The sequence below is a fragment of the Providencia sp. PROV269 genome (assembly GCF_028477785.1).
Taxonomy (GTDB): domain Bacteria; phylum Pseudomonadota; class Gammaproteobacteria; order Enterobacterales; family Enterobacteriaceae; genus Providencia; species Providencia rettgeri.
Window position 1 is genome coordinate 1 of record NZ_JAMPLV010000006.1, and the last position, 57,671, is coordinate 57,671.

The window sequence follows — 57,671 nt, forward strand, 5'->3', positions numbered from 1 at the left end:
GTGTTTTTTTGAAAATAATTTTTAAGTGATGGTATTTTATACTTTACGTACATTTCTCAAACAAAAAAAGCGGTTTTATACGTAATTTGATATAAAAAAGGTGGCTATTATTAGCCACCTTTTGATTTCACAATAACATCAATTACTGTTTAGCAACGATTTCGTCATTTTCTACATCTAAAATGACAGGTTTACCTGGCAATAACTTACCTGACAAGATTTCTTGTGCCAGAGGGTTTTCAATTTCCTGCTGAATTGCACGTTTCAACGGCCTTGCTCCGAAGATTGGGTCAAAACCAGCCTCCCCAATTTTCTCAAGTGCCGCTGGTGTTGCACTGACTTCATAACCGTGCTCTTCAAGACGTTTATATAAACGAGCCAATTGAATATTGGCAATATTCGTAATTTGCTCTTTACCTAATGGATGGAATACAACGACTTCATCTATACGGTTAATAAATTCAGGTCTGAAACTATGGGACACCACTTCCATCACCATATCTTTCATTTCTGAGTAACCAATCATGCCAAACCTTTCTTGGATTAAGTCAGAACCCAAGTTGGATGTCATGATGATTACTGTATTACGGAAGTCTACCGTTCTACCTTGCCCATCCGTTAAACGTCCATCATCAAGCACTTGTAATAAAATGTTGAAAACATCAGGGTGTGCTTTCTCAACTTCATCCAATAAAATGACTGAGTAAGGACGACGTCGAACTGCTTCAGTTAAATACCCACCTTCTTCGTAACCAACATATCCAGGAGGTGCGCCCACTAAACGTGATACCGCATGTTTTTCCATAAATTCAGACATGTCGATACGAACCATTGCATCATCGCTATCAAACATAAAGTTTGCTAACGCTTTACATAACTCAGTTTTACCTACCCCTGTTGGCCCTAAGAACATAAACGAGCCAATTGGGCGGTTCGGATCTGATAACCCTGCACGACTACGACGAATTGCATTCGATACTGCAACTACAGCTTCATCTTGTCCAATAACACGCTGATGGAGTTGCTGTTCCATACGTAACAGTTTCTCTCTTTCGCTTTCTAGCATTCGAGATACAGGAATGCCAGTCCAACGCGCTAAGATTTCTGCAATTTCAACATCTGTTACTTTATTACGTAACAGTTTCATGCTTTTACCTTCAGCTTTCGTTGCCGCTTCAAGCTGTTTTTCCAACTCTGGAATTTTACCGTATTGCAATTCGGACATTTTTGCCAAATCACCCATACGGCGTGCTTTTTCCATCTCGATACGTGTATTTTCAAGTTCAGCTTTAATATGCTGAGTACCCGTTAATGATGCTTTTTCAGCTTTCCATTCTTCTTCTAACGCAGAATATTCACGCTCTTTCTCTGCGAGCTCTTCTTCTAACATCTCAAGGCGTTTTTTACTTGCGTCATCTGATTCTTTTTTCAGCGCTTGCTGTTCGAGTTTGAGCTGAATAATACGACGTTCCAGCCTATCTAAGGATTCAGGTTTTGAATCCATTTGCATACGTAAACTTGCACCCGCTTCATCAATTAAATCAATTGCTTTATCGGGTAACATACGATCAGTAATATACCGATGCGATAACGTTGCCGCTGCCACAATCGCTGGGTCGGTTATTTGCACATGGTGGTGCAATTCATAACGTTCTTTTAAGCCACGTAAAATAGCAATTGTGTCTTCAACGGATGGCTCTGCGACATACACTTTTTGGAAACGACGTTCTAAAGCAGGGTCTTTCTCAATGTATTGTCGATACTCATCCAATGTGGTTGCACCAACGCAGTGTAATTCACCACGAGCCAACGCAGGTTTTAACATGTTGCCCGCATCCATCGCACCATCGGCTTTACCTGCACCAACCATAGTATGTAGCTCGTCAATAAATAGAATGACGTTACCTTCCTGTTTGGCGAGGTCATTTAGAACGGCTTTCAGACGCTCCTCAAACTCACCACGATATTTCGCACCCGCAATCAGTGCCCCCATATCTAGGGATAATACCCGTTTGTTTTTTAACCCTTCTGGAATTTCACCATTTACGATACGTTGTGCTAACCCTTCAACAATCGCTGTTTTACCAACACCTGGCTCACCAATCAGCACGGGATTATTTTTAGTACGGCGTTGCAATACTTGAATGGTACGACGAATTTCTTCATCTCGGCCAATCACAGGGTCTAATTTGCCTTGCTCTGCACGTTCAGTTAAATCAACCGTATATTTTTTCAAGGCTTGGCGCTGGTCTTCAGCGCTTTGGTCATTCACTTTTTCTCCACCACGCATCTGTTCTATTGCCTTTTTTAAATTATCTTTATTAACACCTGCTGCTTTGAGCATGTCTGCTAATGTCGTATTGGCTTCTAAAGCGGCGACAAGAAATAATTCTGAGGAGATAAATTCATCTCCGTGCTTTTGTGCCAGCTGATCACATAAATTCAAATGACGCATTAAGTCACTTGATGGTTGAACATCTCCCGCTACACCTTGCACTTGAGGTAAACGACCTAGCGCATCTTCGACTTTTTGCTGAAATTGTACGGCATTCACGCCTAACGTCGTCAGCAATGGACGAACGGTACCCCCTTCTTGATTAAACAGGGCACTTAATAGATGAATAGGTTCTATAAACTGGTTTTCGCGCCCAAGGGCTAGTGATTGGGCGTCAGCGAGAGCTTGCTGGAATTTATTAGTTAAACGGTCCAGACGCATAACACCTCCAATAAATGAGATTAAATTTGCTACTGGATACTAGATGAGGTCAGTTTTTAAATATTCAAGTTTTGCAAGGAATTATTTTCATAATATCCATTAATTTAGAATAAAACACCAAGACTAGGTGTTTATCCATATTAATGAAGCCATTCTGCCAGTCTTTCCTTCCCTTCGATAGGAAAAAAATCTGTTTTCATCTGTTACGGTACAAAAATCACCGCCATACACTTTCGTTACGCCAGCAGCTTGTAGTCTTTTACGCGCTAACAAATAAATATCAGCTAGATATTTATTGTTATAAGGAATAAAAGCAGAGGCTAAATCAGACGATTGATTAACAAAAGCCTCTTTGACTTCCTTGCCGACTTCAAATTTCTTAGCACCAATAGCTGGGCCAAGCCAAGCGATAATTTCATTTGCAGGACAAATAAATTGAGCAACTGTATTTTCAAGGACTCCATGACATAACCCACGCCACCCTGCATGGGCGGCGGCTACTTCCGTTCCGGCTTGATTAGTAAATAACACAGGCAAGCAATCCGCCGTCATAATGGCACAAACTTGGCCAACCTGGTTGCTATACACTGCATCCGCTTGCCTATTGTGAATTTTATTCCCAACAAGATGTAGCACATCAGTACCATGCACTTGCTCAAGCCATACAGGCTGTTGTGGTAGCTGAGCAAGTTTTTCAAGGCGTTGACGATTTTCACTGACAGCATTGGGAACATCCCCAACATGATCACCTAAATTCAAGCTATCAAAAGGTGGTTGGCTCACACCACCTGTACGAGTTGTACTACAGCTAGCTATATTTTTAGGTTGTGGCCAATCAGGGAAAATCAATGTATTCATTACCAGTCCATATCGTCTTTATGCAGTTCAGTATCTGCTTTTAGAGCTTCAATAAGCTTAACCATATCATCAGGTAACGGTGCATGCCACTCCATTTGAATACCTGAGATTGGGTGATATAAACGCAACATGGTGGCGTGCAGTGCTTGCCTATCAAAATTACGCATGACCTCTAAAAACTCCTCTGTCGCCCCTTTTAATGGACGCGGCCGCCCACCGTATAAAGGATCACCAATTAAGGGATGATTGATATGCGCCATATGAACTCGAATTTGGTGTGTTCTACCCGTTTCCAGACGTAAACGTAAACGAGTATGAGCTCTAAAGTGTTCCATTACACGATAATGCGTTATGGCTGGTTTGCCCATTGGGTGTACAGCCATATGAGTTCGTTTAGTTGGATGGCGAGAGATAGGTTCTTCTACCATACCGCCCGCGGTCATACGACCGACCGCAACTGCTTCATATTCACGCGTAATTTCTCTACGTTGCAATGCTTCGACAAGGTGTGTTTGAGCTGGAACGGTTTTTGCGACAACCATTAAGCCTGTTGTGTCTTTATCTAAACGATGAACAATACCCGCCCTTGGCACATCTGCAATTTCAGGATAACGATATAATAACGCATTCAGAATTGTGCCATCTGGGTTTCCTGCCCCGGGGTGGACAACTAAATCACGCGGTTTATTAATAATTAGGATATCTTCATCTTCATAAATCACATTAAGTGGGATATCTTGTGGTTCCCAGCGATTATCTTCTTCAATGAGGGCATCGATTAAAATTTGTTCACTGCCGAAAACTTTTTCTTTTGGCTTATTGATAACTTTGCCATTAACCTGCACTCTATCAGCTAAAATCCATTCTTTTATGCGAGAACGTGAATAATCAGGGAACAATTCGGCCAAAGCCTGATCTAAACGTTGACCAAGCTGTGATTCAGCGATAGTTGCACTAAGTTGTACTTGTTGAGCCATAAATTAATCTACTTTTTGGTGTTTGTGTTTTGACGGCAGTGCCGTTTCATTTAAAATATATGCTATTGTAACTCGAATTTTGCCGGGAGCCTTATGGATAGACTCCCTCGAAACACTCAGAGGATAACCTACACGTGATGATACGTATGAAAAATCTGGTGGCTGCAGCCACGTTGAGCCTGATTTTAGTCGGCTGTTCCAGCACTCCTGAAGTCAGCCCTGATAGCTCCCCTGCTGAAATATATGCAACGGGTCAGCAAAAACTACAGGACGGCAATTTTAAAGCAGCGATTAAACAATTTGAAGCTCTTGATAACCGTTATCCATTTGGTCCATATGCTCAGCAGGTTCAATTAGACCTGATTTATGCATATTATAAATCAGCAGAGCTGCCAATGGCGATAGCCGCGATTGACCGTTTCATGCGTTTGAACCCAACTCATCCAAATATTGATTATGTCCTCTATATGCGAGGCTTAACCGCGATGGCCCTGGATGATAGCTTATTGCAAGGCCTCTTTGGTATTGACCGCTCAGACAGAGATCCACAGCATGCACGAGTTGCATTCAAAGATTTCAGTCAGCTAGTTCGCTACTATCCTAACAGCTTATATTCCAATGATGCGAGTAAGCGATTAGTTTACTTAAAAGACCGTTTAGCAAAATTCGATCTTTCTGTTGTCGAATACTACAACAAACGCGGTGCTTATGTCGCGGTTGTTAATCGTGTTCAACAAATGCTAAAAGACTACCCAGACACAGAAGCAACACGTAATGCCTTAGCATACATGGAAATTGCTTATAATGAGATGGGGCTAAACCAAGAAGCGAATAAAGTTGCGAGTATTATTGCTGCAAACCCACAATAATATCATCGTGAGATCGAAAACAGCGGCCAAGGCTGCTGTTTAGGTTGTTGACAAAGCGGGATAAAAGCGTGGTTTTTCCCGCTTTGTGTTATCAGCCGAAAATCAATTCATTGATTTTCCTAATTTATTTTCAATAACCGATTAAACTTGCTGCCAAACATAATATGTTTGTCCGCAGTCTGAACAGCAGCCAAGGCTGCTGTTTTCTTTGCTAACGGCGATTTAGTTGCTTGCCCATTTAGTGTGCTAATTTTAACCCAAAAAAAACTCCGGCTAATTACCGTTCCGTTAACCAACCCAGCCAGTTTCCCTTAATCAATTCATTTTGGCAATGCTTTTTCGCCCCTTTTTTACGTGAAATCACACTTCGGATGAGCGCTACTCTTCCTCTGAATGAGATGTGATCTATATCAATTTTTTCTTAGCAAGAACGGGTATTCTGAACTCAACAAAGACGGAAACAATGAGAGGTAACTATATGATAGTGAACATTACTAGCAAACAAATGGACATTACCCCAGCGATTCGTGAGCACATTGAGAGCCGTCTAACAAAACTCGATAAGTGGCAAGCATCCTTGATAAATACGCATGTTGTTTTATCAAAAGAGCCACAAGGTTTTATGGTTGATGCCAACATAAAAACAGCGACAGGAAAATTGGTCGCAAGTGCCAAGCATGAAGATATGTACGTTGCAATTAATGAACTAATTAACAAACTCGAAAGACAACTTAATAAAGTGCAACATAAAGGAGAATCAAGAAGAGCATATAATAGTGTAAAAGAAGCGAATAATACTGTTACGTTATAATTTTATATTATCTATCAACTAATCTTGAACCTTGTAAACGCGCTCGCTATGGGCGCGTTTTTTATGTTTCTGATCCTTACCTATTGACTTCTTAGTGAGTATCGGGTTTATTTAAATTGAATCGACTAAAGGTATTCATATGAATCTTAATTTTGTTTTCTTTTTCTTCTTTTTTAGCAACTCCTAATTAGGGGCTTTTGTCGTTCGAGAAAGAAAAGAAGACAAAATTAGAAAGCCCCCTCTAGGGGGCTTTTTTTATATCATAATATTAACAGGGTAGGCAGCATGGAAAACAGCACTAATTTATTGAAAGTAAGAGAAAAAATAAGTCAACTGGATAGTGAATTACTAAATCTTTTAGCAAAGCGCCGTGGTTATGCTGTTGAAGTCGCTGAAACAAAAATTGATGATAGCCGCCCTATTCGTGATAAAGACCGTGAGCGTCAGCTTCTTGATGTTTTAATCAACAAAGGCAAACCGCTAGGGCTTGATGGTTTTTATATCACCCGCCTATTCCAAATGATTATTGAGGACTCCGTTCTTACACAACAGGCGATTTTACAAAAACATTTAAATTTAACCCCGAGTGATACTGCCCGTTTCGCATTCTTAGGGCCGAAAGGTTCTTACTCACACATTGCTGCACGCCAATATTCTGCTCGCCACTTTGACCAACTGGTTGAATGCAGTTGCCATAAATTCCAAGATATTTTTTCATTAGTTGAGAGTGGGCAAGCGGAGTATGGCATTTTGCCAATAGAAAACACCAGCTCGGGTGCAATTAATGATGTTTACGATTTACTGCAAAATACATCATTATCAATCGTTGGAGAAATTCGACTCCCAATAAACCATTGTCTCTTAACAACAGGAAATACTGATCTCAGCCAGATCAAAACCGTGTATAGCCACCCTCAGCCTTTCCAGCAATGTAGCCAATACTTAGCGCAATTCCCTCACTGGGAAATAAAATATTGTGATAGTACATCAACTGCAATGCAAATGGTCGCAGACCAAAACTCACCGAGTGTAGCGGCGCTTGGAAGTGAAGCCGGCGGCGCGTTATACAATTTAAGCGTAATAGAACACAACCTCGCTAATCAGCAAATTAATATGACTCGGTTTATTGTTGTTGCACCGCAACCAATTGAAGTCACTGAACAAGTCCCCGCTAAAACAACACTACTTCTTACCACTGGCCAACAAGCTGGAGCCTTAGTTGATGCATTAGTTATTTTGAAAAATAATAAGATAATTATGAGTAAATTAGAATCTAGGCCAATTAATGGTAAGCCCTGGGAAGAGATGTTTTATGTAGATGTTCATTCAAACTTACGTTCAGATAATATGCAGCAAGCTTTGAGAGAACTTTCAACAATTACTAGATCAATTAAAATATTAGGCTGCTACCCATCCGAAAATGTGGTTCCTGTTGAACCTGAAAAGATCACGCCTTAATAAAATATAATCTGGCTGCACTTTTATCAGTGCAGCCTATTTAGCGGAAACTATATTGCTGCTTTAGGCTGATGACTCGACGATTTAACTCTGAAATAATTCACTAACTCCTTCAAATGATATGCTTGTTCATTTAAGGAGTCCGCAGCAACAACAGATTCTTCAACTAAACTCGCATTTTGTTGTGTGGTTAAATCAAGTTGCCCTACTGCACTATTAATTTGAGAGATCCCATCGCTTTGCTCACGGCTAGCTTGCCCAATTTCACGTAGTAGCGCATTCATCTCTTTTACACTATCCACCATGCCATGTATTTGCTGAGTTGCTTTTTCAACAAGTTCCATGCCTTCTTGCGTTTGTGACGATGAGTTTTCAATCAACCCGCGAATATCACTCGCTGAAGCTGCACTTTTTTGTGCTAATAATCTCACTTCCCCAGCAACAACGGCAAAGCCTCGCCCATGTTCACCGGCTCTTGCCGCTTCAACGGATGCATTCAATGCTAAGATATTAGTTTGGAATGCAATCGAGTCTATTAGGTTAATAATTTCTGTCATCTGTGATGACGAACCGTTGATTGCTCGCATTTTGTTCGTAACTTGGCTCATCATATCGCCATTATTTTGCACAATAATCGCTGCTTGATCTGCAAGCATACTTGCTTCATGGGTGTGCTCAGTCGTATTTTGAACAGTTGAAGTTATTTGCTCCATTGAACTAGCCGTTTCTTCAACTGATGCGGCTTGTTCTTCTGTACGTGCGGCAAGGTTTTGGTTCCCTGCAACAATTTGCCCTGCTGCCGCCGAAATACTTTCAGAACCTTGCTGAACCTCTTGGACGATTTCCAGCAAGTGTTCTTTCATATCATTAAGTGCATTTAGCAACACACCCGTTTCATCTTTTGAGGTGACCTGAATATCTTTAGTCAAATCCCCATTTGCAATTGACTGAGCGAAATTAACCGCATTTTCCAATGGTCTAGTAATAATAGTCGTAATATACCAACCCATTACGCAGCCCGCAGCGATACTCAAGATTGAGAGAACAGCCAGTAATAATTTATTACTTTCATAGTCTGCATTGACTTTCCGGCCGATCTCTTGCATCTGCAAGTCTTGAATTGCCATCAATGTTTGAATGTGATCTCGATAATCCCGCTGAATACTCGAAGTTTTCGTCATCATCTCATCAATCGCCGCTTGCCGATTATTTTGTTGTAAGAATACATTCATACGTGCCAGCGATGCATGGAACTGTTGGCGGATCACGCGTAAATCTGCCAAAATTTCTTTAGAACGATCATCAGTGACACTGCTTTCTAGTTTTTCTAACAACTCTGTTATTTTCAGTGTAATTTTAGCAAGCTCTTCACGGCGCTTATCACTACCTCTGTCATCAAGTAAAATCAGCTCTTGGATCCCAATAAAAGAATAAAAGTTATCCATCATCTGCCCGGCTGTCGAAGCAATAGGATAGCTTTCATAAAGTACCTGCTTCATTCCTTCATTAGCCCGGTTCATATTCGCTAAAGAAAATATTGAACTTAAGATAATAAGCGCAACAAAACCACCAAATGCTATCGTTAACTTCATACTGATTTTGAGATTTTTAAAAAACATATATTTACCACGCTAGTCATCATTTAATGAGTAGTGTTATCGGTAAAACAGATAAGATCTTTATCATATAAATCGATCGATTTATAAATATTAATTTTAAAAATTGATTAATTTGGAATTAAATAGTGAATAAATTCAATTTTAGGCTAATTAGCACATTATTCGATAGAAATTATACATATAAGTACAATTACTTATTTTAAATAAAGATTTCAAGTGAGATTAACTAAAATGGAAGAATATGGAAGACAGCGATACATTAACACCACAGATAAAGCCCCCTACCGCAATAAAACACGATAGAGGGCGGGGATGATTATTTTCGATTATCGTTTGCTCGTTGCAGTAATGATTGGCTTTCTTTCATAAAATGATGGGCATCTTCGCCGAACCACTGGCTAACTTGATTAAATTGGTGGATAAATTCCTCTTTATCTTTTTTCTCAAGTAGCATTATTGAGTCCCCTAACAATTGGTGATACCTCCGTATCAATTCAACGTTTTCATCAGAAGACATAATAATATCTGCATACAGTTGAGGGTCTTGTGCAAACAGCCGCCCAACCATCGCGAGCTCTAAACGATAAATAGGCGATGATAAATCAAGCAGTTGCTGTAAATCGATATTTTCCTCAGCAAGATTTCGTCCATAAGTAAATGTTGTAAAGTGCCGTAATGCCTGAATAAAGCTCATATTTTTATCATGCTCTTCAGCTGATATTTCTTTCAAGCGAGCTCCCCAAACTAATAGCTGTTCAAGGAACCACTGATAAGACTCCGAGCTACGGCCATTACAATAAGCAAATACTTGCTTTGCAACGCTACCAATATCAGGGCCAAACATCGGGTGAAGTCCAAGTACGGGCCCATCATGCGCAGCTAACATCGCTTCTATGGGCTGTTGCTTAATTGACGCGATATCCATCAAGATCGTGCTTTTATCCAATTTAGGCAGTTGGTTGATCACTTGTACTGTTAAGTGAATAGGTACACTGATGATCACAACGCTCGCACCAGCAACTATAGACTCTGCTTGCGGCCAATCACCTTCATTCAATATTTTGACTTGGTAACCTGATAAAGTCAGAAGGCGGTGGAACAACCGCCCCATTTTCCCATCACCGCCCACAATCACAATGGGTCCAGCTGATGGGTTCAATGTTTTGAACCCTTTATCATTTTCACGTGCGTAAGATTCACGCATGATCCGCCTTAGAATATCCTCAATCAGATCAGGTGGGATCCCCATACGCTCAGCTTCAGCGCGACGTGCGGCCAACATACTGGTTTCGCGCTCAGGCACATAAATCGGTAAGCCATGTAAGCTTTTCACTTCACCGACTTCAGCAACCAATTGCAGCCTTTTTGCTAATAAATCGAGTAACGATTTATCAACTTCATCAATTTGTTCCCGTAAATGGGATAACTCAACAGACATACCAATACCTTGATCAGCTCACTTTACTCAATTTTTGCGCACGTTGTTCAAGCACAGGTAGTAATGCCTGATGCAATTTACGCAATACCGTTTCCGTCGTTTGCCAGTTAATGCAGGCATCAGTTACTGAAACACCGTATTTCATTGAGTCACGGGCTTGTTCTGATGTTTGATTCCCTTCATTAATATGGCTTTCTAGCATAATACCTGTAATTGATTCATTACCATTAATAATTTGTTCAATAATAGAATCAACAACTAATGGCTGACGACGGTAATCTTTATTTGAGTTTCCATGGCTACAATCCACCATAAGTGATGGCTCTAAACCAGCTTTTTTCATTTCAGCTTCACAAGCCGCAATGTCTTCAGCGTTGTAGTTAGGTGTTTTTCCACCACGTAAAATGACATGGCCATTACTATTGCCTTTAGTATGTAATAAACAAACTTGGCCAGATTGGTTAATCCCCATAAAACGGTGTGGCATGGCAGCTGCTTTTAATGCATTAATTGCGGTAGATAAACTTCCATCCGTTCCATTTTTAAAACCAACAGGCATAGATAAACCCGATGCCATTTCGCGGTGTGTTTGTGACTCAGTGGTTCTTGCACCAATGGCAGACCAACTAAATAGATCCCCTAAGTATTGAGGATTGTTAGGATCCAGTGCTTCTGTCGCTAATGGTAACCCCATATTAACTAAATTAGTCAGCAAGTCACGAGCAATATGCAGGCCTTTTTCCATTTCAAAAGAGCCATCCATAAATGGATCACTAATCAAACCTTTCCAACCCACGGTTGTACGAGGTTTTTCAAAATACACACGCATCACAATATATAAGCTATCACTTAATTCTTCGGCTAATACTTTCAGACGCTCACCATATTCAATAGCAGCATCCACATCATGGATTGAGCAAGGGCCACATACCACGAGTAAGCGAGGGTCGCGTTGATGAATAATGTCAGCAATCACTTGGCGCGATGTCGCAATGGCATGCAGGTTGCTGCGACTCAGCGGATATTTCTCTTTCAGACTCTCAGGAGTGATTAATACCTGCTCGTCTTGAATATTCACATTGTTGAGTACATCTTTTTGCATGATCATTTTTTACCTACTTATTAGCTTATATTTGCTTAGTTTATTATTTACGTATTGTGTTTGGGTGTATGACTAATAACATACCATGCATCGTAAACAATTCAATCCATTTATGTAAAATATTTCCACACATGTAAAATATTATTTACACAACGGTAGTGAATTGATAAATATATAAATTTACATAAAATTAACATTTATAATATTTAAATTAGAGTTCAACACCAATTTTTAGTAAATATTTATTTACAGATTAAGATGTTAATCTCTCAGCTATATTCTAAATAGTTCGAGTTGTAGCAAGGCGGCAAAGGAATGAGACGCTAGGAGCATACACAAGTATGTGACTAGTGCGAATGAGTGCTGCCAACACAGCTACAACTTGAAATATGACGAATATAGGTATGTGACCTGTGTGGCTGAGCGCAGCCAACACAGCTAGGACTTGAAATAAACTCTCTCAGCTATATTCTAAATAGTTCGGGGTGTAGCAAGGCGGCAAAGGAATGAGACGCTAGGAGCATGTGACTAGTGCGAATGAGTGCTGCCAACATAGCTACAACTTGAAATAAACTCTCTCAGCTATATTCAAAATAATTCGAGTTGTGGCTAGGCGTCAAACGAGGTTATCTCGGGGAGCATACATAAGTATGACCCGAGTAACCGAGAGAAGACAACAACGCCACAGCTTGAAGTATGACGAATATAGTGACGAATATAAAAAGGCCCGCAAATGCGGGCCTCTCTCATAACATAACTTTCGGATGTAGCGAAAGCGTATTACTTGGCGTTCAGACGCTCTTTGATACGAGCTGCCTTACCAGAACGCTCACGCAGGTAGTACAGTTTAGATCTGCGAACAGCACCACGACGTTTAACTGCAATGCTATCTACGACTGGTGAGTGAGTTTGGAATACACGCTCAACACCTTCGCCGTTAGAAATTTTACGAACAGTGAATGCAGAGTGCAGACCGCGGTTACGAATAGCGATAACCACGCCCTCGAATGCCTGCAGACGTTTTTTAGAGCCTTCTACGACCCATACCTTAACTTCCACGGTGTCACCCTGACGGAATGAAGGTACGTCCTGCTTCATTTGCTCTTGTTCAAGTTGTTTAATAATGTTGCTCATAATAACTCTCTTACCCTAGGTAAACTGATATGTTTAGACAATTAATTGTCTGGATTCATTTGTTGCTCAGACTGATATTCCCGTTGGAATTCAGCCAGCAACATCCTCTGCTCGTCAGTCAGAGCTAGGCTTTCCAGAAGCTCAGGTCTTCTAAGCCAGGTACGGCCAAGTGATTGTTTCATGCGCCAGCTATCTATTTTAGCGTGGTTTCCTGAAAGTAAAACATCAGGAACCTGCATGCCGTCTAACACTTCAGGGCGGGTATAGTGTGGACAATCTAACAAACCATCTGCAAAAGAGTCTTCTTGAGCAGAGGCTTGATGACCAAGTACCCCCGGTATAAACCGTGAAACTGAGTCAATCAACACCATCGCGGGGAGCTCCCCACCACTGAGAACGTAATCACCGATTGACCATTCTTCGTCAACTTCGGTTTGAATGATACGCTCATCAATGCCTTCATAGCGGCCACAAACAAGAATCAATTTCTCATTGGTTGCCAGCTCGCAAACACCGTCTTGACTGAGTTTGCGCCCTTGCGGTGAAAGATAAATAACCTTTGCACCAACACCAGCCTCAGTTCTTGCTGCGTTGATTGCATCCTTAAGCGGTTGCACCATCATCAGCATGCCTGGACCACCACCATAGGGGCGATCATCAACAGTTTTGTGCCTATCGTGAGTAAAGTCACGCGGATTCCAGCACTCAAATGTTAGCAGGCCATTTTTCACTGCCCGACCAGTTACCCCGTACTCGGTTATTGCGCGGAACATTTCGGGAAACAGGCTAATTACACCAATCCACATCATTTCGTCCCACTTATCAAAACCGTTCAACCGGAGATTTAAAAACCAGGATCCCAATCCACTTCAATAAGTTTGGTATCGAGATCGACTTTCTTGATAACCTGCCCATCAAGAAACGGAACTAACCGCTCCTTGATGCCAAATGCATCTTTTAAATTCGCCTTAATGACCAGTACATCATTTGAACCGGTCTCCATCATGTCAGTGATGGTACCAAGGTCATAGCCTTGTAACGTCACTACATGGCAACCCATCAGGTCTTTCCAGTAGTATTCGTTTTCTAACTCAGGAAGTTGGGTTGAATCAACCGCAATCTCAAAGTTAGTCAAAAGCGCAGCTGCATCGCGGTCATCGACCCCGTTCAGCTTGACGATGATATCCTTGTTATGATGTTTCCAATCTTCAATTTCAATGTGTTGCCATTGACCTGAGCGCTGGATAAACCAAGGCTGATACTCAAAAATACTTTCAGCATGTTCGGTGGACGAAAAAACTTTGAGCCAACCACGAATACCGTACGCTGCACCTAATTTCCCCAATACGATTGGGTTTTCAGGTGGCTGTAGTTTAGTTTGCTTGCTCATTGTTACCACCGCGACAGATTAAGCTGCTTTCTTAGCTTGTTTGACCAGTTGTGCAACACGGTCAGAAATAGTTGCGCCTAAGCCAACCCAATGCTCAATACGGTCCAGGTCTAAACGCAGTTCTTCTGCTTGACCAGCAGCGATCGGGTTGAAGAAACCGATACGCTCAATGAAACGACCGTCACGCGCATTGCGGCTATCGGTTACAACGATTTGGTAGAACGGACGTTTTTTAGCGCCGCCACGAGATAAACGAATTGTTACCATAACATCCTCATTAGTTAACAAAACAACCAGACTCCATCGAGGGATAGAGTCCGGCTGTCATATAAAAAGCCCGAAAAGTTTACTCACTTTGACGCAAAAATCAATCAAAAGTGCGTTTTCTTTGAGGCTTTATTGCTTAACGCCCCGGAAAACCCGGAGGCATCATACCCTTCATGCCGCGCATCATCTTGGCTAGACCACCTTTTTTCATTTTCTTCATCATGCGTTGCATGTCATCAAATTGTTTTAAGAGGCGGTTAACTTCTTGCACGGTAGTTCCCGAACCTGCCGCAATACGACGTTTTCGCGAACCTTTAATAATTTCAGGTTTTTCACGTTCTTTACGTGTCATGGAATTAATCATCGCTTCCATACGAACGGTGATTTTATCATCCATTTGGGACTTAACGGCATCCGGTAACTGAGACATCCCGGGCATTTTGCTCATCATGCTCGCCATACCGCCCATATTACGCATTTGCTTTAATTGACTTAAAAAGTCATTTAAATCAAAACCATCCCCTGTTTTAAGTTTTTTAGCCAGCTTTTCAGCTTCATCGCGGTCAACTTTATGCTCAATCTCTTCAATCAGAGAAATTACATCACCCATACCGAGAATACGCGACGCGACGCGCTCTGGATGGAATGGTTCTAAGGCGTCAGTTTTTTCACCAACCCCTAGAAATTTAATGGGTTTGCCTGTAATTGCGCGAATAGAAAGCGCCGCACCGCCTCGCGCATCACCATCAACCTTGGTCAACACAACCCCAGTCAGTGGCAAGGCTTCATTAAACGCTTTCGCTGTGTTTGCCGCATCCTGTCCTGTCATCGCATCGACGACGAATAAGGTTTCAACAGGCTTAATAATGCGGTGAACTTCTTGGATTTCTTCCATCATCGCTTCGTCGACGTGCAAGCGACCCGCGGTATCTACTAACAGCACATCGTAGAATTGCAATTGTGCGTGTTTTAATGCTTTTTGAACAATAGCAGCGGGTTTTTCTTGTACTTCCGAAGGGAAAAAATCAATTCCAACACTTTCAGCTAACGTCTCTAATTGTTTAATCGCCGCGGGGCGATAAACGTCAGCAGAGACAACTAATACTTTTTTCTTTTGTTTTTCTTTTAAAAGCTTACCTAATTTTGCAACGCTGGTTGTTTTACCCGCACCTTGCAAACCCGCCATTAAAACGACCGCAGGAGGTTGTGCGGATAAATTAAGTTGGTGGTTTTCGTCCCCCATCGCCCGAGTCAGTTCATTTTGAACTATTTTGATGAACTCTTGGCCTGGTGTTAGACTTTTATTGACATCTTGCCCAACCGCATTTTCTTTAACTTTTTGAATGAATTCACGGACTACTGGCAAAGCAACGTCAGCTTCCAGCAAGGCCATGCGAACTTCGCGTAGTGTTTCTTTAATATTTTCATCAGTTAGACGCCCACGCCCACTGATATTGCGCAACGTGCGCGATAGTCTGTCAGTTAAATTATCAAACATATGTCTTAGCTCAATTCTGTTGATGGGCCGATGTCAGCCTGATCTGGTTGCTAATACAGATAATTTCAAGTGCGTGTTATCTAACAACTTGAATTATAAGCATCAATGCCTTCACAATGAGGAAGGAAAACCAACACTAAAAATAATCGCGGCAAAATAATGCCCCATTGTAACATGCCCGCAGTTTTTTCGCTGCCCCCTGTTTGAAACGGATGATACAGGTTATTATGGCTTGAATTTAATAATACGAACCAACCCCGTAGGCACATGAAGTGCTATCCGCAATGAATATATTGCGATTGGCCCGTCCAATAGTTGGAGCCTGCACTCGTACAAGTTATACTATGAAATAACTTTCCACTAAAAATGATTAACGACACTATACTATGCCCGTATTTGCAGTCATAGCAGTTTGTACATACATGGTCAGTCTGTTACTGATCGTCCCCGGCCAAGTGCGTAAACAGCCGTTTTACCGCCATCTCGCGCTTTTTCTTGCCGTTGTTGCGTTAGTAACTCACGCTATTACATTGAAATTCTTGATTTTCAGTGAAGCCGAAGGACAAAACCTCACTCTGTTGAATTTAGGCTCAACAGTGAGCTTACTCATGTGTGTGATTATGACTGTTGTCGCTTACTGGGGAAAGGCTTGGTACTTAACGCCCATAGTCTATAGTTTTGCCATCATTAACTTGATGCTGTCAACGCTAATGCCTGGTGAGTTTATTACGCATCTCGAAGCTCGCGTCCCCCTGTTTGTTCACATTGGCCTCGCTTTGTTGAGCTATGCAACACTTCTTATTGCGGCTTTATATGCATTACAAGTGGCTTTAATCGACCATCAACTAAAAAACAAAACCTTAAAATTTAGTCCCGATATGCCACCGATGATGGTGATTGAACGTAAAATGTTCCATATCACTCAAGTTGGTGTCATTTTGCTAACTCTGACCTTATGCACTGGCTTTATTTATATGGATAATATTTTTGATAAAGAAAATATTCATAAATCAGTGTTATCCGTTATCGCCTGGTTTGTTTATATCACTCTACTTTGGGGGCATTTCCATGGAGGATGGCGAGGTAAGCGCGTTCTATTTTTCCATGTTGGCGGTTCAATCATCTTAACTATGGCTTTTTTTGGTAATCGTCTAATACAGGAGTTCATGGTATTTTGACGCAAATAAAGTCACTACTTTCACCACATAAGGAAACTTGTTTTGGATGATGTGTCCACGAGTACGCTAATCATCATATTGATTGTTTTAATTTTTATGTCAGCCTATTTTTCTGCATCAGAAACTGGGATGATGACGCTAAACCGTTATCGGTTAAAACATTTAGCAAAACAAGGTAATCGCTCAGCGATACGTGTTGAGAAACTGCTTAAACATCCTGACAAGCTGTTAAGCCTAGTCCTTATCGGTAACAACTTAATCAACATAGTTGCTTCCGCATTAGCCACTATTATCGGTATGCGACTATATGGTAACGCGGGTGTAGCGATGGCAACCGGGATCCTAACTTTTGTGATACTCATTTTTGCCGAAGTTATGCCAAAAACACTGGCAGCGCTGTACCCTGAAAAAATTGCATTTCCAAGTAGCTATCTCTTAAAACCATTACAAGTAGTTATGATGCCTATTGTTTGGGCATTTAATACTATTTCAGCACTACTGTTACGTTGCATTGGGGTGAAATCACTAACCGCACGAACTGATGCGGTTAATAAGGAAGAGCTACGCACCATTGTTAACGAATCAAAGCATAAAATTAGCCGCCGAAATCAAGACATGCTGATTTCCATTTTAGACTTAGACAAAGTCACAGTTGGCGATATTATGCTACCCAGGAATGAGATTGTTGGTATTGATGTCAATGATGACTGGAAATCAATTATTCGGCAGCTTACGCACTCCCCTCATGGCCGTATTGTGCTTTATCGCGATTCACTTGATGACTCTATTGGCATTTTACGCGTCCGCGAAGCGTACCGTCTCATGATGGAAAAACGTGAATTTAATAAGCAAAATCTCATTAAAGCTGCAGATAACATTTATTTTATTCCTAACAGTACACCGTTAAATGTTCAGTTAGTTAACTTCCAGCACAATAAAGAAAAACTCGGGATTATCGTTGATGAATATGGCGAGATTCAAGGTCTTATCACTGTAGAAGATATCTTAGAAGAGATAGTTGGTGATTTCACCACCTCTATGTCACCATCCTTAGCTGAAGAAGTTTTGCCACAGAGCGATGGGAGCGTTCTTGTGGACGGTTCTGCTAATATTCGTGAGCTGAATAAGGCTTTTGATTGGAATCTCCCTGTAGATGGTCCTAGGACGGTTAATGGCATGGTTTTGGAAGTCATCGGTGATATTCCACAACTTGAAGAGCAAATCGTGGTAGGACATTACCTTATCGAAGTATTAGCGATGAATGAAAATATCGTTAAGCAGGTCAGGATCACACCTCTTACTTTTAGTTCTCAAGTCCCCGACCTTTGATTTCTTCATAAACTTGCCATTAAATTCTGCTATAAAAATAAAAAGAGCCTTAATTGGCTCTTTGCATAAAGAATATTTGATAAAAACTAAACGTGTAGCTGTTCAAGTTTCTCAGCAGGTAATGCTAACTCATCGTTCTTATTGATACCAATTTCAGATGCAAGAACATTACGTGCAATTTGCTGAGCTTCTTCCAGTGAGTGCATTTTATATGTGCCGCACTGATAGACATTCAATTCAGGAATTTTGTTTTGGTCTTTCACCTGCAAAACATCTTCCATTGCTGCCTTCCATGCATTAGCAACACGCAGTTCATCGGGCTGACCAATAAGGCTCATATAAAAACCAGTACGGCACCCCATTGGTGAAATATCAATAATTTCAACACCATTACCATTGAGGTGATCACGCATAAAGCCTGCAAAGAGGTGCTCTAAAGTATGCGTCCCTTTTTCTGTCATGGCTTCTTCATTTGGTACAGTAAAACGCAAATCAAAAACCGTGATGGTATCACCACTTGGTGTTTTCATGGTCTTTGCCACACGTACAGCAGGCGCTGACATGCGAGTATGATCGACAGTAAAGCTATCTAATAATGGCATTTTGTGACCTCCTCAAAAATAAAAAATATTTTCTAAAATAAATGAAACTATTTTGAAAATGCAGAGTCTGAATTATTGAAAGACGCGCAATTTGTTATCATCCCTAATTCTCTAAGAGATTTTTTATTTGGCCACCTAGAGTGGCCATTTCTTTTAGCGTCCTGCATGAATGCGTAGATAGTCCTCAAAGCTTTCGCTCTCACTTTGTTCCATCTTCGCTTGCTTCTCTATTGAAGCCAATCGTGCTTGCTCAAATTGCTCTTCAGTTATCACTTCATACGGTTCATTCACTAACTGTTCAAAATATTTTTCAGCTAATTCTAACCCGTAGCCACCAATGCCTTTCTCTAACATTTCATCCATAACGAGCGCTGAATATGTGAGAGTTGGGTCTTTAAACATAGCGACAAATTGGTGACAAACTTCTTGATATTTTGCATCGCAACAAGTGTCTAACACTTCAGCCACGCGGATCAAGTCATTAAATAATTGCTGTCCAACTTCAACTAACGGCTTAACTTCACTACCACAACCGAAACCAATAACTTGACCTGGCTTACGACCTTCAAGGATGACACGATTCCAGTTTTGACGGCAACAGTCTAATTCTTGTGCATTCATTTCAGGCGCATCAGCGAGTACACACCATATTAAGAATAGATCAACAAAACGAGCTTGAGTTTCATTAACGCCTATTGCACTAAATGGATTGATATCAAGTGAACGGACTTCAATGTACTCAATACCACCGCGCAATAATGCATCGGAAGGTGATTCATTGCCTTTAGGAACGCGTTTCGGGCGTATTGGGGCGTAGAGCTCATTTTCAATTTGTAGCACATTGGTATTTAGTTGAATATATTTGCCGTCTTTTTTGACACCCAGTTTTTCAAATTCAGCTGAAGGCTTATGGATAGCTTTTTTCAGGTTTTCTACGTATTCATCCAATTTATTGAATGTGATATTTAAATCACTTTGTGATTTATTTGTATAACCTAAGTCACTCATACGTAGAGATGTCGCATAAGGCAAGTAATACGTACCACAGTCCGTTTTATCAAATGACAGCGACGTCTCCCTATCTTTCAAAAAAGAGCCGCAAATCGCCGGAGAGGCGCCAAATAGATAAGGAATAACCCAACCAAAGCGGTAGTAATTTCTAATCAGACGTAAATAGCCTTCAGAAATTTTTTCTTTACCGCTTTCTTCATCTTCAATACCTGCCCATGCTCGCCAAAATTCAATCGGCAAAGAGAAGTTATAATGCACGCCTGCTATCGTTTGCATCAAAGCACCATAACGATTTTTAAGGCCTTCACGGTACAGCGTTTTAAACTGCCCCACATTAGAAGAGCCATATTGCGCAAGAGTGATTTTATCTTCACTTTCAATAAAGCACGGCATACTCAACGGCCACATTCTTTCATCTTGAAGGTGACGAGCTGTATAGCGGTGTAAATCTCGCAAGAAAGCCAAATTATGGCTAATGCTTTTATCTACAGGAGTAATAAATTCGAGTAGGGACTCCGCAAAATCTGTCGTGATCCATTTATGTGTTAAAGCTTTTCCCAGCCCTTCTGGATGCAAGGTCTCTGCAATTGCGCCTGTTGGGGTTACACGCAATGTTTCACGCTCTATACCACGTTGAATACCATTTAGTGTTTCTGGGTGCGCCTCTAACCATGAGAGCGCTTTCGATACGTCCGGGATCAAGTCGACCTCCCGCCTGTGATGTTAATTTATTTTATTAAGGCAATTACTTTAGCTTAAATCACATAAATTGTCGCTGTCTAGATGTGTGGTTTATGAGGGAATAAATCAAAGATGCATGGAAAATGCGATTTAGTTAATTTTATGAATGGTAATTTTAGGCAAAAAAAACTCCTCAAATGAGGAGTTTCTTAATGATGGTGCATCCGGGAGGATTCGAACCTCCGACCGCTCGGTTCGTAGCCGAGTACTCTATCCAGCTGAGCTACGGATGCAAATTAATTCGATTTTGAATCGATATATTCTCAATAACTTATCTGAGTTAAATTAAAAGGTATTATTGATATGCTAAGTTATTAGCTAAGAGATGGTGCATCCGGGAGGATTCGAACCTCCGACCGCTCGGTTCGTAGCCGAGTACTCTATCCAGCTGAGCTACGGATGCATACTTAATGCAAAGGAGTGCTGCTCTCTCAAACTTCTTTATCAACTTCTACTTCTATAAATCAACTTCTTAGTTAATGCTTTGTTTGGCTGCTAAAACCAAAACAAAACCCCATCAGATCTTCTCATAGGGTTAAAGATGGTGCATCCGGGAGGATTCGAACCTCCGACCGCTCGGTTCGTAGCCGAGTACTCTATCCAGCTGAGCTACGGATGCATAATCTAAAATGGCGGTGAGGGAGGGATTCGAACCCTCGATGCAGCTTTTGACCGCATACTCCCTTAGCAGGGGAGCGCCTTCAGCCTCTCGGCCACCTCACCATATTTTAGTTACACACGATTTGTTTTTTCAAACATCTCGTTGCTGTGTGGCGCACATATTACTTTCCTAGACTTAGAAGTCAAACAATTTTTCCAAACTTTTTGCATTCCGGTGTCTGTTTGCACATTTCACAAGCAAGATGATTAGTTTAACACCGGAAAAGATATATTTCAGCCCCTATGACACTAACTTTATAAACAAAAATACTGGAAAAAAATTATTCTACAAATGAATAAAAATATGTTCACAGGATTGATTAGCCTATATTTCAAACAAAAGGAAACAAAATTTCAGTACATGAGAACCGAAAACTAAACAATAATGTGAGTTTGATGCTAGAGAAGTATAAAAATGAAAGGATATTTTTAGAATATAATACGAGTAAGACAAGCGCCCATTCTTGCTGTGTGGTCAATCATTGGACGCTTATTCATTATTATTGATTATCTGGTTGAGTCTTTTCAGCCTGGATCCGTTGATAAATTTCTTCACGGTGAACAGAAACTTCTTTTGGCGCATTAACACCAATACGAACTTGGTTGCCTTTGACACCCAATACAGTAACTGTTACCTCATCGCCTATCATGAGTGTTTCACCAACTCGACGAGTCAGAATAAGCATTCTTTGCTCCTTGAAATATTAAAAGAGTCGGGTCTCTAGGTATCCCCCGCTATTGTCCATCACACACCGTGAAAACGTAAAGCAATGACATTCACCTAAAGCATTGATGCCATCAATACAAGCATTCTAATTATTTACAAGCAAAATATAGCACTACAAACGATACATTAACAATGCCGCAACAGATTAAAGTTGCCTCATCTTTTAATGAGGCAACTTTGTAAGTGCTTACAGGCGTGCTTCAACCCATTCTTCGACACTCGCCATAGCAGTAGGTAATGCGTTAACGTCAGTACCTCCTGCTTGAGCCATGTCTGGGCGGCCACCACCTTTACCACCAACTTGACCTGCAATGTGGGAAATCAAGTCACCTGCTTTAATTTTAGCAGTTAAATCATTAGTCACCCCAACAATCATACTGACTTTATCACCACTTGTTGTTGAAAGCACGATAATCGCTGATTTCAACTGATTTTTAAGGTCATCAACCATAGTTCTCAACAACTTAGGATCAGTATCTCCTAATTGAGTCACTAATAATTTGACGCCTTTCACGTCTTTCGCTTTGCTGCTTAGTGAAGCACTTTCTTGAGATGCTTGTTGATCTTTTAGTTGCACAATTTCTTTTTCGAGCTGGCGAGATTTATCTAATGCCGCTTTCACTTTCTCGACAAGGCTATTCATATCACCTTTAACCAAGTGTGCAATTGCCGAAAGTTGCTCTGATTGATTGTGAATACTTTCAATTGCTGTAGTGCCTGTCGTCGCTTCAATACGACGAACACCTGCAGCCGTACCCGATTCACTCAGAATACGGAATAAACCAATATCTCCGGTACGACGCGCATGGGTACCACCACATAATTCGATAGAAAAATCACCCATACTCAGAACACGTACACGCTCTTCATATTTTTCACCAAATAATGCCATAGCGCCTTTTGCTTTTGCACCTTCTAAATCCATTAGTTCGGTTTCAATTTCTGAGTTTTTACGGATTTGCGCATTCACAATATCTTCTACTTGGCGTAGTTGGTCTTGTGTCATCGCCTCAAAATGAGAGAAGTCAAAACGCAAGTATTTATCATTAACCAATGACCCCTTTTGAGAAACATGGTCACCTAATACTTGGCGTAGTGCCGCATGCAGTAAGTGCGTTGCTGAGTGATTTAAACGGATCGCATCACGTCTAGCACTATCCACGAAAGCGGTAATTCTATGATTAACAACGAGTGATCCCGCTTCAACCTTACCAATATGCCCAATCGCTTGACCATATTTTTGCGTGTCAGTAACTTTAAAGCTCGCACTATCATTATTTAAATAACCAGTATCACCGACTTGCCCACCAGACTCTGCGTAAAATGCTGTTTTGTCTAGTATAACTAAGCCTTCTTCACCAGCATTCAAGCTATCTACAGGCTGGCCATCTTTATATAATGCAGTAATAGTAGCTTGTTGCTCATCATATTGATAACCGGAGAATTCACTGCGCTTATCAACTTTAATTAAAGAGTTATAATCTGCCCCAAAACCACTGGATTCGCGCGCACGACGACGTTGGTCCTCCATCGCTCGCTCAAAACCTTCTTCGTCGACTTTAATATTGCGTTCACGGCAAACATCTGCCGTTAAATCGATTGGGAAGCCATAGGTGTCATATAAGCGGAATGCGGCTTCACCGTCCAGAGTATCCCCTTTCAGTGAGGCAAGCTCTTCATCTAATAATTGAAGACCACGTTCTAAAGTACGAGCAAATTGTTCTTCTTCGGTCTTGAGAACTTTTTCGACCATTGCTTGCTGGCGTCCAAGTTCATCAGCCGCGGACCCCATGACGTTAATCAGTGGCGCCACTAATTTATAGAAGAAGGTATCTTTGGCACCAAGCATATAACCGTGACGAACAGCACGACGGATAATGCGACGCAGAACATAACCACGGCCTTCATTTGATGGAATAACACCATCACTTACAAGGAATGCACAAGAACGAATATGGTCAGCAATAACACGTAATGATTTATTTTCTAAATCTGTCGCACCTGTTGCTTTAGCAGCAGCAGCGATGAGATCGCGGAAAATATCAATTTCATAGTTTGAATTAACGTGCTGCAATACTGCAGAAATACGCTCTAAGCCCATTCCTGTATCGACTGAAGGTTTTGGCAGAGGCTCCATTGTCCCGTCAGACTGACGGTTAAATTGCATGAAGACCAAGTTCCAAATTTCAATATAGCGATCACCGTCTTCTTCTGGGCTTCCTGGAGGCCCACCCCATATGTGGTCACCGTGATCATAGAAAATCTCAGTACATGGGCCACAAGGACCTGTATCACCCATCTGCCAGAAGTTATCTGACGCATATGGCGCGCCCTTGTTATCACCGATACGAATAATACGCTCAACTGGAACACCAATTTCTTTGTTCCAAATGTCATAGGCTTCATCATCAGTTGCGTAAACGGTCACCCACAGCCTTTCTTTTGGTAAGTTAAACCATTCTTCGCTAGTCAATAATTCCCAAGCAAAACGGATTGCGTCATGCTTAAAGTAATCGCCAAAGCTAAAATTGCCTAACATTTCAAAAAATGTATGGTGGCGAGCGGTATAGCCCACATTTTCTAAGTCGTTATGTTTACCACCCGCGCGCACACAGCGCTGCGCGGTTGTCGCTCGGGAATATGCTCTTTTATCCAGACCAAGAAATACATCTTTGAACTGGTTCATCCCTGCGTTTGTGAACAATAGTGTAGGGTCATTATTTGGCACTAGTGAACTACTAGAGACCACTTGATGACCTTTTGTATGAAAAAAGTCGAGAAACGCTTGACGGATCTCAGCGGTGCTTTTACTCATATTTATCCCGATATCAAGCTGGAAACAGAATTACGAATTGTTGAGATGGAATGTAACATCACCTCTAATCAACTCTCCGATTAAAAAGTGACTGATAAGATAAAGTCTCTTTGTGCAGAAGTAAAATATAGATACATCCATTCGCAGCTTTCATTGTAAAGCGTCTAGATATTTTCTGAAAGTATGTTTATACCTTGCACTGGCGTATTTTTCCACAGAAAAACTGTTCAATAAACTATTAATGTAATAGGTTTAAAACAAAACAGGCGCAACCACATCAGCGGAGCGCCTATAATTTACTTACTAATCAATAAACTAGATTGATATTAAAATTCTTCTGGTGTTTCTTCTTCATCAGAATCATTGATAAAGTCTGTTGCCGCACTGCTAAATTCACCAGTGTGGTTTAATAACATTTCACGCAGTTTGGTATCAATTTCTTGAGCGACTTCAGGGTGCTCTTTTAAATAATTTGTTGAATTAGCTTTACCTTGGCCAATTTTATCGCCGTTATAGCTATACCAAGCCCCTGCTTTTTCAATTAATTTGTGTTTTACACCCAAATCAATTAACTCGCCGAAGGTATTAATACCTTCACCATACAAAATTTGGAATTCAGCTTGTTTAAATGGCGCTGCAACTTTGTTTTTTACCACTTTAACGCGAGTTTCACTACCGACGATTTCCTCGCCATTTTTCACTGCACCAATACGACGGATATCTAAACGAACAGATGCATAAAATTTTAATGCATTACCACCCGTTGTTGTTTCTGGGTTACCAAACATAACACCAATCTTCATACGAATTTGGTTGATAAAGATCAGTAGGGTATTAGATGTTTTTAAGTTACCCGCTAACTTACGCATTGCTTGGCTCATCATACGAGCAGCTAAGCCCATATGTGAATCACCAATTTCACCTTCAATTTCTGCTTTTGGTGTTAACGCAGCAACGGAGTCAACGATGATTACATCAACCGCACCTGAGCGAGTTAATGCATCACAAATTTCTAGCGCTTGTTCACCGGTATCAGGTTGAGAGCACAGTAAGTTATCAATATCGACGCCTAATTTTTTAGCATAGATAGGGTCTAAAGCGTGTTCAGCATCGATGAAAGCACACGTTTTACCGCTACGTTGTGCTGCTGCAATAACTTGCAGGGTTAGTGTTGTTTTACCTGAGGATTCAGGGCCGTAGATTTCAACAATACGACCTAGTGGCAAGCCACCAGCACCCAATGCAACATCAAGGGATAAGGAGCCTGTTGAGATAGTTTCAACATCCATAGAGCGGTCTTCACCAAGACGCATAATGGAACCTTTACCAAATTGTTTTTCAATTTGGCCTAATGCTGCTGCAAGTGCTTTTTGTTTGTTTTCATCAATAGCCATGTTTACTCCCTAAGTGCAATGATTTGACCACTGCAAATAAAACGATTGAATTCGGTTTGTTGAAACTGATTATACTGTATAATCATACAGTATCAAGGAAATTTTTAATTTAACTGCTTTAAAAGTGTTTCAAGTATATAAACTGTTGATTGAAAACGAACTTCGTTTCGGTTTCCTTGAAACACTCTATGTTGTGTTGTGACAAATACCGTTTGGTCTGCCTGTTTTTGCGCAAAACCAAACCATACCGTACCAACAGGTTTTTCTATACTACCGCCCCCAGGGCCTGCTATTCCACTAACTGAAACAGCGAAATCTGCACTGGCTTCTTGCAAAGCGCCTTCCGCCATTTCTGTAACAACTTGTTGGCTTACAGCACCATACCGTTGTAAAGACTCGCTCTTAACACCAATCATTTGATGCTTTGCTTCATTACTGTATGTCACAAAACCGCGCTGAAAGTAATCTGAGCTACCCGAGATATCGGTTAAAACCTTCGCAACCCAGCCCCCGGTACAAGACTCAGCGGTTGTGACTGTTTTACCCTGTTCTTTCAGTTTCAGTCCAATCTGAATACTCAGTGTTTCAAGCCGTTTCTCATCTATCATGATGCTATCTACCTTTATGCCATTTTTTTACGAGCACGATCCCAAACCCATAAACCCGCAATCGCAATTGCAAATACAGCACCAAAACCAATACCCGCATTCACAACGGATAAACCTGCTTTAATTGCCAGTGAGTACAAGCCTAACATAATCAGCATTGCACTATTTTCACCTAAATTTTGTACGGCGATCGCATTCCCTGCGCCAACGGTTTCTTTCCCTTTTTCTTGTAATAATGCATTCAATGGAACGACAAATAAACCGCCAAAAATCCCAAGAATAATTAAAATAAAATAGGATGGAATAATGTTAGTTTGCAAGGAAAGTAACACTACCATCACACCTATAATAACTCCCGCAGGGATGCATCGATAAACCGTTTTTAAGGTAATAAATTTGGCAGCAAGCCCCGCACCTGCGACTATCCCCACCGCAACCATCGCATTTAGAATGGTTGGTGTGGTGTTGTCTTGTAACCCCAACGCTACAGGCACCCATGCAACGAGCAGAAAACGCAACGTTACCCCGGCCCCCCAGAACAAGCTAGTTCCGACTAGTGAAAAACGACTCTCTTGATTCGCCCATAGCACACGGCAAGCACTGAAAAAAGACGCCATCAACAGCTTAAGATCCCAACCTTTTCCAGGCCTCGCCGCAACTAAGTGTGGGATGAAAAAATTCGCAATAACGGCTAACGCATACAGTGCAGCACATGTACCTAACGCTAAGATTAAGTTAATATCGGACAGCATTCCTCCGACAACTGACCCCACTAAAATGGCTGCAATTGTTGAAGCCTCCATCACACCATTGGCCTTAACAAGGTTATCGCCGCCAGTGAGTTCACCGAGAATACCGTATTTAGCCGGTGAATAGGATGCTGCACCGATCCCCACTAACCCATAGCAAAGGAATGGGTTTAGGCCAAAACAAATCCCTAGTGCTCCAATAAATTTAAAGATGTTAGAAAACAACATCACTCGGCCTTTTGAAAACCTATCCGCGATTTGCCCAACAAATGGCGCTAAAATGATGTAAGTAAAAACAAACACCATTTGCAAGATAGGGTGACTCCACTCGGGGTAAAATTCGGCTTTGAGCTGGGCTAATATGGCAAATAATAATGCATTATCCGCAAATGCAGAGAGGAACTGTGAAGCCAGTACTGCTTTCATACCTCGGCTCATTAGCGGTGAATTGGAAGTGCTTTCTTGCATATTATTCATCCTTTAATGCCATTTGCTTTAATGTAACAAAATCCGTTTTACCACTACCTAGCACTGGCAACTCTTTAACAAAACGAATATCGCGTGGAACCGCTAACTCGGTTAATCCTTTACTTTTGGCTGCACTGGATAATGCGCTACGGTCTAATTCTTTATCTGTTGTGAACAAAACAAGTGCTTCACCTTTACTGCTATCTGGCTTTGTAACCACACCGTGATTTGCATTGGGAGAAATAGATGCCACCATTTGCTCGATACTTTCGAGGGAAACCATTTCTCCTGCAAGTTTAGCAAAACGTTTAACACGGCCTTTTATAGTACAGAAATTTTTATGGTCTAATTCAACGATATCACCAGTGTCGTACCAACCTTCCTCTATTTCACCTTGTGCATTTTCAGCTTGCGGTGTTTCAAGGACGCCAGGGGCTTCAACGCGCAAATACCCTTTCATAATATTTGGGCCTTTAAGCTGTAATTTACCACCCTGTTCAATTCCAGAAATTGGAATAATTCGCGCTTCCATTTCAGGTAAAATTTGCCCAACAGAGCCTTCTTTCGCGGCCATAGGGACATTGATTGATACAATTGGTGCACATTCAGTGACCCCATAACCTTCAAGAATTCGGATGCCAAATTTATCAAACCAGATTTTTTTCGTTTTATCCGATAATTTTTCTGCACCGGCAACCACATAACGTAAACGTGCGAAATCATACTGATGAGCAAACCGTGCGTAGTTACCTAAAAAGGTTGATGTTCCGAATAATACGGTGCAGTTTTTGTCATAGACTAATTCAGGAATGACTCGGTAATGCAATGGGCTTGGATAAAGGAAAACTCGGCTTCCTGAAAATAGAGGGATAAATAAACCAACCGTCAAACCAAATGCGTGAAATAACGGCAGTGACGACATAAAACGGTCACGTGGGGTGAAATCAGCGATCGTTTTTATTTGTTCTACGTTTGCCATCAAGCTAGCATGGCTGTGAACAACACCTTTTGGTGTACCTTCAGAACCAGATGTGAATAAAACAACGGCTTCATCAGACGGTTTACGAGGAAGAATGGCTTTTTTAGGGTTGAATAAGTGTTTAATAATCCATAATTTATCTTGCCATGTTACCGTATCTTTTAAATCTTCAAGATAAATCCAACTTGCTTCTGGCACTTGTTCTGGAATATGCGTTAAGTTGCCTTTTTCCAAAAATTGGCGCGAAGTAAAGACTACTTTCGCCGCAGAGGCTTTTAACGCGTTACTAATACCGTGACTGCCCGCTGTGTAATTGAGCATAGCAGGTACTCGGCCTCTCATTAAAGCACCGAAAATTGCAGCCGCGGTGACTGTCGCATTTGGCAATAATAGGCCAACTCTTTCATTTTCATGTGTATAGCGTTCAATAATACGACCAACCCCTAAGGTTTTTTTCAATAGGGATTGATATGAGTCTTCTTTAAATGCGATGTCCTCGATACAAGGCGTACGGCGCCCAAAAAACTGAACACTTTGAATAAATTCTTCAACTAATGTGACTTGTGGTAAACAAGACATACGAGCAGATTTCATGATTTGGTACAGGTGTTCACCAGCCAGAGCTCGACGCTCTACAGCCTTAGGTGCTTCAGGCATTGGGATAGCTTGTGCCGGCAAGATATGCAATGTGATCTTCGGAAACCATTTTAATGGAAAAATGCCTTTCAGACGCCCAAAATGGCTATATTGAGCCCCTTCTATACGAATAGGAACAACTTTTGCTCCAGACTTTGCGGCCACAAAAGCCGCTCCTTCGTATATTTTCATTAAAGAGCCATGAACTGAAATTCGGCCTTCTGGAAAAATAACTATCGGGCGCCCTTTTTCTACCTCTTTAACTAGATGACGAATACCTAGAGGGTTGGCAGGATCAAGAGGGACAATATCTGCATAGGGCTTAAGGCGCTTCACCATTTTTGGTGTGGCAAATGTTGAATAAACAGCAAATACAGGTTTAACAGGTAAGAAAAGTGCGATTAATACACCATCAAGGAAAGAAACATGATTAGGTGTAATCAAACATTTATCTTGATTAAACTCTTTCGCATCGCCAATAACTTGCACGCGAAACAAAAATTTAAGTACTGTTTTGACTATCTTTGCCAACATAATGAGTCCCTATACTATGATTATATTTTTATATATTAGTGTGATACAACTATACCTTTAGTGACATCTATCTTACTGAGCTACTCCCTTTGCTCTAATTAGTATATTCCGAAAACACCGCAGGCTTATTAGTCATTAGTTTAAGTTAAATCATTAAGTTGTGCGATGATATCGTCGACAGGCTGCGCAGCATCAATAATATGGTGAGCAGTCGCACGGTAGATAGGTTCCCTTTGTTGCATCACTTCTTCAATTTCTTCAATTAAAGATTTCCCGGTCAAACTTGGTCGTTGATCCGCTTGTGGCTCTGCTGCAAGGCGTTTTGCTAAAACTTCAGGATGGGTATTTAAATAAATAACAGTGCCGTTATTACGCATAATTTGCTGATTTTCTTCTGCGAGAACCAGGCCTCCGCCAGTAGAAACAATCATATTATTTTGCTTAATCGACTTAAGGACGTCAGTTTCTAGCTGACGAAAGTAATCCCAACCGTGCTGTTCAACAATTTCAGCGATACTTTTTCCCGCTTTTTCTAAAACCAATTTATCTGTATCAACAAATTGATAGCCTTTAGATTCTGCAAATTTTTTACCAATTGTGGTTTTACCCGAACCTCTTGGACCGATAATGTAAAACATTAAATTTCATCCCATCATCATGAATACTAAGCAATACTGATTACAAATTTACTTATGATAAATTGCTTAATTTGACAAATAAAAAAAGAAAGCCACACAAGTGTGGCGATAGACTGCTGCCAAACATATTATGTTTGGCAGCAATCTAATAGGTTTTGAAAATAAACTAGGAAAATCAATTTATTGATTTTTGGCTGATAACACAAAGCGGGAAAAACCACGCTTTTATCTCGCTTTGTCAACAACCTCAAGCCACACAAGTGTGGCTATCTCATCATTTTTACTCATTATGGACGACTCAAAAAGTCGCCATATCCGATCCATTTATACGTTGTTAGTGCATCTAACCCCATAGGGCCACGTGAGTGTAATTTCTGCGTACTTACTGCGACCTCTGCACCTAAACCAAACTGACCACCATCAGTAAAGCGAGTGCTTGCATTAACATATACCGCTGCTGAATCTACACATTGAACAAAATAGTCAGCTTGATGAATAGATTCTGTCAAGATAGCATCAGAATGCGCAGTACCATACTGGCGAATATGGTCAATAGCTGCGTCAATGTCATCCACAATTTCTACGTTAAGATCCAGTGATAACCACTCATCGACAAGGTTTTCAGGTTTTACATCAACAACTTTCGCTGGGCCTTGTTTTAGTAATGGAAGTGCTTTTTCACTCGCATGCAGAGTGACTTGTTGCTGCGCCATTTTTTCACTTAAAAACGGTAGGAACTCAGTCGCAATCTCTTTATGAACTAATAATGTTTCAAGTGAATTACAGGCACTTGGGCGCTGAACTTTCGCATTAATAATCACATCAATGGCTTTATTAAAATCCACCGATTTATCAACAAATGTATGGCAAACACCAATGCCCCCGGTAATTACCGGGATCGTGGATTGCTCACGACATAATTTATGTAACCCCGCACCGCCACGAGGGATTAGCATATCAATGTAACGATCTAATTTGAGTAATTGTGCAACTAATTCACGGTCCGGATTATTAATAGCTTGTACTGCATCTGCTGGCAAGCCGCTATTTTCCAATGCTTTTTGAATAACTTCCACTACCGCAAGGTTAGTATGATGCGTCTCTTTCCCGCCACGCAAAATGACCGCATTACCTGTTTTTAAACATAACGAAGCCACATCAACGGTAACATTAGGGCGAGCTTCATAAATAACGCCAACAACTCCCAATGGAACACGGCGACGTTGTAAATTTAAACCGCTATCCAATTGGCTTCCATCAATGATTTGCCCAACAGGATCAGCTAATTGACATACTTTTCTGACATCATCAGCAATACTTTTTAAACGCTCTGGCGTCAATAATAATCGGTCTTGTAACGCCTCACTCATACCGCTTGCTTTTGCCTGCGCCATGTCTTTTTGATTCGCTGCCAGTATAACTGCATTATCTTGTTCTAGTAGATCTGCAATTTGTAATAGTGCTGCATTTTTTTGTTTGGTACTTAACTGAGCTAATTGCCATGAAGCAACTCTTGCTGCCTTACCCATTGTCTCTAACATAATTAACTCACTATCATATCATCACGATGAACAGCCACAGAACCGTGTTCATAACCAAGTATTTTACTGATTTCTTGTGAATGGTGCCCAGCAATCATTCTCAGTGCATCACTGTTATAATGGCTGACCCCATGAGCTAGGTCTTTTCCTGCCATATTACGAATACGGATCACTGCGCCTCGAGAGAAATCGCCTTCAATCTTTTTAATTCCTTTTGGCAACAATGAACTCCCTTTTTCCATAATTGCCAGTTGTGCACCATCATCAATGTAGACATCCCCAGCGGCTGGAGCACCGAAAATCCAACGTTTACGATTTTCCATTGGATTTTTTTGCCCATAAAAACGGGTACCAACTGGAAGATTTTCAATAACCGCATTAATAACATCGGGTTTATTGCCTGCTGCAATGATAACATCAATTCCTGCGCGGCCCGCGACATCTGCTGCTTGTAATTTAGTTGCCATTCCACCGGTTCCTAACCCGCTAACGCTTCCCCCCGCCATTTCACGAAGTTCATCATTGATACCATACACTTCGGGTATCAATTTTGCATTTGGATTACTGCGTGGGTCAGCATCATATAAGCCTTCGATATCCGTGAGTAATAGCAGTTTGTCGGCATCGCCAAGAATCGCGGCCAAAGCGGATAGATTGTCATTATCACCGACTTTAATTTCTGCGGTAGCAACGGCATCATTTTCATTAATAACTGGAATGATTCCGTTATCTAACAGAGCTTGCAAGGTATCTCGTGCATTTAAGAAACGTTCTCTGTCTTCTAAATCGGCTCGTGTCAGTAACATTTGCCCGATATGAATACCATAAATGGAGAATAACCGTTCCCATAACTGAATTAAACGACTTTGACCGACCGCCGCAAGCAACTGTTTAGATGCTATGGTAGCCGGCAGTTCAGGGTAATTTAAATGTTCGCGACCCGCGGCAATTGCCCCAGAAGTCACAATAATAATGCGATGCCCTTTTTCATATTGCTGCGCGCATTGCCTGACAAGCTCAACAATATGAGCTTGATTTAAACGGCGCGAGCCCCCTGTTAATACACTGGTCCCTAATTTAACTACCAGCGTCTGGCTATTTTTCATCATTTTTCTGCCATTAGGATTAATAAACCAAAAAGTAGGTATCATTTTTATCAGGAGAAGCGCGTTATGCCAACAAGCATAACGCAAAATTCAACAAAAGTTGGTTTAAAACAAATTTATGCGCTTAATTCCAGTTTTAATTCTGCCATTAGCGGGGAGGGAAAGAGGCTTAACTCAAGTTCAGATAATTGTTTTGCAAGGGCTTGGTGAAATGACACTAAATTTTGCTCGGTCGCTTCAATGGTTGCCGCATCTTTTAGTGCTTTGACTTGCCAACTACCATGACTGTTGTATAGGCCAAAATGATAAATAAATTCAAAGCCCTTATCAGTTGCTACCAATTTTAGCCACCACCCCCAAAATTCGCGTTTTTCTGGGGCAATATTTGCATTCACGCAAACAACGAGGCTATCAAATATATAACAGCCATTTAAACATTGTTTTTCACGTAAATAAGGTCCTATCGAAGCAAACTTCTTTAAATACTTTCCATTTGAGTAATCAGTCGGTAAAGCCATGTTAAGGATCTCCTTCTTGGGAAGATCCCTTTTTAACAAATGGGTAAAAATAAGCAAGTTATTAAATAAAATTAAAGTATTTTTGCTTTTAACCAATTAGTAGTTTCACTTAACGCCTTTTCAAAATTAGCAAAAACAGGCTGGCTTGGTAGCATTATCGTATCAGCATCCATCGAAGAGCGTCGAATTAAATCAGATTCGGCTTTAGGGCTATAAATATCATCTTTGAGGCTAACCGATAACATTGGGACTTTACTGCGTCGCCCTAAAAGCCCTTGATTTTTAAGTGAATAACAACTTAACTCATGGCGTAAAGCAGAACCATCAACTTGATAAATACCCAAACGACTGGCGAACACATCCAGAACCATTCGAGGAATATCCTGCTGATATTTCTCTTCATGCAATAAACTGTGCACAATTGGCCCTATGACAGCGACTGCTTTAATCTTATCTGGACACATATAAGCTAATCTTAATGCTATATTTGCGCCAAAACGCATACCCACGATACCAAAACGCGTGTGGTCAATCCAAGCGATATCCCCAATCTGGCGAACAATTTGCTCATGTAGGGTGCTTGTTTCCTGTGTAAGCTTTTGTTTTACCGAATAACCAATAGATGGCATATCCAGTGTTAGCATCGCAATACCGAGAGGTTCGAGGTAGTCACGGAAATAGCGGCAAAAATCAATTTGTAAGCTATCTAACATGCCGCAAATCATCACGGTCGGGTAAGGCCCTTGACCGTGTGAAGGAATATGTAAAAAGCCACAGACTTCTTTTCCACCATCAACTTTAAATGGAATTTTCTTTAAGCGATATTGAGAAAATTTTGCTGCGCTATCATACGCTTTACAAGCCAACAAAATAGCTTGGTCAGCCAGCTCGTCACCTTTAATAAAAGGATAAGCTGCAATGCTGTACAAATTAGCAGAACGCAACCAAGCATCCCCTGCTTCTGCACCTTTTTCAAACTCTAACGCTTTTTGCTGCCAATGCATGGCTTGCTGGGACCATTCAAAACACCAGTTTCCACGACGATTACCAATGACTGTATCCAATAAATTATCATCACTACGCTCAGCATCTGAGATAGCAATACGGCTTAGCACCTCTTCAATTTCTAAGGCGTCTATTCCCCGCCAAATCCACATTAAGCGGTTAATCATACGGTACCACCCCGCATGGTGAGACCCACTTAACACACTATGTTCTTTAATTTGAGAAATTGTTTGAGATGAATAAGAGACTAATGTTGACGTTTCAACTTGTCTGACTTTAGGTTTGAAAAGTTTTTCTGAAAGGTTTTGCTGAGTCATCCCTATTTCCTTGTCTATCAGAGTTGAATTTGGCCAAAAATAAAGGGAATGCAAAAATGCACTCCCCAAATTATATCGTGTTTAGCTTAAAAATTTTAGGTATTAATGTGTTTTTGCAATCAATAAATTCTATAACACTTTATAATTACAATGTTTTTACCTAAAGCTCGCGTAAAACACAGATTTATTTATCTTGTTCACACAATGGTTTAACAAAAACGACGCCCATATCCCATGGCTGTTCGATCCATGTGTCTTGTGGAATATCAACTATGTAGTCATCCACTAATGGACGCCCTGCAGGTTTTGCAAAAATAGTAACAAAGTGGGCTTTAGGGTACATGTTACGGATAGCTTGAGCTGTGCCGCCTGTATCCACCAAATCATCAATGACAATATAGCCTTCACCATCACCTTCAGCACGTTTAATCACGGTTAATTCGCGCTGGTTGTCATGGTCATAGCTAGAAATACAAACGGTGTCAACGTTACGAATACCAAGTTCGCGTGCTAGAAGTGCTCCAGGAACAAGGCCACCACGGCTAACCGCGATAATACCGGTCCATTGCTCTACTGGTAATAAACGTTGTGCGAGTTTACGGGCATGTATTTGCAACATATCCCACGTTACGACATATTTTTCGCTCATAAAATTCGGGTCCCGACTGCTGAGTAAATCTGAAATGTGTCTTGCGGAAAAAAGGTTGCGCGAGATTATAGTGATTTGGCCGGTTAAAAACCAGTAAAAAGCACCATTCGACATTAATTATTATCATTTACACTGTCCATTGCTCAAAAGAAAGTGTTATCCTGAGTTTATAAAAGAGGCAGCCTTTAATTCGAAACTTCAGGCTGTTAGGTCATAATTACAGCAATATTCCTTTTAAAATTGAAGCTGAAATTAACGTTGGTTGCCGATCAGCTCCTACTGGGTTATTCAGGATATTATCCCTAAATAGTTCAATTTGTAGCTAGGCGGCAAATGAGTAAATCCTAGGAGCATACATAAGTATGTGACTGGGATTTATGAATGAAGCCAACAACGCTACAGATTGAAATATAAAGGGAAAATAAAAGGAGAGAGACGTGTCTGAGCTAGCTACATTATCCCCCCAACCACTATGGGACATCTTCGCGAAAATCTGTTCTATCCCGCACCCTTCATACCACGAAGAAGCCTTAGCCGCACATATTGTTGATTGGTCAAAACAAAAAGGCTTTCACGTTGAACGTGATGAAGTGGGTAATATTCTGATCCGTAAACCTGCAACCCCTGGTTATGAAAACCGCAAAGGCGTTGTTTTACAAGCTCACTTAGACATGGTGCCACAGAAAAATAACGACACGGTACATGACTTTAAAACAGATCCAATTCGTCCATATGTTAATGGTGAATGGGTCACCGCTGAAGGAACCACTTTAGGTGCTGATAACGGCATTGGCTTAGCTTCTGCGTTGGCTGTTCTTGCTGATGATAGTGTTGAGCATGGGCCAATGGAAGTTCTTCTGACCATGACTGAAGAAGCCGGCATGGAAGGTGCGTTTGGCTTGAAAGCAGGCTGGTTACAAGCCGATATTCTGATTAACACCGACTCAGAAGAAGAAGGTGAAATTTACATGGGTTGTGCTGGTGGGGTTGACTTTACCTCTACGTTTGACCTGACGCGTGAAGCATTACCACAAGGCTATAAAACCTTCACAATGACCCTAAAAGGCCTAAAAGGTGGGCACTCTGGTGGTGATGTACATTTAGGCTTAGGTAATGCCAATAAGCTGTTAGCACGTTTTCTAGCTGGCCACGCAGAAGATTTAAACCTAAAACTATTAGATTTCAGAGGTGGTACTGTTCGTAACGCCATTCCTCGGGAAGCTTACGCCATTATTGCCGTTCCTGCGAACAAAGTCGCTGAGTTAACTGCCCTAAGAGCTCGTTATGAAGATATTCTGAAAAATGAATTAGCCGTCGTTGAGCCTAACCTTGTTCTGCTACTAGATGAAACGCAAAGCGAATTAAAAGCACTTTCTGATGACTGCCAAAAACGTTTTGTTTTCTTCTTAAATGCGGCGCCAAACGGTGTGATCCGCATGAGTGATGTTGCCATTGGCGTGGTTGAAACCTCACTTAACGAAGGTGTTGTACGACTAACTGAAGATAAAGCAGAAATTATCTTCCTTGTTCGTTCACTTATCGATAGCGGCAAAAACTACGTTGTTAACATGTTGACATCTATCAGTAAATTAGCACAAGCCCAATACCGTGCAGAAGGTAGCTACCCAGGTTGGCAACCAGATGCAGACTCACCAGTAATGCATTTAGTCAGCGATACCTACAACAAGCTGTTCGGTAAAATCCCTAATGTCATGGTGATCCACGCAGGACTTGAGTGTGGTCTATTCAAAAAACCTTACCCAGACATGGATATGGTTTCAATTGGGCCAACTATTCGCGGTGCACACTCCCCTGATGAACGTGTACACATTGCAAGCGTTGGAGAGTATTGGAAATTACTAACTGCGGTTTTAAAAGCAATTCCAGTCAAAGAATAAGCAATTAATTGTTATGAAACACCCATCATGCGATGGGTGTTTTTTATAATTCAAGTAATAATTGCCTTTCAAGCTGCGGGCTTTGCAGCATCACATGCAAACCAACTAACCGAACACCACGCCCTAAGCGGCGATTATCCCAAACTTGTTTCGCTATCTGGACTAAATCTTGTTTATTAAGAATTGGGTATACGTGTTCTTGTGTTGTTTGCTGAAAGTCTGCAAATTTAAATTTTACACCTTGACGAGCAATACGCAGATCGGGTTTTACCTTCGCTAGACGTAATTGTAGTTCGTCATAGAGTTTATCAAGCAGAGGCAGACAATCGCTCCATTGATATATATCTTCTGCAAGGGTGCGTTCAACCCCTACCGACTTTCTGAGTCTATCAGGGTTAATAGCACGCTCATCGATACCATGGCATCGATCCCAAAGTACCTGCCCGAATTTACCCATGCTTTTAACCAATGTAACAACATCATATTTTTGGACGTCAGCACAAGTGAGTAACCCCATATCCGCTAATTTCTGAGCGGTTACCTTACCCACGCCAGGAATTTTTTTAAGGGGCAAGCTAAGAATAAATTGATCCATATTTTGCGGCGTGATCACGAATTGGCCATTGGGTTTATTCATATCTGAAGCTATTTTCGCCAAAAATTTTATTGGCGCTATCCCCGCTGAAGCGGTTAATTGCAGTTCATCAAAGATTTGCTGGCGAATGGCCTCAGCAATTAGCGTTGCAGAGCCATGTAATTGCGTACAATCAGTGACATCCAAATAAGCTTCATCAAGAGAAAGTGGTTCTATGAGGTCAGTATAGCGAGCAAATATTTTTCGAATATACAGGGAGGTTTCTTTGTAAAGTGCCATATGCCCAGGAACCACTTTCAAGTGAGGGCAAAGCCTAAGTGCAATCGCAGTAGACATCGCACTGTGAACACCGTAGCGACGGGCTTCATAATTTGCAGTACTAATAACGCCTCGGCGATCTGCGCTTCCCCCCACTGCAATGGGGACATTACGAAGGCTTGGGTCGTCACGCATTTCGATCGCTGCATAAAAGCAGTCCATATCAATATGAATAATTTTACGCACGGGTTAACTCTGCCAATCAAACACCTGATTAAATATACAGTATTTTTATTAGCCATGCAATTATTGTCACATCACCATAAAATTGACGAATGAAAAAGCTAACTCCATGATAATTAGGTAATTCATATTATTGCAATAATCATCTGCCAAGCTATCCAACTCTAGATTCGGCTTAAAGTTTGTCTTAAAAATAAGTATTACTACTTACTTTTAAACAAAAAAGTAATAAAAAGAGTTGTTTTACCAACAACAATATCTTGAAAAACTATTTATGGATCATCTCTATGGCAATTATATCAACATCAAAATATGTTAAATTTATGGCTCCTCTCATTATGCTGCTTGCTAGCCAAACAGTTTTCGCACTATCCCCTAATTTAGCACTATCCCCTAAAATTGTAGCTCACCGTGCAGGAACAGCAGATGCACCAGAAAACACAATTTATGCCATTGATTTAGCCAAGCAAAATAATGCCGATGCTATTTGGCTTACCGTTCAACTTAGTAAAGATAATCAATTAGTCCTATATCGTCCGAGTGATCTAGATTCATTGACGGACAAAAAAGGTAACGTATCTGCTTATACAGTAGAACAACTCAATCACGTCAATGCTGCTTATAAGTTTAGTCAAAAACATAATCAGCAATTCCCCTTACAAAAAACAACTATCACTACACTAGAAAATATTCTGCAAAAATACCCAGACACAACTTTCTACGTAGATTTAAAATCCCCTGATGCCAACCCTGATATTCAAGCAAAGGCGATTTTAGCTCTCTTAGATAAAACTAATGCATTTAACCAAGTACGTTTTTATTCCACTAATGATGAATTTTTAAAAGCACTCAAATCCCTTTCTCCAAAGATCCCATTATTTGAAAGTCGTGATGAGACTCGCACCCTGTTGGCAAATGTTGTGATGAACCATCAATGTTCAATAGAAAATGACAAAACAACAACTCGCTGGTATGGCTTTGAACTACATCGTAAAGTTGAAGTGGTCGAAAAATATACTTTAGGCGAAGCACGCTCGCCAGCAACCCTTTCATGGGATAAAGAAGCCATTGACTGTTTTAGAAAAAATGGCAATGCCTATATCATTGTCTTTGGTGTTAATAATGACAGTGACTACCAACTCGCAAAAGAAATTGGTGTTGATGCTGTAATGGTTGATTCCCCAAAAGCATTTAAAAAATAATCTAATAACATCACCTAAGCTATTATTACTTTAATAATAGCTTAGGAATTAAATCACATCTTAAAAACATTCTTTTCATCAATTAATAATAATTGTTCTTAATTTACTGCTATAGAAAACTTGATATATTTAATCCATCACAAAAATTCTATTTAAAATAATTTAAAAAAGGTTTTATATGTCAAATATTGGAACAATGATTGTCGAGAATTATTGGAATGAAACATTAAGGAAAGTTGAAATACATTATCATAATAGTGATAACCCCTATGATAATGTGTTTATATTTTATAATCTAGCACATGCCACATCTAGCTCTAACGTAAATTCATTCCCTTACTCAACAACAGGTAAAAGTGCTTGGAAAGCTAAAATTACTACGAAAAGTAATGAACTGTGGAGTAGTGGTGATTTTTTACCTTGCCAAATTAACAACAATGATAATGGAAAGGTCACGATTAGATTTGATGGTGAGACAAAAAGCATGCATGTTAATTACCCTGTCTCTGTTTCATGTGCTAAGAAAATGCAATTAATTTAGACTGTATAACGGGAAAGTAATATTTGGAGATGTCTAATAACTATATTTAGACATCTCCGGCTCATTACTAGTTATAGAACCGTTAAATATTACTATTCAAATAATACGGTTTTTATCCAGTAATTTTTGACGGGCTTCTTCACGCGCCATACGTTTTTTACGTGCATCACAAGGCTCAGGGCAATCACACACCTTTTCAACACCAATACTGCTTAACCCGCCGCAGCTACCTTGGATACTCTTACGTTTAATAATATACCCAAGTGACATACCTAAAAAGGCCAGCAAAAACAGTGCAAAGGCTGCAATAAAAATATTCAGCATTTTTTATCCTCCTACAACTACTGTTTTTTGGTTAAAAATGGTTCGAATGCCTTAGTATAGCGCTCTTCAAAACCTTTATCTGTCTTAACAATCATAAAAACAGGAATATTCATTTTTTCAGCTAAAGCAAAGCCAACTTCAGGCCCTAAAACATTTAGTCCTGTAGATAAGCCATCAGCACTCATGCAATTTTCTGCAATTACTGTAATAGAGACTAAATTATGTGTGATTGGTTTTCCTGTTTTTGGGTCTATCGTATGAGAAAAACGAACGCCATCTTGCTCGAAGTAATTACGGTAGTCCCCTGATGTAGCGATAGAGCGGTCACCTGGTTCAATAATCTCTTGTGCTGTTTGGCTGACACCATCCGATGCGGGTTTTTCTATTGCGATACGCCATGGCACTTCTTTACCATTTGTTCCTTTCGTACGCACTTCACCACCAATATCAACCATATAATTATTGATACCTAATGATTCTAAATATTCAGCAACAACGTCGACACCATAACCTTTCGCAATGGAGGAAAGATCGACATATAGCTCAGGGATTGTTTTAATTAAGTTATTATCTTGAACAGCGAGTTTTTCGATACCAACCCATGCTCTGCGCTTAGCCAATTCTTCATCCGAAGGTGCTTTAGTGACTCTTCCTTCAGGGCCAAACCCCCATAAATTAACTAAAGGCCCAACCGTTACATCTAATGAACCATCTGTCAGCTTATTAATTTCAATGGCTTTTTTAACTACAGTTGCCGTTGCTGCAGAAACAGGGAACGGTGTATTGACTTCTTTAAACTGATTAAAACGACTTAATTCTGAGTCTGGGCGATATGTTGACATTTGGTCGTTAACTTCTTCCAAACGTTTATCTATTTCGGCTTGAATTGCTTCAGGCTTTGGCTCCGAAGAATCTGTGACATATTTAACCGAATAATACGTACCCATTGTTTGCCCCTGAAGATTCTGTTGTTCAGGTCCACCACAGGCAGTAAGAAACAGTGCTGCAACAAATAGCAGTACCGAGGTATAAATTCTTTTACTTAGCATAATTTTCTCCGCGTCAATCATGAGCGCATTTTGTTAAGGCCGCCCAGACTATTAACACACTTTACATCGTCACCCATGCAGAGAATGTTCCAGTCAAAATAATCATAAACCTACCTATTAACCGTTAACTAATTAGCGCTTAATAGATTTACTAAAATCACAAAGAGGGAAAATATTTTCCCTCTTTAAAGTGTTACTGTCTACTGACTTTGATTAGTCTAATAAAATCAGCTAAGTTGCTTAACCACCGAAGTCATCCAATAAGATATTTTCATCTTCAACTCCGAGGTCTTTCAACATTTTGATCACGGCAGCATTCATCATTGGAGGACCACACATGTAGAACTCACAATCTTCCGGTGCTGGATGATCTTTCAAGTAGTTTTCATATAAGACATTATGGATGAAGCCAGTATAACCATTCCAATTATCTTCAGGCATAGGGTCAGAAAGTGCTACATTCCATGTAAAGTTTTCATGTTCTGCAGCGAGTTGGTCAAAATCTTCGGTGTAGAACATCTCACGGACAGAACGTGCACCATACCAGAAACTAATCTTACGTTTAGAATCTAAGCGGCGCAGTTGGTCGAATATATGAGAACGCATTGGTGCCATACCCGCACCACCACCGATAAACACCATTTCAGCTTCCGTTTCTTTAGCGAAAAACTCACCAAACGGCCCAGAAATAGTCACTTTATCCCCTGGCTTTAATGACCAAATATAAGAGGACATAATTCCTGGTGGAACATCCGGATTACGAGGTGGTGGTGTAGCAATACGCACGTTTAGCATGATAATACCATGCTCTTCCGGGTAGTTTGCCATGGAATAGGCGCGAACAGTTGGCTCTTTAACCTCAGACACATAACGGAATAGGTTAAATTTATCCCAATCTTCACGGTACTCTTCTGGTACATCAAAATCTTCATATTTGACAACATGTGCAGGGCATTCAATCTGAATAAAGCCACCCGCACGGAAAGGAACGACCTCTCCTTCTGGAATTTTCAATTTCAGCTCTTTAATGAAAGTGGCTTTGTTATCATTAGAAATAACTTCACACTCCCATTTTTTCACGCCAAATATTTCTTCTGGAAGCTCAATTTTTAAATCTTGCTTAACGTTGACCTGACACGCTAACCGGCAGCCTTCTTTTGCTTCACGTTTATTAATGTGAGAAAGCTCAGTAGGCAGAATATCACCACCGCCTTCTTTGATTTTCACACGGCACTGACCACAAGAGCCACCACCACCGCACGCTGATGAAACAAAAATACCTTGGTTTGATAACATGCCTAATAGCTTGTCACCCGCAGGAGCTTCAAAACTTTTGTCTGGATCGCCATTAACTTCAACTTTGATGTTCCCTGTGTTGACTAGCTTGGATTTTGCAAACAGGATTAAGCCTGTCAGCACCAAGACAATCAGGGTAAACATCACGACACCTAAAATAATAATTTCCATGAATTCTTCTCGCCTTTATAGCTGCACACCGGAGAAGGACATAAAGCCCAATGCCATTAAACCGGTTGTCACAAAGGTGATACCTAACCCTTTTAGACCCGATGGAATATCTGAGTACTTCATCTTCTCTCGAATAGCTGCCATCAATACGATTGCGAGCATCCAACCGATCCCCGAACCGAACCCATATACGACCGATTCGCTAAAGTTATAGTCACGTTGCGCCATGAAAGAAACACCACCAAAAATGGCACAGTTAACGGTAATCAATGGCAAAAAGATACCTAACGCGTTATACAGTGATGGGAAGTAGCGATCTAAAATCATTTCAAGGATCTGAACTAACGCGGCAATAACACCGATAAACGTGATGAAGTTCAAGAAGGATAAGTCGATACCTTCAGCAATCGCACCATCACGCAATACTAAGTTGTATACCAAGTTATTAGCTGGGACAGAAATCCCAAGAACTACCGTTACAGCGATACCCAGTCCAAAAGCAGTTTTTACATTCTTCGATACCGCAAGGAAGGTACACATTCCCAAGAAAAATGCTAATGCCATATTTTCAATAAAAATGGCTTTAACAAACAGGCTAATATAGTGTTCCATGTGATTAGTCCTTCTCTACCTGAGCTGGTTTCAGGGTACGTAACCCCCAAATCAGCATACCGATGATAAAGAATGCACTTGGCGCGAGGAGGAACAGGCCATTTGGCATGTACCAACCACCGGTTTGTAGTGATTCAAAAACTGTGATACCAAACAATTTGCCGGAACCAAATAACTCACGTAAAAAGCCGACTAAAACAAGGATCACACCGTAACCTAGGCCATTACCAATACCGTCCATGAAGCTTTCAATTGGTGGTGCTTTCATTGCATAAGCTTCAGCACGCCCCATTACGATACAGTTAGTAATAATCAAGCCAACAAATACAGAAAGTTGTTTTGATATTTCATAGGCATATGCACGTAAAATTTGGTCAACCACAATAACTAAAGAAGCAATGATTGCCATTTGAACGATAATACGTACGCTGCTCGGAATATAATTCCTGATGAGTGAAATAAAGAAGTTAGAAAATGCCGTCACTAAGGTTACAGCAATCGTCATAACGAGTGCTGTTTCTAACTTCGTTGTCACTGCCAGTGCAGAACAAACCCCTAATACCTGTAAAGCAATTGGGTTGTTATCCAATAACGGTCCAAGTAGGACGCGTTTTACTTCTTTTGAATCAGCCATTATTCAGCGCTCCTTCACGTACTTTTTTCAGGAACGGACCAAAACCGTTATCCCCTAACCAGAAATCAAACATATGCTGGATTCCGTTTGATGTTAGAGTCGCACCTGAAAGGCCGTCGATACCGAATGGGTTATCTGTCGCACCACCGCGCACTATTTTAATTGCCGGAACCCCCTGCTCATTGAACAGTTTTTTACCTGGCCATTGGGCTTTCCACTGAGGGTTATCAACCTCACCGCCCAGCCCTGGTGTTTCGCCATGTGCATAGTAAGTAATACCACGAGAGGTGACACCATCTACATCTACCGCAATAAAGGCATACATGACAGACCACAAACCAGAGCCGTAAACAGGTAAAATAATTTGTGATACTTTTCCAGCTTCATCTTTAACTAAATAGATTTCAGCGCTATTGGCACGACGGCGAATTTTTGCAATATCTTCTGCAGGAGAGAGTGCAATACTCGTTTCTTCGCTGCGTAGCTCGCTATTTAAGTCATAACGGCTAGTGCTATCAGATAATTCATTAGTTTTAAAATTCAAAAGCTTAGGTTCGATACGATCCTTATATACATCTTGAACTTCCTCAGCGGTCATTTTAGGTTGCAGCAAGCCAGCAACACTTAAAATATTACGTTGAGTATCTAACTGAATCTGTTCTTGCTGCTGTGGTTTTAGACCAACTGCAGCCCCTGCGACGACAATAGAGCAAACTAGACAAAGAATAAAAACAACTAGAAATGTTCTGCCGACGCTATCGTTATTCATTGGTTTTTCATTAGCCACGAGCTTTTCTCCGCTTAATATTTGCTTGAACGACCAGATAGTCAAACAGAGGAGCAAACAGGTTGGCGAATAGGATCGCCAGCATCATCCCTTCTGGATAAGCTGGGTTAACAACCCTGATAAGAACACACATTACACCGATCAGAATGCCGTACGCCCATTTACCTTTGTCTGTGAAAGACGCTGATACCGGGTCTGTCGCCATAAAAATCATACCGAATGCGAAGCCACCAAGTACCATGTGCCACCACCATGGCATGGCAAATAACGGGTTAGTATCAGAGCCAATAGCATTGAATAGGTAGGACATTGCAATCATGCCAACCATCACGCCAGCAACAATACGCCATGATGCGATACGGAAGAACATGATAAGAGCACCACCAATAAACAACATCAGTGTTGACACTTCACCAATTGAACCTGGCATATTACCTAAAAAGGCTTGCATCCAAGTAATAGGTTCATGAGTCACCGTGTTCATTAGGGCATGCTCACCACCGGTTGCCCATTGTGATAATGGTGTCGCACCAGAGAAGCCATCTGCTGCAGTCCAAACTAAGTCACCTGATATTTGAGCAGGATAAGCAAAGAATAAGAAAGCACGGCCAGCTAATGCCGGGTTTAAGAAGTTACGCCCAGTACCGCCAAAAATTTCTTTCGCAACAACAACCCCGAAAGTGATACCTAATGCAGCCTGCCATAAAGGAATGGTTGGTGGCACAATCAAGGCAAATAAAATCGAGGTAATAAAGAAGCCTTCGTTAATTTCATGGCCGCGGATCATGGCGAATAAAACTTCCCAGAAACCACCGACTAAGAAAACGACAGCATAAATAGGAAGGAAATACACTGCACCTAGCAGCATTTTACTTCCCCACCCTGCATCCATCGAAAGTGATGCACCTAGAAACTGTGCTAAGCTATAATGCCAATCACTCGCGAGAACTTGCTGTAACTCCGCCCCGCTATATAATTGGTGCAAAGCTGGGATGGCTTGGTTACCAACGTTATACATTCCCCAGAACATCGCTGGGAAAACCGCTAGCCACACCAATATCATCATACGTTTCAGGTCGATGGTATCCCTGACATGAGAACGCCCTTTTGTTACCGTACCCGGCGTATAAAAAACAGTCGAAACTGCTTCAAATAACGCATAGTATTTTTCTAACTTTCCACCGGGCTCAAAATGGTGCTCATACTTTTCAAATAAATTTTTCAGACCCATGGAATCACCCTTCTAGCTCAATCTTGGTCAGAACATCACGTAGCACTGGACCATATTCATATTTCGCTGGGCAAACATAGGTACATAAACCTAGATCTTCTTCGTCCAACTCTAAACAGCCCAATTCTTGTGATGTATCAGTGTCTCCAGCGAGGAGATCGCGCAACAAATGAGTGACCATGATATCGAGAGGCATGACTCGCTCGTAATTACCAATTGGTACCATCGAACGCTCACCGCCGTTCATTGTCGTTGTGAAATTAAAACGTTTATTTTTCAGGAAGTGCCCGATTGTGGTACGCGTAATCGTAAACTTATTAACACCAGGCATAATCCAGCCAAATAACTCTTTATTGCGACCTTCGGCTAACACTGAAACTTGATTGTGAAAACGACCAAGATAGTGATGAGTATCATCACATGTCACGCCCCAAAGGACTGAACCAGAAATAATACGATTTTCACCCGCTTTAAGCTGACCTTGTGTTAATTCATATAAATCAGCACCTAGACGAGTACGCAGAAGACGAGGCTTTTCAACTTGTGGCCCTGCTAATGAAATCACGCGGTCTGTGTATAGGTGACCCGTAACAAATAGCTTACCAATAGCAATAACGTCTTGGTAATTAAGGCTCCAAACTTTTTTCTTGATGCTAACGGGTTCCAAGAAATGAATATGAGTTCCCACTAAACCTGCAGGATGCGGCCCTATAAATTGGGTATAAGAAATTTGGTTATGAGCCGTATTCTTCGGTAAGTCTCCCTCTCCATGACAAACATGGATTTTACCTTCTGTTAAACGGCTTAGAACCAAAAGCCCATCGTTAAATGCTTGTTCTTGCTCTTGAATAACTAAAATAGGATCCGCTGCAAGTGGATTGGTATCCATTGCAGTGACAAAAATAGCGATAGGTGAAGAACCTGGTTGTGGAGAACGGCTAAATGGACGCGTTCTTAAAGAAGTCCACAAACCCGATTTTATCAAGTTTTCTTCGACTTGCTGTTGCGTTAATGTAGATAGCTCATCACGAGTATAAGCTGCAAAAGTTTCTTGTTCATCACCATCTATTTCGATGACAACAGATTGAAGCACACGACGCTCACCACGATGAATAGCAACAATTTTACCGCAGGCTGGGCTTGTAAATAAAACCCCTGGGTTCTTTTTATCTTCAAAAAGAACCTGTCCTTTAACTACACGCTCACCTTCTTTAACCAGCATCGAAGGACGCATTCCGACATATTCCTCACCTAGCACAGCTACGTGTTGAATTTTCGGGCCGTCTTCTATCACTTGGGCTGGCTCACCTGCAATAGGAAGGTTGAGGCCTTTTTTAATTTTAATCATAAGATCTGCACAAGTTTATCAGTTAAACCCTAAGCTAACGATTCAGCAATGAATGATAGCGACTCATTAAATAAAAAATAGCTCAAGCAATAGGCATCACTTAAGCAGGTATTCTCACATAATTGTTACTAAATTTTATCTTCTGCCAACCATAATTTTATCAGTTCCCACTCTCTATGTCCGGCTATAGAAGTGACATAGTTCAAGCAAATTGCATTAATATTTAAATTTTTTTGTTAACAATTCGATATTATCGATATTTAAGCTCACATTTATCGATCATTGTTCATTATTTAAACAATAAAGGTTCATTTAAAAACTATTAACAAACTATATTAATTTTCGATTTACTCGTCTAGAATGCATAAAATATGTACTCTTTTTATTCAATAACATTTTCTTGATATGGCTTAGATATGAAATTAAGTAAATTTTTTAGTGCAATTTTCTTATTTGTACTCATATATTCTCCTGTTATTCAGGCAAGTAACTATTCATTTCTACTTAATAATAACGTATCGGATAGCCCAAACTCATCTATTTTTATTCAAATATTTAAGCAAGAAGGTTTATTAGAACTCTACCAAAAAACGCCATCAGGAAAATATAAACTGTCGAAAACTTACCCAATTTGTAAGTTTTCTGGCGGGCTAGGCCCCAAAAAAATTGAAGGTGACCTGAAAAGTCCAGAAGGATTTTATCAAATTACTGCCGAACAGCTCAATCCTAATAGTCGGTATTACCGATCTATCAATATTGGTTTTCCTAATGAGTTTGATAAAGCACAAGGTTATAGTGGCAGCTATCTTATGATCCATGGCAGTTGCGTTTCTGTGGGATGTTATGCCATGACGGACAAATATATGGGTGAGATTTACCAAACAGTAGAAACAGCCTTACTCAGTGGACAGTCCGTCATTAATGTCAGCATTTATCCATTTAAAATGACAAATGAAAATATGCTGCGCTATCGCAATTCCAGCCACTATGCTTTTTGGAAACAATTACAACCGGCCTATGAGTATTTCAACCGCACAGGAAGGCCTGCTGAGGTGTCAGTCTCTTTAGGTAAATATGCGGTTATTGACCAAGCTGAGACCCCAACAAAATTGTTAGGGTCTAAATCACAATATGCGCTCACCAAGATAGAATAAGACAAAATTGCCTGGGTCAATTCGCTGCCAGTTTTCGTTGCCCGTGAGTGGTTGCGTTGCGATCACAGAGACCACATCAGTAGGTGTCGTACACTGTTCGAAATCGATTTCAATATCTTGGTCAAGTAATTTTGCTTTACCAAACGGTGCCTTACGCGTTAGCCAATGTAAATTCGTCGAGCTAAAGGCCATCATATATTGCCCATCGGACAGCAACATATTAAATACGCCTTTATGACGCAATTGGTCAGCTAGTGTCGCAATAAAACGGAACACACTTTTCCAATTCGATGGCCTACGTGGATACTTTTCACTGAGTTGATGAAGTATCCAGCAAAATGCCCATTCGCTATCGGTTTCACCTATCGGGCAATAGCGCCCAGTTTTTAGTGTACGATAGCCTTTTAACTGCCCATTGTGCGCATAAGTCCAATTACGTCCCCATAACTCCCGTGTAAAGGGGTGAGTGTTCACTAACGACACATCCCCTCGGTTTGCTTGGCGAATATGAGCAACAATACTTTCTGATTTAATCGGATATTCCTGCACAAAGCGAGCGACAGGTGATAAAAAACTAGGTTGAGGATCTTTAAATGTGCGACACCCGAGCCCCTCATAAAAGGTGATTCCCCAGCCATCTTTATGTGGGCCCGTTTGACCTCCTCGGGAAATCAACCCACTGAGGCTAAACGAAATATCAGTTGGAACATTGGCACTCATGCCAAGTAACTCGCACATTTAAAAAACTCCTGAAACAATAATAACGTTATTTCACCATCTCTTTTTCAATTAACTGAATTAAGATATGAATAACTTTAATATGAATTTCTTGAATACGGTCTGCATAACCAAAATGTGGGACACGAATTTCAATATCCGCAGTTCCAGCCATTTTCCCGCCATCTTTACCTGTTAATGTGATGACTTTCATGCCTTTTTCACGCGCAGCTGCAATCGCTTTAATAATGTTTCCAGAATTACCGGAGGTAGAAATTCCAAGTAAAACATCGCCTTTCATGCCAACGGCTTCAATAAAACGTGAGAAAACATACTCATAACCGAAGTCATTACTCACGCAAGATAAATGACTCACATCTGAAATTGCAATCGCAGGATAGCCCGGACGGTTTTCGCGGTAACGCCCTGTTAATTCTTCCGCAAAATGCATTGCATCACAGTGAGAGCCCCCATTACCACAAGATAATACTTTGCCACCCGCTTTAAAAGAGTCAGCCAGTAAAACGGCAGCCTGTTGGATAGCAGCAATATTGGCGTCATCGCTAAGGAAATTCGATAACGTCTCGGCCGCTTCTGTTAGCTCACCGCGGATTAGGTCTTGATACATGAGATTTCCTCTTAATTAAGAATACGTTATAAAAAACACGATTAATTCAGATTCAAATTATCCTAAAAGAAAAATGGCGCTCCATGGCAAAACTCAGATAGATATCAGTAATTAATCTTTAATAGTCAGATTGTTGCACAGGGATAATTTTGTTTCTACTTTTGATTGCGCTGTCTTGATCCTACCGACAAAATTCATCGTGACTCATAGCTAATAACCTGACTTTTCATAGAGCCAATAATACAAATTACTACGATATTTTCCTTTATATGACGTTTTTGTGAGCTAAGTTGTAATTAGGATGTAAATATATTGCTAATTCTTTATTAATGGGTATAGATTAAAGCAACAAACAGGTCAGACCTCTTACAAGTAGACAGGAGCTTCGCTATGATCCTTCTCAGCATCGTGTTATTTCTCGCCTTAATAGGCGTACTTTGTTATCACAAAACATCTTTGGTTTTTAGCTCAGTATTATTATTGGCTTATACCGCGGTTATGGGAGTCATCGATATTTGGAGCTACTGGATGTTACTGCCAGTTGCCTTGGTATTATTTCCTTTTGTCTTCACTCCTGTACGCCAATCGCTTTTCTCTATCCGCGCGATGAAAATGTTCCAAAAAGTCATGCCTCCTATGTCGAGCACAGAAAAGGAAGCCATTGACGCAGGAACAACGTGGTGGGAAGGCGACCTTTTCCGCGGAGCGCCAGATTGGAATAAATTGCATAACTATCCAAAACCACAGCTAACCGCAGAAGAACAAGCTTTTATTGATGGGCCTGTTGAAACCGTTTGTGGCATGGTCAACGACTTCGAAGTGAGCCATGAACTGGCAGATCTAACACCTGAAGTGTGGCAATACCTGCGTGATCACCGCTTCTTCGCGATGATCATCAAAAAAGAATACGGTGGCTTAGAGTTTTCTGCTTATGCGCAATCTCAGGTTCTACAAAAGCTCGCTGGTGTCTCCGGTATTCTTGCTATCACTGTAGGGGTACCCAATTCATTAGGTCCGGGTGAATTACTGCAGCATTACGGCACTGATGAACAAAAACAACGCTATTTACCAGGCTTAGCTACGGGTGAAGAAATTCCGTGCTTTGCATTAACCAGCCCTGAGGCAGGTTCCGATGCTGGTGCTATCCCAGATTCAGGTGTCGTTTGTATGGGTGAATGGCAAGGCGAGCAAGTATTAGGAATGCGCTTAACATGGAACAAACGCTATATTACTTTGGCACCAATTGCCACTGTATTAGGCCTCGCATTCAAACTTTCAGACCCTGATAAACTATTAGGTGGCGAGAAAAACCTTGGTATCACCTGTGCACTAATTCCAACCAATACCCCTGGCGTTGAAATTGGTCATCGCCACTTCCCACTAAATATTCCATTTATGAATGGTCCTACACGCGGAAAAGATATTTTTGTTCCAATCGATTACATTATCGGTGGGCCAAAAATGGCAGGCCAAGGCTGGAGAATGTTGGTTGAGTGTCTTTCTGTCGGTCGTGGTATTACATTACCATCGAACTCAACTGGTAGTTTGAAGAGTATTGCTATCGCGACAGGGGCTTACTCTTATATTCGCCGTCAATTCAAATTACCAATTGGTAAAATGGAAGGTATTGAAGAACCACTAGCTCGCATCGCAGGTAATACCTATCTGATGGACGCAGCAGCAACTCTCATCACCTCTGGAATTATGTTAGGTGAGAAACCTGCCGTTTTATCCGCTATTGTTAAATACCACTGTACACACCGTGGCCAGCGCGCCATTATTGATGCCATGGATATTACGGGTGGTAAAGGCATCTGTCTTGGGGATTCAAACTTTGTTGCCAGAGCTTACCAAGGCGCACCTATCGCCATTACGGTTGAAGGGGCAAATATCCTAACCCGCAGTATGATCATCTTCGGTCAAGGGGCTATCCGTTGCCATCCATTCGTATTAGAAGAAATGGCCGCAGCACAAGATAATAACTTACATAAATTCGATAAAGCCGTATTTGGGCATATAGGTCATGTGGTTAGTAATCAATTCCGTAGCTTCTGGCTTGGTTTAACCAATGGTCGCGGAAGTCATGCACCAACCAAAGATGAAACGCGCCGTTACTATCAAATGCTAAACCGCCAAAGTGCCAACTTAGCATTACTATCCGATGTTGCCATGGGTGTGTTAGGGGGTAGCTTGAAACGCCGCGAACGTATCTCTGCTCGCTTAGGGGATATTTTAAGCAACTTGTATCTCGCATCTGCAACCTTAAAACGTTATGAAGATGAAGGTCGCCAAAAAGCAGACTTACCATTAGTGAAATGGGCGGTTGAAGATTGTTTATATCAATCAGAAAAAGCGATGGATGATCTCCTGAAAAACTTCCCTAACAAGTTGGTTGCGGGGGTAATGCGCATCACCCTATTCCCTACTGGCCGAGCGATGTCAACACCATCAGACCGACTAGACCATAAACTGGCTCAAATCCTGATGGAACCATCAGAAACACGTGATAGGTTGGGCCGTGGGCAGTATTTAACACCTACGGAAAACAACCCTCATGGCCTTGTAAACCAAGCTCTGCTCGATATCATTGCTGCTGAACCTATTTTCGAACGTATCTGCCGCTTAAAAGAGCGTAAACTCAGCTTTACTCGCTTAGATAAACTTGCTGACCAACTACTTCCTGAAAACGTAATTACGCAAGAAGAAGCTGATATCTTGCGTAAAGCAGAAGCAAGCCGGTTACGGACGATTAACGTCGATGAGTTTGAGTTTGATGATTTGGGTGTACTTCCGACAAAAAAGTCACCAGATGAACCTTCAAATGAAGAAACTAGTAAGAAAAAGAAAGCGGCTTGATTAATTTTAGCTAGTAAATCAAAGGGAACTCAAGAGTTCCCTTTGTCATTTAGATTTAAAGCAAATAATCACTGAAATATTCGGCTACTTTGTCTTCATCAATACCTAAATGCCCCTTCCAGCCAGCCCATGGCATCTCCATATCTGAGCGACCTTTAGTATTGTTTAACTGGGACTCAGTACTCACAAGGTCACCAAAATTAACCCTCGACGCTAATGATAAAGGAATAAACTGATTTGGTATCACACCGATCAATGCTAGAGATTGTAAAACCCCTCTATGTGTATATTTATTACCCGGGATTATTTTGGCTTCAGCCAAACGCTTTTCAAAATGGCCGGGGGTTTCATCATCCTTAGCAGAACGAAATAAATCCAATAACTGGTTAAATTTAATTTTATCGTCCCCAAGCGGTTGTACTGGCTCAACATTAAGTAAGTGTTTTAAATTTAAATAAGCATATGAGGTATTACCTGTATAGGAATTTCCGTAATACAAGCAATATTGAAAGTAACTATCGTTGATGTGAATTTTTCGATTGTAATCACTGCATACCCAGCAACAGGCTAATTGTGGTTTTTCTATATAGTCATGAATCTGTATATTTTTGAGCTTATGAAAAGCACCTAGCACTGAACGTCCTCGTAAATAACTTCCGCCAACACCTGCAATAAAAGTATCAAAACAGCGCTCTTGGCTGAGTTTTTCCTCTTTTTTTAAACTGTTGAACTTGTGCATAATATCAGCATGGTCATTGAAAGACTCAATGTGATTCACTTGCCAATTAATTCGAGCGAGTTCCAATTGTTCTTTGGCTGACAGTGTACTTTGACTATAAACAGAAACCTCACGACCAACGTCATATTGGCTATTTTCGTACTTATACAGTTTACGAAGAACCCTCATCACTTTTTGCACTGATTTTTACCTTCTAGCTTTTATTATGTTGCGTAGAATTTATACAAGGTAGGTAAAGTACATGGGAATATAGATGTGGTGAATCAGAATAACCGCATCTTACAATAATAGCCCTATGAGTAAGATGCAGTTATCTATAATGAAAGGAAGACTTACAGCTCCAGAGCCAATAGCTCTTCAATCGTTTGGCGGCGGCGAATCAATTGTGGCTTACCATCAACAAACATCACTTCCGGCAATAATGGACGGCTATTGTAGTTTGATGACATGGATGCACCGTAAGCGCCAGTGTCATGAAAAACCAGAAAATCGCCAACTTTCACCTCGGGTAAAGCGCGGGTTACCACTAAACCGCCCTCTAACTGGGTAAATACATCTCCTGATTCACACAGTGGGCCAGCAACAATTGTGTCTTTTAGTTGGGCCCCATCAAGGTTACGTCCATCCATCGGTAATACCGAAATATGGTGATAACTGCCATACATCGCTGGACGCATTAGGTCATTAAAACCACTGTCTACAAGCACATAGTGGCGACTACCCATATCTTTAACGGCTCGCACTTCTGCTAATAGTACCCCAGACTCAGCAACTAAATAGCGGCCGGGTTCTATTTCAAGTTCAATTTTGTGCCCTAAGTGTTGTTCGATGCGTTGGCGAGCGTTATCCCATAGGCTGTAATAATGCGGTACATCGATTAATTCATCACCTTCACGATAAGGGGTTGATAACCCACCGCCTGCTGAAATGGCATGAAGGTCAACCCCTGCGGTTGTGACTAACGCCACCATAGAATCACACACATCGGCAAGATGTTGATAGTCAACCCCTGAGCCAATATGCATATGGATACCAACTAGCGATAAATTGTAATGGCGAATTTTCTCTAACGCTGCAGGTAAATCTTCATGCCAAATACCGTGCTTACTATTTTCACCACCAGTATTGGTTTTTTGGCTATGGCCGTGACCAAAACCTGGATTGATGCGTAACCAAACAGGATGGCCAGCTTTTTGTTCGCCAATTTGCTCAAGCATGTCAATTGAGCCTGCATTCACAGGGATATCTAGCTCAGTCACTTTCGCTAATGTGGCTCTATCGAGCACATCTGCTGTAAATACGATTTCTGAGTTCTCACGTCCAGGCTGGAACCCTGCCACCAGCGCACGTTCTATTTCCCCTAAAGAAACAGAATCGACTTTAACGCCTTGTTGTTTCATTAAGCGCAGAATATGAATATTCGAACATGCTTTTTGTGCAAAGCGGACAGTATCAAAAACTTGTAATTGCTTGATACGCTCAATAATCACCGCGCTATCATAAACCCAAACAGGGCTACCATACTGCTCAGGTAATACACGTAAATATTCAGATGTTAAATATTGGCTTGTTGTCGTTGCGAATGAAGTCATTGTCTTTCTCGTTTGCAAGTTTTTATTATATTAAAAGCTATTATTCAAAGAATAATACGGGAAAAAAAATATCTATTTTGCTAAAGTCTATTCATATTTGATATAGACTTTATTTAAGGACTTCCTATGCAAGCCATTTCATGGCGGCACATTGAAATATTCCGTGCAGTAATGACAGCCCCCAACCTGACGGAAGCCGCTGCACTGCTAAACACCTCACAACCAACTATCAGCCGTGAACTTGCTCGCTTAGAATACCTTTTACAGTTTAAGTTATTCGATAGGGTCAAAGGACGTCTACAGCCAACAGCACAAGGATTACGGTTTCTTGAAGAAGTCGAACGCTCTTATTATGGTTTGGAACGCATTAAAAACTCAGCGGAAACTATCCGACGCTTCGAACATGCCCAAATCTCGATAACCTGTTTACCTGCTTTCGCGCAATCTTTATTGCCCCATGTTTGCCAATCGTTTATGGAAAATTACCCTGATGTCAGCATCACAGTGATCCCGCAAGAGTCTCCTGTTCTTGAAGAATGGTTGTCCGCTCAGCGTTACGATTTCGGTTTAACAGAACATTTGCAAATGCCTCCGGGCACTGAACAACAAACACTGGGAAGTTTAAATGAAGTGTGTGTCTTACCCGCAAACCACCCTTTAGCCCAAAAAGAAGTCCTAATCCCCAATGATTTTCAAGGCCAACGTTTTATTAGCCTATCATTAACTGACAGCTATCGTCAGTTGATTGACTCAACATTTGCGGAGCACCATGTCGAGCGCAAAATGGTCATGGAGACGCATTCAGCATCATCTATTTGCGCTATGGCACTAAAAGGGATTGGGATTTCTATTGTTAACCCTTTAACTGCATTAGATTTTCATCAACAATCTGCTGGGAAGTTGGCTCTGCGCCCACTCAGCTTTTCCATTCCTTTTACCGTTAGCTTGATAAAACCTATTCACCGCCCTTCATCACAATTGACCAATATTTTTACTCAACATTTAGAGGATAACTTTAATCAAATAAAAACCCAGCTAATTTCCGCGCTGTTGCATCAATAACTGCCAGTGAGGTGAAGTTACAAACCAATTAGCGAGATAATCAATCACCACCCTCAATGCAGTTGGCATTTTTTGCCGACTCGTATACACAGCGTAAATACCTAGAGGCATTGGCGTATATTCAGGTAATAGTTGAACTAACGCCCCTGAGGCCAAATGATCAGCAACAGAATAATATGGTTGCATAGAGATACCCGCGCCCTGCAATGTTGCCTCAGCGAGAAATACGGATTCATTCGCACTTAATCGCCCATCAACCAATACACTATGCTGCATACCTGCCTTTTCAAAGACCCATAAGCTACGACCAAAAAAATTGTAGGTTAAGCAATCGAGTAAAACTAAATCTTCTGGTTTTTCGGGATATTTTTTCCCTTTTAAAAAATCAGGTG

Annotated in this window: 50 protein-coding genes, 4 tRNA genes and 1 other annotated feature (1 of these 55 running past the window's edge); of the genes, 11 read left to right on the top strand and 43 right to left on the bottom strand. The window is 41.0% G+C overall.

Annotated features, from left to right (window positions below):
- Positions 1–142: 142 nt before the first annotated feature.
- From clpB to rluD, 3 genes are all read right to left on the bottom strand, one after another.
- A complete protein-coding gene (clpB, locus tag PR683_RS10215; protein WP_004913979.1) occupies positions 143–2,716 on the bottom strand; it encodes an ATP-dependent chaperone ClpB in 2,574 nt (857 codons plus the stop codon).
- Between the two features lie 123 nt (positions 2,717–2,839).
- Positions 2,840–3,574, bottom strand: a complete 735-nt coding sequence (gene yfiH, locus PR683_RS10220) for a purine nucleoside phosphorylase YfiH (RefSeq protein ID WP_109911984.1) — start codon at positions 3,572–3,574, stop codon at positions 2,840–2,842.
- Entirely contained in the window at positions 3,574–4,551 is a 978-nt protein-coding gene (gene rluD, locus PR683_RS10225) for a 23S rRNA pseudouridine(1911/1915/1917) synthase RluD (protein WP_004913983.1), read from the bottom strand. Before rluD ends, yfiH begins: the two co-directional genes overlap by 1 nt.
- A 137-nt stretch (positions 4,552–4,688) precedes the next feature.
- Between rluD and bamD the strand changes: the two genes are divergently transcribed.
- The 3 genes from bamD to pheA all read left to right on the top strand — a co-directional run bounded on the left by bamD (position 4,689) and on the right by pheA (position 7,689).
- Complete coding sequence (bamD, locus tag PR683_RS10230; protein WP_004913985.1) at positions 4,689–5,420, top strand: outer membrane protein assembly factor BamD; 732 nt, start codon at positions 4,689–4,691, stop codon at positions 5,418–5,420.
- 478 nt (positions 5,421–5,898) lie between these two features.
- The gene (raiA, locus tag PR683_RS10235) at positions 5,899–6,231 is read left to right on the top strand and encodes a ribosome-associated translation inhibitor RaiA (RefSeq protein ID WP_004913987.1); all 333 of its coding nucleotides are present in this window, start codon (positions 5,899–5,901) and stop codon (positions 6,229–6,231) included.
- 138 nt (positions 6,232–6,369) lie between these two features.
- Positions 6,370–6,490: a sequence feature (Phe leader region), on the top strand.
- 26 nt (positions 6,491–6,516) lie between these two features.
- Entirely contained in the window at positions 6,517–7,689 is a 1,173-nt protein-coding gene (gene pheA / locus PR683_RS10240; protein WP_004913989.1) for a bifunctional chorismate mutase/prephenate dehydratase, read from the top strand.
- A gap of 50 nt (positions 7,690–7,739) precedes the next feature.
- Here pheA and PR683_RS10245 read toward each other — a convergent pair whose 3' ends face one another.
- The 8 genes from PR683_RS10245 to ffh all read right to left on the bottom strand — a co-directional run bounded on the left by PR683_RS10245 (position 7,740) and on the right by ffh (position 16,137).
- Positions 7,740–9,308 carry a methyl-accepting chemotaxis protein gene (locus tag PR683_RS10245; RefSeq protein WP_004913992.1) on the bottom strand — a complete coding sequence of 523 codons (1,569 nt, stop codon included), beginning with the start codon at positions 9,306–9,308 and terminating at the stop codon, positions 7,740–7,742.
- Between the two features lie 316 nt (positions 9,309–9,624).
- Positions 9,625–10,746, bottom strand: a complete 1,122-nt coding sequence (gene tyrA, locus PR683_RS10250; protein WP_109911982.1) for a bifunctional chorismate mutase/prephenate dehydrogenase — start codon at positions 10,744–10,746, stop codon at positions 9,625–9,627.
- 13 nt (positions 10,747–10,759) lie between these two features.
- On the bottom strand, positions 10,760–11,854 hold the full coding sequence (locus PR683_RS10255; protein WP_123382455.1) for a 3-deoxy-7-phosphoheptulonate synthase: 1,095 nt from the start codon (positions 11,852–11,854) through the stop codon (positions 10,760–10,762).
- A gap of 774 nt (positions 11,855–12,628) precedes the next feature.
- The gene (gene rplS, locus PR683_RS10260; RefSeq protein ID WP_004264827.1) at positions 12,629–12,982 is read right to left on the bottom strand and encodes a 50S ribosomal protein L19; all 354 of its coding nucleotides are present in this window, start codon (positions 12,980–12,982) and stop codon (positions 12,629–12,631) included.
- A gap of 41 nt (positions 12,983–13,023) precedes the next feature.
- Positions 13,024–13,788 carry a tRNA (guanosine(37)-N1)-methyltransferase TrmD gene (gene trmD / locus PR683_RS10265; RefSeq protein ID WP_109911981.1) on the bottom strand — a complete coding sequence of 255 codons (765 nt, stop codon included), beginning with the start codon at positions 13,786–13,788 and terminating at the stop codon, positions 13,024–13,026.
- 38 nt (positions 13,789–13,826) lie between these two features.
- The gene (gene rimM, locus PR683_RS10270; RefSeq protein ID WP_004914024.1) at positions 13,827–14,372 is read right to left on the bottom strand and encodes a ribosome maturation factor RimM; all 546 of its coding nucleotides are present in this window, start codon (positions 14,370–14,372) and stop codon (positions 13,827–13,829) included.
- 18 nt (positions 14,373–14,390) lie between these two features.
- The gene (rpsP, locus tag PR683_RS10275) at positions 14,391–14,639 is read right to left on the bottom strand and encodes a 30S ribosomal protein S16 (RefSeq protein WP_004914031.1); all 249 of its coding nucleotides are present in this window, start codon (positions 14,637–14,639) and stop codon (positions 14,391–14,393) included.
- Positions 14,640–14,775: 136 nt separating this feature from the next.
- On the bottom strand, positions 14,776–16,137 hold the full coding sequence (gene ffh / locus PR683_RS10280; RefSeq protein ID WP_004914034.1) for a signal recognition particle protein: 1,362 nt from the start codon (positions 16,135–16,137) through the stop codon (positions 14,776–14,778).
- 386 nt (positions 16,138–16,523) lie between these two features.
- Here ffh and PR683_RS10285 point away from each other — a divergent pair, with 386 nt between their 5' ends.
- Together PR683_RS10285 and PR683_RS10290 are read left to right on the top strand one after the other, a co-directional pair.
- The gene (locus PR683_RS10285) at positions 16,524–17,315 is read left to right on the top strand and encodes a cytochrome C assembly family protein (protein ID WP_004264820.1); all 792 of its coding nucleotides are present in this window, start codon (positions 16,524–16,526) and stop codon (positions 17,313–17,315) included.
- Between the two features lie 42 nt (positions 17,316–17,357).
- Positions 17,358–18,644, top strand: a complete 1,287-nt coding sequence (locus tag PR683_RS10290) for a CNNM domain-containing protein (protein ID WP_109911980.1) — start codon at positions 17,358–17,360, stop codon at positions 18,642–18,644.
- 86 nt (positions 18,645–18,730) lie between these two features.
- Here PR683_RS10290 and luxS read toward each other — a convergent pair whose 3' ends face one another.
- The 18 genes from luxS to gpt form a co-directional block, all read right to left on the bottom strand.
- Entirely contained in the window at positions 18,731–19,246 is a 516-nt protein-coding gene (luxS, locus tag PR683_RS10295; protein WP_004914042.1) for an S-ribosylhomocysteine lyase, read from the bottom strand.
- Between the two features lie 153 nt (positions 19,247–19,399).
- The gene (gene gshA, locus PR683_RS10300; RefSeq protein ID WP_004914045.1) at positions 19,400–20,959 is read right to left on the bottom strand and encodes a glutamate--cysteine ligase; all 1,560 of its coding nucleotides are present in this window, start codon (positions 20,957–20,959) and stop codon (positions 19,400–19,402) included.
- A gap of 195 nt (positions 20,960–21,154) precedes the next feature.
- Positions 21,155–21,231 (bottom strand) — tRNA-Arg (locus PR683_RS10305).
- A 93-nt stretch (positions 21,232–21,324) separates the two neighbouring features.
- Positions 21,325–21,401, bottom strand: a tRNA-Arg gene (locus PR683_RS10310).
- Between the two features lie 139 nt (positions 21,402–21,540).
- Positions 21,541–21,617 (bottom strand) — tRNA-Arg (locus PR683_RS10315).
- Positions 21,618–21,628: 11 nt separating this feature from the next.
- Positions 21,629–21,721: transfer RNA gene (locus PR683_RS10320), tRNA-Ser, on the bottom strand.
- Between the two features lie 437 nt (positions 21,722–22,158).
- Entirely contained in the window at positions 22,159–22,344 is a 186-nt protein-coding gene (csrA, locus tag PR683_RS10325; protein ID WP_004264815.1) for a carbon storage regulator CsrA, read from the bottom strand.
- A gap of 228 nt (positions 22,345–22,572) precedes the next feature.
- Entirely contained in the window at positions 22,573–25,200 is a 2,628-nt protein-coding gene (gene alaS / locus PR683_RS10330) for an alanine--tRNA ligase (protein WP_110732234.1), read from the bottom strand.
- Between the two features lie 326 nt (positions 25,201–25,526).
- Positions 25,527–26,594 carry a recombinase RecA gene (gene recA / locus PR683_RS10335; protein ID WP_004914068.1) on the bottom strand — a complete coding sequence of 356 codons (1,068 nt, stop codon included), beginning with the start codon at positions 26,592–26,594 and terminating at the stop codon, positions 25,527–25,529.
- Between the two features lie 104 nt (positions 26,595–26,698).
- Entirely contained in the window at positions 26,699–27,202 is a 504-nt protein-coding gene (gene pncC / locus PR683_RS10340; protein ID WP_109911978.1) for a nicotinamide-nucleotide amidase, read from the bottom strand.
- A 14-nt stretch (positions 27,203–27,216) separates the two neighbouring features.
- On the bottom strand, positions 27,217–28,419 hold the full coding sequence (gene lplT / locus PR683_RS10345; RefSeq protein ID WP_109911977.1) for a lysophospholipid transporter LplT: 1,203 nt from the start codon (positions 28,417–28,419) through the stop codon (positions 27,217–27,219).
- A gap of 1 nt (position 28,420) precedes the next feature.
- Positions 28,421–30,568, bottom strand: a complete 2,148-nt coding sequence (gene aas, locus PR683_RS10350) for a bifunctional acyl-ACP--phospholipid O-acyltransferase/long-chain-fatty-acid--ACP ligase (RefSeq protein ID WP_109911976.1) — start codon at positions 30,566–30,568, stop codon at positions 28,421–28,423.
- A 140-nt stretch (positions 30,569–30,708) separates the two neighbouring features.
- Entirely contained in the window at positions 30,709–31,206 is a 498-nt protein-coding gene (gene aroL / locus PR683_RS10355) for a shikimate kinase AroL (RefSeq protein ID WP_004914075.1), read from the bottom strand.
- A gap of 287 nt (positions 31,207–31,493) precedes the next feature.
- Positions 31,494–32,747 (bottom strand): glutamate-5-semialdehyde dehydrogenase, encoded by a 1,254-nt coding sequence (gene proA, locus PR683_RS10360; protein WP_109911975.1) that lies wholly within the window; start codon positions 32,745–32,747, stop codon positions 31,494–31,496.
- A 2-nt stretch (positions 32,748–32,749) separates the two neighbouring features.
- Positions 32,750–33,853 carry a glutamate 5-kinase gene (proB, locus tag PR683_RS10365; RefSeq protein WP_036958967.1) on the bottom strand — a complete coding sequence of 368 codons (1,104 nt, stop codon included), beginning with the start codon at positions 33,851–33,853 and terminating at the stop codon, positions 32,750–32,752.
- Positions 33,854–33,969: 116 nt separating this feature from the next.
- Entirely contained in the window at positions 33,970–34,371 is a 402-nt protein-coding gene (gene crl, locus PR683_RS10370) for a sigma factor-binding protein Crl (protein WP_109911974.1), read from the bottom strand.
- Positions 34,372–34,442: 71 nt separating this feature from the next.
- Positions 34,443–35,693 (bottom strand): esterase FrsA, encoded by a 1,251-nt coding sequence (gene frsA, locus PR683_RS10375; RefSeq protein ID WP_004914084.1) that lies wholly within the window; start codon positions 35,691–35,693, stop codon positions 34,443–34,445.
- Positions 35,694–35,877: 184 nt separating this feature from the next.
- On the bottom strand, positions 35,878–36,342 hold the full coding sequence (gpt, locus tag PR683_RS10380; protein ID WP_164528477.1) for a xanthine phosphoribosyltransferase: 465 nt from the start codon (positions 36,340–36,342) through the stop codon (positions 35,878–35,880).
- 437 nt (positions 36,343–36,779) lie between these two features.
- On the opposite strand from gpt, the gene pepD reads away from it, so the two are divergent.
- Positions 36,780–38,240 carry a beta-Ala-His dipeptidase gene (gene pepD, locus PR683_RS10385; protein WP_109911973.1) on the top strand — a complete coding sequence of 487 codons (1,461 nt, stop codon included), beginning with the start codon at positions 36,780–36,782 and terminating at the stop codon, positions 38,238–38,240.
- 43 nt (positions 38,241–38,283) lie between these two features.
- On the opposite strand, the gene dinB is transcribed toward pepD, so the two are convergent.
- The gene (gene dinB, locus PR683_RS10390) at positions 38,284–39,339 is read right to left on the bottom strand and encodes a DNA polymerase IV (protein ID WP_004914090.1); all 1,056 of its coding nucleotides are present in this window, start codon (positions 39,337–39,339) and stop codon (positions 38,284–38,286) included.
- A gap of 284 nt (positions 39,340–39,623) precedes the next feature.
- On the opposite strand from dinB, the gene PR683_RS10395 reads away from it, so the two are divergent.
- Together PR683_RS10395 and PR683_RS10400 are read left to right on the top strand one after the other, a co-directional pair.
- The gene (locus tag PR683_RS10395) at positions 39,624–40,538 is read left to right on the top strand and encodes a glycerophosphodiester phosphodiesterase family protein (protein WP_110732235.1); all 915 of its coding nucleotides are present in this window, start codon (positions 39,624–39,626) and stop codon (positions 40,536–40,538) included.
- Between the two features lie 178 nt (positions 40,539–40,716).
- Positions 40,717–41,079 carry a hypothetical protein gene (locus tag PR683_RS10400; protein WP_110732236.1) on the top strand — a complete coding sequence of 121 codons (363 nt, stop codon included), beginning with the start codon at positions 40,717–40,719 and terminating at the stop codon, positions 41,077–41,079.
- Positions 41,080–41,175: 96 nt separating this feature from the next.
- Here PR683_RS10400 and nqrM read toward each other — a convergent pair whose 3' ends face one another.
- The 8 genes from nqrM to PR683_RS10440 form a co-directional block, all read right to left on the bottom strand.
- Complete coding sequence (gene nqrM / locus PR683_RS10405; RefSeq protein WP_004914094.1) at positions 41,176–41,403, bottom strand: (Na+)-NQR maturation NqrM; 228 nt, start codon at positions 41,401–41,403, stop codon at positions 41,176–41,178.
- Positions 41,404–41,420: 17 nt separating this feature from the next.
- Positions 41,421–42,452: an FAD:protein FMN transferase gene (locus tag PR683_RS10410; protein WP_042851653.1), complete on the bottom strand. Its 1,032-nt coding sequence runs from the start codon at positions 42,450–42,452 to the stop codon at positions 41,421–41,423.
- A 240-nt stretch (positions 42,453–42,692) separates the two neighbouring features.
- Positions 42,693–43,919 (bottom strand): NADH:ubiquinone reductase (Na(+)-transporting) subunit F, encoded by a 1,227-nt coding sequence (gene nqrF, locus PR683_RS10415; RefSeq protein WP_004914098.1) that lies wholly within the window; start codon positions 43,917–43,919, stop codon positions 42,693–42,695.
- Positions 43,920–43,934: 15 nt separating this feature from the next.
- Positions 43,935–44,531 (bottom strand): NADH:ubiquinone reductase (Na(+)-transporting) subunit E, encoded by a 597-nt coding sequence (nqrE, locus tag PR683_RS10420; RefSeq protein ID WP_004914100.1) that lies wholly within the window; start codon positions 44,529–44,531, stop codon positions 43,935–43,937.
- Between the two features lie 4 nt (positions 44,532–44,535).
- Complete coding sequence (locus PR683_RS10425) at positions 44,536–45,165, bottom strand: NADH:ubiquinone reductase (Na(+)-transporting) subunit D (RefSeq protein ID WP_004914102.1); 630 nt, start codon at positions 45,163–45,165, stop codon at positions 44,536–44,538.
- Positions 45,158–45,952 (bottom strand): Na(+)-translocating NADH-quinone reductase subunit C, encoded by a 795-nt coding sequence (locus PR683_RS10430; RefSeq protein WP_004914104.1) that lies wholly within the window; start codon positions 45,950–45,952, stop codon positions 45,158–45,160. Before PR683_RS10430 ends, PR683_RS10425 begins: the two co-directional genes overlap by 8 nt.
- The gene (locus PR683_RS10435) at positions 45,945–47,183 is read right to left on the bottom strand and encodes an NADH:ubiquinone reductase (Na(+)-transporting) subunit B (RefSeq protein WP_004914105.1); all 1,239 of its coding nucleotides are present in this window, start codon (positions 47,181–47,183) and stop codon (positions 45,945–45,947) included. The genes PR683_RS10430 and PR683_RS10435 overlap by 8 nt, the downstream gene beginning before the upstream one ends.
- Positions 47,184–47,187: 4 nt before the next feature.
- On the bottom strand, positions 47,188–48,531 hold the full coding sequence (locus tag PR683_RS10440) for a Na(+)-translocating NADH-quinone reductase subunit A (RefSeq protein WP_109911970.1): 1,344 nt from the start codon (positions 48,529–48,531) through the stop codon (positions 47,188–47,190).
- Between the two features lie 416 nt (positions 48,532–48,947).
- On the opposite strand from PR683_RS10440, the gene PR683_RS10445 reads away from it, so the two are divergent.
- Positions 48,948–49,685, top strand: coding sequence for a L,D-transpeptidase family protein (locus tag PR683_RS10445; RefSeq protein ID WP_109911969.1), 738 nt, complete (start codon positions 48,948–48,950; stop codon positions 49,683–49,685).
- On the opposite strand, the gene PR683_RS10450 is transcribed toward PR683_RS10445, so the two are convergent.
- Both PR683_RS10450 and lpcA read right to left on the bottom strand, forming a co-directional pair.
- Positions 49,656–50,423: a class II glutamine amidotransferase gene (locus PR683_RS10450; RefSeq protein ID WP_004914108.1), complete on the bottom strand. Its 768-nt coding sequence runs from the start codon at positions 50,421–50,423 to the stop codon at positions 49,656–49,658. The genes PR683_RS10445 and PR683_RS10450 overlap by 30 nt on opposite strands.
- 28 nt (positions 50,424–50,451) lie before the next feature.
- A complete protein-coding gene (gene lpcA / locus PR683_RS10455; protein ID WP_004914109.1) occupies positions 50,452–51,030 on the bottom strand; it encodes a D-sedoheptulose 7-phosphate isomerase in 579 nt (192 codons plus the stop codon).
- A 390-nt stretch (positions 51,031–51,420) separates the two neighbouring features.
- Between lpcA and fadE the strand changes: the two genes are divergently transcribed.
- Positions 51,421–53,886, top strand: a complete 2,466-nt coding sequence (fadE, locus tag PR683_RS10460; RefSeq protein ID WP_004914110.1) for an acyl-CoA dehydrogenase FadE — start codon at positions 51,421–51,423, stop codon at positions 53,884–53,886.
- 55 nt (positions 53,887–53,941) lie between these two features.
- Here fadE and PR683_RS10465 read toward each other — a convergent pair whose 3' ends face one another.
- Together PR683_RS10465 and lysA are read right to left on the bottom strand one after the other, a co-directional pair.
- Positions 53,942–54,805, bottom strand: coding sequence for a hypothetical protein (locus PR683_RS10465; RefSeq protein ID WP_227024213.1), 864 nt, complete (start codon positions 54,803–54,805; stop codon positions 53,942–53,944).
- A 152-nt stretch (positions 54,806–54,957) separates the two neighbouring features.
- On the bottom strand, positions 54,958–56,217 hold the full coding sequence (gene lysA, locus PR683_RS10470) for a diaminopimelate decarboxylase (RefSeq protein ID WP_109911968.1): 1,260 nt from the start codon (positions 56,215–56,217) through the stop codon (positions 54,958–54,960).
- Positions 56,218–56,343: 126 nt separating this feature from the next.
- Between lysA and PR683_RS10475 the strand changes: the two genes are divergently transcribed.
- A complete protein-coding gene (locus tag PR683_RS10475) occupies positions 56,344–57,279 on the top strand; it encodes a LysR family transcriptional regulator (RefSeq protein WP_109911967.1) in 936 nt (311 codons plus the stop codon).
- Here PR683_RS10475 and PR683_RS10480 read toward each other — a convergent pair.
- Positions 57,253–57,671, bottom strand: partial view of a LysR family transcriptional regulator gene (locus tag PR683_RS10480; RefSeq protein WP_117162822.1) — the end only. It continues 502 nt past the right edge of the window; 419 of the gene's 921 nt are visible here — the last part of the coding sequence; its start codon lies off the right edge, out of view; it ends in the stop codon at positions 57,253–57,255. The genes PR683_RS10475 and PR683_RS10480 overlap by 27 nt on opposite strands.

What these genes read in the sequence shown, in the direction of transcription:
- PR683_RS10285 (WP_004264820.1), top strand. Translation starts at nt 16,524, where the DNA reads ATGCCCGTATTTGCAGTCATAGCAGTTTGTACATACATGGTCAGTCTG.
- rimM (WP_004914024.1), bottom strand. Translation starts at nt 14,372, where the DNA reads ATGAGCAAGCAAACTAAACTACAGCCACCTGAAAACCCAATCGTATTG.
- aroL (WP_004914075.1), bottom strand. Translation starts at nt 31,206, where the DNA reads ATGTTTTACATTATCGGTCCAAGAGGTTCGGGTAAAACCACAATTGGT.
- lpcA (WP_004914109.1), bottom strand. Translation starts at nt 51,030, where the DNA reads ATGTATCAAGACCTAATCCGCGGTGAGCTAACAGAAGCGGCCGAGACG.
- lplT (WP_109911977.1), bottom strand. Translation starts at nt 28,419, where the DNA reads ATGCAAGAAAGCACTTCCAATTCACCGCTAATGAGCCGAGGTATGAAA.
- tyrA (WP_109911982.1), bottom strand. Translation starts at nt 10,746, where the DNA reads ATGTCTGTTGAGTTATCCCATTTACGGGAACAAATTGATGAAGTTGAT.
- gpt (WP_164528477.1), bottom strand. Translation starts at nt 36,342, where the DNA reads ATGAGCGAAAAATATGTCGTAACGTGGGATATGTTGCAAATACATGCC.
- nqrM (WP_004914094.1), bottom strand. Translation starts at nt 41,403, where the DNA reads ATGCTGAATATTTTTATTGCAGCCTTTGCACTGTTTTTGCTGGCCTTT.
- PR683_RS10435 (WP_004914105.1), bottom strand. Translation starts at nt 47,183, where the DNA reads ATGGGTCTGAAAAATTTATTTGAAAAGTATGAGCACCATTTTGAGCCC.
- PR683_RS10475 (WP_109911967.1), top strand. Translation starts at nt 56,344, where the DNA reads ATGCAAGCCATTTCATGGCGGCACATTGAAATATTCCGTGCAGTAATG.
- PR683_RS10410 (WP_042851653.1), bottom strand. Translation starts at nt 42,452, where the DNA reads ATGCTAAGTAAAAGAATTTATACCTCGGTACTGCTATTTGTTGCAGCA.
- bamD (WP_004913985.1), top strand. Translation starts at nt 4,689, where the DNA reads ATGATACGTATGAAAAATCTGGTGGCTGCAGCCACGTTGAGCCTGATT.
- nqrF (WP_004914098.1), bottom strand. Translation starts at nt 43,919, where the DNA reads ATGGAAATTATTATTTTAGGTGTCGTGATGTTTACCCTGATTGTCTTG.
- PR683_RS10445 (WP_109911969.1), top strand. Translation starts at nt 48,948, where the DNA reads ATGAAATTAAGTAAATTTTTTAGTGCAATTTTCTTATTTGTACTCATA.
- rluD (WP_004913983.1), bottom strand. Translation starts at nt 4,551, where the DNA reads ATGGCTCAACAAGTACAACTTAGTGCAACTATCGCTGAATCACAGCTT.
- ffh (WP_004914034.1), bottom strand. Translation starts at nt 16,137, where the DNA reads ATGTTTGATAATTTAACTGACAGACTATCGCGCACGTTGCGCAATATC.
- alaS (WP_110732234.1), bottom strand. Translation starts at nt 25,200, where the DNA reads ATGAGTAAAAGCACCGCTGAGATCCGTCAAGCGTTTCTCGACTTTTTT.
- pheA (WP_004913989.1), top strand. Translation starts at nt 6,517, where the DNA reads ATGGAAAACAGCACTAATTTATTGAAAGTAAGAGAAAAAATAAGTCAA.
- luxS (WP_004914042.1), bottom strand. Translation starts at nt 19,246, where the DNA reads ATGCCATTATTAGATAGCTTTACTGTCGATCATACTCGCATGTCAGCG.
- PR683_RS10245 (WP_004913992.1), bottom strand. Translation starts at nt 9,308, where the DNA reads ATGTTTTTTAAAAATCTCAAAATCAGTATGAAGTTAACGATAGCATTT.
- rpsP (WP_004914031.1), bottom strand. Translation starts at nt 14,639, where the DNA reads ATGGTAACAATTCGTTTATCTCGTGGCGGCGCTAAAAAACGTCCGTTC.
- PR683_RS10255 (WP_123382455.1), bottom strand. Translation starts at nt 11,854, where the DNA reads ATGATCATGCAAAAAGATGTACTCAACAATGTGAATATTCAAGACGAG.
- rplS (WP_004264827.1), bottom strand. Translation starts at nt 12,982, where the DNA reads ATGAGCAACATTATTAAACAACTTGAACAAGAGCAAATGAAGCAGGAC.
- raiA (WP_004913987.1), top strand. Translation starts at nt 5,899, where the DNA reads ATGATAGTGAACATTACTAGCAAACAAATGGACATTACCCCAGCGATT.
- aas (WP_109911976.1), bottom strand. Translation starts at nt 30,568, where the DNA reads ATGTTGGCAAAGATAGTCAAAACAGTACTTAAATTTTTGTTTCGCGTG.
- clpB (WP_004913979.1), bottom strand. Translation starts at nt 2,716, where the DNA reads ATGCGTCTGGACCGTTTAACTAATAAATTCCAGCAAGCTCTCGCTGAC.
- csrA (WP_004264815.1), bottom strand. Translation starts at nt 22,344, where the DNA reads ATGCTTATTCTGACTCGTCGAGTTGGTGAAACACTCATGATAGGCGAT.
- PR683_RS10425 (WP_004914102.1), bottom strand. Translation starts at nt 45,165, where the DNA reads ATGGCTGATTCAAAAGAAGTAAAACGCGTCCTACTTGGACCGTTATTG.
- PR683_RS10400 (WP_110732236.1), top strand. Translation starts at nt 40,717, where the DNA reads ATGTCAAATATTGGAACAATGATTGTCGAGAATTATTGGAATGAAACA.
- PR683_RS10395 (WP_110732235.1), top strand. Translation starts at nt 39,624, where the DNA reads ATGGCAATTATATCAACATCAAAATATGTTAAATTTATGGCTCCTCTC.
- nqrE (WP_004914100.1), bottom strand. Translation starts at nt 44,531, where the DNA reads ATGGAACACTATATTAGCCTGTTTGTTAAAGCCATTTTTATTGAAAAT.
- yfiH (WP_109911984.1), bottom strand. Translation starts at nt 3,574, where the DNA reads ATGAATACATTGATTTTCCCTGATTGGCCACAACCTAAAAATATAGCT.
- proA (WP_109911975.1), bottom strand. Translation starts at nt 32,747, where the DNA reads ATGTTAGAGACAATGGGTAAGGCAGCAAGAGTTGCTTCATGGCAATTA.
- crl (WP_109911974.1), bottom strand. Translation starts at nt 34,371, where the DNA reads ATGGCTTTACCGACTGATTACTCAAATGGAAAGTATTTAAAGAAGTTT.
- frsA (WP_004914084.1), bottom strand. Translation starts at nt 35,693, where the DNA reads ATGACTCAGCAAAACCTTTCAGAAAAACTTTTCAAACCTAAAGTCAGA.
- fadE (WP_004914110.1), top strand. Translation starts at nt 51,421, where the DNA reads ATGATCCTTCTCAGCATCGTGTTATTTCTCGCCTTAATAGGCGTACTT.
- recA (WP_004914068.1), bottom strand. Translation starts at nt 26,594, where the DNA reads ATGGCTATTGATGAAAACAAACAAAAAGCACTTGCAGCAGCATTAGGC.
- lysA (WP_109911968.1), bottom strand. Translation starts at nt 56,217, where the DNA reads ATGACTTCATTCGCAACGACAACAAGCCAATATTTAACATCTGAATAT.
- PR683_RS10440 (WP_109911970.1), bottom strand. Translation starts at nt 48,531, where the DNA reads ATGATTAAAATTAAAAAAGGCCTCAACCTTCCTATTGCAGGTGAGCCA.
- proB (WP_036958967.1), bottom strand. Translation starts at nt 33,853, where the DNA reads ATGAAAAATAGCCAGACGCTGGTAGTTAAATTAGGGACCAGTGTATTA.
- trmD (WP_109911981.1), bottom strand. Translation starts at nt 13,788, where the DNA reads ATGTGGATTGGTGTAATTAGCCTGTTTCCCGAAATGTTCCGCGCAATA.
- PR683_RS10450 (WP_004914108.1), bottom strand. Translation starts at nt 50,423, where the DNA reads ATGTGCGAGTTACTTGGCATGAGTGCCAATGTTCCAACTGATATTTCG.
- pncC (WP_109911978.1), bottom strand. Translation starts at nt 27,202, where the DNA reads ATGATAGATGAGAAACGGCTTGAAACACTGAGTATTCAGATTGGACTG.